Below are 57671 nucleotides of genomic sequence, written 5' to 3' on the forward strand. Positions count from 1 at the left end.
GTGGGCGATGAGGGAGTCGAACCCCCGACCCCTTGGGTGTAAACCAAGTGCTCTAAACCAACTGAGCTAATCGCCCTGATATATTCAGGTAATTTCAATAATCGTGTTTAATTGATCTCGTTATATCAATTTTGTTTGTTTGCTCTTGTTGTATCTCCTTTCAAAAGCGATGCAAATGTATACCTCTTTTTTGTTACCTCCAAATATAATTAAAACTTTTCTAGCGCGTCAGCTACAATAAATGTACTTCCTCCGATGAATATCAAGTCGTTGGGGGTTGCATTTTTTTTAGCCGCTTCTATGGCCTTATTCACATTGGGGTAGGCATCACCGATTAAACCGGCTGTTGCAGCCATTGTTTTAAGTTGATTTTCGGCAAGACTTCTAGGGATAGCAGCCTTCGTAAAATAATATTTAGCATTTTGAGGGAGTAGCTTAAGCACTGCTTCATGGTCTTTGTCATTTACCATCCCCAGTACAATGTGAAGCTTTTGGTGGGGTGTATTCAGCAATTGCTCAACCAGCATCCTTATGCCGTCTTTGTTATGTCCTGTATCACAAATAATGCGTGGGTTGTAGCCCAGGTATTGCCAGCGTCCCAGCAGTCCTGTATTCTTAACTACATTATTTAGTCCCTGATAGACGTGATCCTGTTTAATGTCAAATTCTTTCCTGCGAAGTTGATCGATGGAGGATAATACAGTAACTATGTTTTTTGACTGATAGTTTCCCAATAAATCCAGCTTTAAGTCCACATAAGCCACATCCTGTCCTTTAAATATCTGGAAAACCTGTCGGTCATCAAGTGCAAGTGTTGCCGTTGATACTTTGTATTGTTCATCGGCAAATAGAATGCTTGTCCCCCTTTCTTTTGCAATCGCTTTAAATACCTTGCAGGTTTCTGTTTGCGTTTGCCCTACAACGAGGGGTACTTCATTTTTGATAATGCCTCCTTTTTCGGCTGCAATTTGCCCTAAACTATCACCTAAAAATGCGGTATGATCCTTTCCTATGTTGGTAATGACGGATAGCTCCGGTGTGATGATATTGGTTGAGTCGAGTCGACCCCCCATGCCCACTTCAACAACCGCCACATCAATATTTTCGTCTCTGAAATAGTCAAAGGCCATGGCTACCGACATTTCAAAGAACGAGGGTTGCAGGCGCGTGATGATCTCCTGGTGTTTATCAACGAAAGCAGTAACCTTCTGCTCAGGTATCATGGCTCCGTTGATGCGTATGCGTTCTCTGAAATCCCTGAGGTGAGGCGATGTATAAAGTCCTACTTTGTAGCCGGCTGTCTGTAGTACCGAAGCCAAACAGTGTGAAACGCTGCCTTTGCCATTGGTGCCGGCCACATGAATTGTTTTGTACTGCTTGTGCGGATGATCAAAATATTGATCGAGCGCCAGCGTGGTAGATAGGTCGGCCTTGTAGGCAGCCTGTCCTATGCGCTGATACATGGGCAGTTGGGCAAATAAAAAATTGAGGGTTTCTTTATACGTCATGGTGCAAAAATATTGCTTAATCTCACAATAGCCATCATTTTTTCTATATCTTTAAGAGAAACAAAACCGTACCTTATGGCTAAAAAATTATTTATTCTCGACACAAATGTTCTCTTACACGATCACAAATGTATCTACAATTTTGAGGAAAACGATGTGATAATTCCCATTGTTGTGCTTGAAGAGCTTGACCGTTTTAAGAAAGGGAATGATTTAATTAATTTTCAGGCACGTGAATTTGCACGTGAAATGGATAAGATGGCGGGAGAAAAAGCCTTCAAAGAAGGAATTCCGCTGGGTACTAACAAGGGCAAGTTGTTTGTTGCAACCGGTAAGCCTATTCCTGAGCTGATGAAAGAATCTTTCAGCGAAAATACCTCCGATCATCGTATATTGGCCATTGCGCTGCATGTGAAAGATACTTTCCCCAAACGGCAGACATCGCTTATCACCAAAGATATTAATTTGCGCTTGAAGGCTAAATCGCTGGGCTTGTCAGCCGAAGATTACGAGAATGATAAGGTGAAAGACATTGATGTGCTCGATAAGGGAGTTGAGATACTGGAAGATTTTGATAACGCGCTTATCGAAGCCCTCTATCAGCATCAGGGTATACCTGTAGGTGAGTTTCCATATGGAGAGCGTCTGCCTGCCAATCAATATTTTGTGTTGCGCAATGGTAACCAATCGGTGCTGGCGCAGAATGATGTGGCGGCCGGCTTAATCCGCCGGGTAGAGAAGCATGGTGCCTATGGTATTGAACCCCGCAATGCTGAGCAGACTTTCTCGCTCAATGCACTTTTAAATCCTGATATTAAGCTGGTTTCGTTAACAGGTAAGGCCGGTACGGGTAAAACACTCCTTGCCCTGGCAGCCGCTTTGCAGCAGCATAAGCAGTACCGGCAGGTATTATTGGCGCGTCCCATTGTACCGCTGGCTAATCGCGATTTGGGTTTTCTGCCGGGTGATGTAAACGAGAAGATTGGACCATATATGCAGCCCTTGTTTGATAATTTAGGTGTGATAAAAAGTCGATTTAAGTCGGCCAGTAAAGAGGTCAATAATCTGGATGAGATGCTGAAGAATGAACAGTTGGTGATTACGCCACTGGCCTATATCAGGGGCAGGAGTCTGTCAGATGCATTTTTTATTGTGGATGAGGCGCAAAACCTTACTCCTCACGAAGTTAAGACCATAATAACCCGCGCCGGGGAAGGCACCAAAATGGTATTTACAGGGGATGTGCAGCAGATCGACTCGCCTTATTTGGATATGCAATCCAACGGACTGGCCTACCTGACCGATAAGATGAAGGGGCAGGAGTTGTTTGCGCATGTTAATCTGGTGAAAGGAGAGCGCAGTTATTTGGCTGAGTTAGCTTCCGACCTTTTATAGCGAATGATGCCGGGCTTTTCGTAAGCCTGGTTTTGCCTTTTAACATCCTATGTTGTCATCTGATGCATACGGTTGTTTGCTGCTTTTTGCTTTTTTCTACCTTTGCAATTTACTTGATGTTATACAATGATTGATAATTCGGTTTTTGAAAATAAAAAAGTAGCGTTTCACACCTTTGGCTGTAAGTTAAATTTTAGTGAAACATCAACGGTTGCACGTACCATGATGGAGGCGGGTTTTGCAAAGGTGGACATCTCTGAAGCGGCCGATGTGTATGTGTTCAATACCTGCTCGGTAACTGAGCTGGCCGATAAAAAGTGTAAGCAGGTGATCCGAAAGGCCATTAAGCAGAATCCCGATGCTTTTGTGGTGGTTACCGGCTGTTTTGCACAGCTTAAACCCGATGATGTATCCAATATTGAAGGTGTGGATCTGGTGCTGGGCTCCAACGAGAAATTTGATATACTGCAATATTTGGAGGACTGCAAGAAAACGGATCATGCCGAGATACATGCCGGCGAGATCGGTAAAAATAAAACCTTCAAGCCTTCCTTTTCGTTTGGCGACCGCACGCGTTGCTTTTTAAAGGTACAGGATGGTTGTGATTATTTTTGCAGTTACTGCACCATCCCCTTTGCCCGGGGGCGCAGTCGCAGCGATACCGTTGCCCGCACTGTGGAGCAGGCACGAAAGGCGGCAGCAGGAGGTGCCAGGGAAATTATACTCACGGGCGTTAATATTGGTGATTTTGGTAAGGCCAACGGTGAGTCTTTTTATGAACTTGTGCAGGCGCTCGATACCATTGAGTCCATTGATCGTTTTCGTATATCATCCATCGAACCCAATTTGTTAACCGATGAAATCATAAGGTTTGTAGCTGCTTCCAGCAAGTTCATGCCGCACTTTCATATTCCCCTACAGTCGGGATCGGACAAGGTATTGAAGCTGATGAAGCGGAAATATGATACGGCCCTTTTTAAGCAGAAGATAGAAGCTATAAAGGCCTTGATGCCCCACGCTTTTATAGGTGTTGATGTGATTGTGGGTGTTAGTGGCGAGTCGGATGATGATTTTGCGGAAACGCATCAGTTCTTATCGGATCTGCCCATTTCGCAGTTGCATGTCTTTACTTACTCGGAGCGCCCCAATACTCAGGCTTTAAAAATTGAGGAGGTGGTGCCTGTGGCCGCTCGCAAAGAGCGTAGTAAAGTGTTGCATGCCTTATCGGATAAGATGACGCGGTATTTCTATAAGCAGTTTGTGGGCCAGCAGATGCCTGTTTTGTTTGAGGGTGCCGAGCACGATGGAATGATTAATGGTTTTACCCCCAATTATATAAAGGTAGCCGTGCCTTACAAAGGTTCGTTGAGCAATACCATCAAAAGCGTAAAATTGAAACACTTGTCTTTGGGAAATTCCTCCATGGACGGTGAACTAATATGAGCCTATGGACTATCAGTCACTATGTAACCAGGTTTGCGATATTGCCAGGGAAACGGGGCAGTTTATAAAAGATGAGCGCAATAATGCACGTTTGAGCATTGAGGAGAAAGGCAGTAATGACTATGTGACCCAGGTGGACAAAGCATCGGAGGTCAGAATTATTAAGGCCCTTAGTGCTTTGTTGCCCACCAGTGGTTTTATTGCTGAAGAGGGTACCGCCAGTAAGCGGGGTGCTGTTTATAACTGGATCATTGATCCCATTGACGGTACCACGAATTTTATTCATGGCCTGTCGCCCTATGCTATTAGCATAGCGTTGCAAGAGGATGATCAACTGGTTTTGGGTGTTATTTATGAAATAGGTCTTGATGAGTGCTTTTACGCCTACAAAGGATCACCTGCTTATCTAAATGGTCGGGTAGTGAAAGTATCATCTACGCAAACTGTGAAAGATAGTCTGATTGCCACGGGTTTTCCTTACTCCAACTATTCGCGTATGACCGGATTTATGGCCTCCCTGCAGTACTTTATGGAGCATTCCCGAGGCTTGCGACGCCTGGGGTCTGCGGCAACCGACCTGGCGTATGTTGCTTGTGGTCGCTTTGATTCTTTTTATGAGTACAATCTGAAGCCATGGGATGTGGCAGCAGGTGCTTTTCTAGTGCAGCAAGCCGGCGGTTGTGTTTGTGACTTCAGTGGGGGTGATAATTATGTTTTTGGACAGGAGATTATTGCAAGTAATGCAGCTACTCATAATGAGTTTAAGCGGGTGGTTTCAGAAATTATGGGTTAATTATGAGTAGATTAGGTAATTATATCGCCTTGGTTTTTTTGTGGTTGTTTAGTTTACAACCTTTTTTTATTCTGTATAGGTACTCCGATATACTCTATCATATCATTCGTTTGATTGGATACCGTCGGTCTGTAATCAATGAGAACCTTCGCTATGCCTACCCGGATAAATCGGATGAGGATATTCGTGAAATGCGGCTTAAGTTTTATAGGGGATTCTGTGATATTATTATCGAAACAATTAAGTTTCAAACAATGAGTGAGCGTCAGTTGCGTAAGCGTTTCACCTTTAAGAATATTGAATATGTCAATACCGTGGCAGAGGCGGGTAAAGATGTTGTTGCAGTAATGGGGCATTATGCTTGTTGGGAGTGGATGTCGTCTATTAACCTGCATGCGCGCATGCAGTGCTGTGCTACTTATCGGCCACTGAAAAACAAAATATTTGATAAGCATATGCTTAAGGTGCGCAGTCGTTGGGGGAGTTTGAATTTTACCATGCAAAGCACCATGCGCGAATTGGTGAAACTGAGGCAAAATGATCAGCGTTTTCTTATTGGGCTATTGGCCGATCAGTCGCCGGATAAGAATAAGATACAATACTGGACTAAGTTTCTGAACCAGAATACGGCCGTATTGTTGGGGCCTGAGAAAATGGCGAAGGCCTTTAAGGCAGTTGTGGTCTTTTTAAGGGTAAGTAGGATAAAACGTGGTTATTACGAGGTAAATGTAATACCCCTTACTGAAGACGCAGCAGCAACGTCGGATTACGAGATTACGGAGAAGCATCTTCAGTGCCTCGAAAATATAATTATGGAGCGTCCTGAAGACTGGCTATGGTCGCATAAGCGTTGGAAATACTCCGAAACGCGGGAGATAACTACTTAATAGGGTTTTAATTATATGTCAAAAACGGCAGTTGTAATATTAAATTGGAATGGCCAGGCTTTGCTTGAGAAGTTTCTTCCGCTTGTGTTAGCTCATTCTGTGTGTGATGGGGTGGAGGTTATAGTGGCCGATAATGCTTCAAGCGATGATAGTGTTGATTTCTTGCGCGAACATTATCCCGGGCTGAGGTGTATAGAGCTGGATCAAAACTATGGCTTTGCAGGGGGCTATAATAAAGCGCTGAGTCAGGTGGAAGCCGATTATTATTTGCTGCTGAACAGCGATGTGGCACCCGAGGCTAACTGGTTACCTCCCTTGATAAATGCCATGGATACAATGCCCGATCTGGGTGCCTGCATGCCCAAGGTGCGCGCCTATAATTCGCCGGATAGTTTTGAGTATGCCGGTGCGGCCGGTGGATATATCGATGTGTTCGGGTATCCATTCTGTCGTGGACGCATACTCAACAGTATAGAGGATGATGCGGGACAGTACAATACGCCACTTTCAGTTTTTTGGGCCACGGGAGCTGCCTTGATGATTCGTGCTGATTTATACAGAAAATCAGGCGGTCTCGATGAAAGTTTTTTCGCCCATATGGAAGAGATTGATTTGTGCTGGCGATTGAAGAATTTGGGTCATGATATTATGGTTTTCCCTCAATCGGAAGTACTGCATGTGGGCGGGGCAACTTTAAGTCAGTATAATGCCCGAAAAACTTATCTGAACTTCCGTAATAACTTGTTGATGATGGTGAAGAATCTTCCCGGATGGCAGCTGCTGCCAATTCTTTTTGTTCGCATGGTGCTGGATGGCGTGGCAGGACTTCATTTCATGGCAAAAGGAGAGTTGAAGCATTTGCTTGCGGTTGTAAAGGCACATTTTAGTTTCTACGGGCGCCTGCCCGATGTGCTCGCAAAACGCCGTCAGCTGGCACCATTACGTGTAAAAACGAAACATAAAGAGGTATATCCGCAGAGTATTATCTGGGCCTTTTATTTTAAGGGTCTGCACCACTTTAGTCAGCTAAAGCACTTTCACCTCGACTAAAGGTGGCTGAGTACTTTCTCCAGCTGATTACTTCGCGAGCCCTTAATCAATATGTACGCATTTCTCACAGGTTCTTGGTCAATAGCATGAATCAGGCTTTCCGTATCGGGAAAAACAATCATTTTTGACGGAATATTGTTCAGGTCCTCAAATTCGCTGCCCACCAAAAACACCTGTGCTGCCCCAATCGATTCTATGGTAGCGATTAGCTTGCGGTGCTCATCTGTGCTGTCGGCGCCCAACTCTTTCATACCTCCCAGTATCAATACTTTGTTTTCTGCCTCCGTTTGAGCAAAATGTTGCAAGGCGGCCTGCATACTCGTTGGATTAGCATTGTAGGCATCCATGATAATACGGTTGCTGCCCGATTCAATGTATTGCGAACGGTTATTGCTTGGGATATAATTTTCCAGCGCCTCATTAATGTCTTCCGCAGCTACGCCCAGATGATGACCAATACAAATAGCCGATAAAATGTTTTCGAAGTTATAAGTACCAATCAGCTGAGTGTTTACTTTATGTGAGGAGCCTTGAGGTAGGTGCCAACGAATGCCCACAAAAGGCGTTTTCGCTGTGATCTGTCCTGTAATCTGGCTATTTTGCGTGCCATAGCTTAAGCATTCGTTAAGTCCGGTCGCCATAGCTTTCAGGTGTTTATTATCGGTATTAATAAACACTCGTCCTCCCGTTTTGTGCATGTATTGATATAGCTCGCCTTTGGCGGTTTTAACACCCTCGAAGGAACCAAATCCCTCCAGGTGTGCCTTGCCCACATTGGTGATTAGTCCATAATTGGGTTCGGCTATGCGACACAGAAAATCGATTTCTCCTATATGATTGGCGCCCATCTCCACTACACCCATCTCCAATGAGCTGTCCATGCTGAGCAGTGTTAGCGGAACTCCAATGTGGTTGTTGAAGTTGCCAGCGGTGGCTTTCAGACGATATTTTTTTGACAGAACAGCGGCTACCAGCTCTTTGGTGGTGGTTTTGCCATTAGTGCCGGTAATGGCAAGGATGGGGATGTTAAGGTAACGCCTGTGATAGCGTGCCAGGTTCTGCAGGCAGGTCAATACATCTTCCACCAAAAACACATTGGGCTCACCCAGCAAGGCTTTGTCATCGGCAACGGCATAGGCGGCTCCTTTGGCAAGCACTTCGCGCACATATTTATTTCCATCAAAAGAGGCCCCTTTTAAAGCGAAAAAGATCGTGCCCTGGTTGGCGGCACGGCTATCAGTTGAAACGCCTTGTGAGGCGAGAAATGCTTTATGTATGCTGGCTAATTGCGTCATGGCAGTTAATGTTCTTAAAGGTTTGTATAGGCAAAAATAAAAAAAGAGGCTAACTTACTAAGTTAGCCTCCTGGAATATTCTGCTATCGAAATTATTTCTTGCTTTGTATTGGGCTGCCTACACGGGTCATGGCACAACGGAATCCCAGGTCATCACGACTTTCGCGTTCGTCGAGGTAGCGGCGTGTGCCCGGTGCCAACCAATAGGCGCGGTCTCTCCAGCCACCGCCTTTGTATACCCTTGAACGGTCAGTTACCAGACTACCCAGGCTGCTGTTAGCCGATCCGGCGTACATGCTGCTGGTATTGGCATCTACATCATTCCAGCTTTCACCAACCACTGCGTTTGAGGTGGCATCACCATCGGCATAGTTGCGGTTGTCGGCAGTGCGGTAGTTCTTACGGTTTAGGATATCCTTGTCTTCTTCATTACGGTAACGGATACGACCAAGGCTGTCTTTTTCAACAATGTAGCCTTCTTCATCAAGCACCTTTTGCTGGAATACGTTACCCCGGAATGGACTGAACTCCTCCACATCCTCGAATGAAAGAGGGCGGTATACATCGGCTACCCACTCGTTTACATTACCAGCCATACAATACAGGCCAAAGTCATTGGGGTAATATGATTTAACATCAACGGTGATGTCGCCGCCATCGTTCAGGTCACCGGCCATACCCATCATGTCACCAGCTCCACGCACAAAGTTAGCCATCATTTTACCACGTTCCTGCTTGCTGGCATTACGTGTAATGTGTCCGTCCCAAGGGTAGATGCGACGGTCTGTAAGGCGCTCATCGTATGAGTTACCAATCAAACCCAGTGCCGCGTATTCCCATTCGGCTTCGGTGGGGAGACGATAGCGGGGCAGTAGCAAACCATCATCCCAGCGCACACGGCGTGTGTCGTTGTTGGGGTTTAGATCTTCCATGGGGTTTTTACCCTGTATGCCTTCGTATTGTCCGTAAAGGTACGCCTCTGTATTAAAGTTGTTTTCTCCAATTTGGTTCACATCAAACTCAAGAATACCTTCATCTACCAATATCATTTCGTTAACACGATCGGTACGCCATTTACAGTAATCCTGAGCCTGAACATGACTAACACCTACTACAGGGTACTCTGCATAAGCGGGGTGACGCAGATAGTTCTCTACCATCGGCTCGTTATAGGCCATTGGACGGCGCCATACAAGGGTATCAGGAAGAGCTTTGCGATATACCTCGGGATAGTCAACATAAACACGTTGAATCCAGAAGAGATATTCTAGGTAATCAATGTTTCTTACTTCTGTTTGGTCCATGTAAAATGAAGGTACAGTAACGCGACGAGGAGCATTGTTCCATTCATAAAGAACATCTTGTTCTACGCGTCCCATGATGAAGGTACCCCCTTCAATAAAAACCAAGCCGGGTCCGGTTTCTTGCTCATAGCCTGACTTATACTGAAAGCCGCCATTGTCGGGGTTGTTGTATTCCCAACCGGTGGCCGAAGAAACGGTTTTGCTTCCTCCACTTTTACTACATGACGATAAGCCTACTAAGCTAAAAGCCAAAACAGCCAAAATAACTGCGGTATTTAATCTCATAGCAATTTGATATTGTATTCTAATTATCAATTATTTACGAACTTAACAATTGCAAGGCCCAATGGCGCAACTGACTACTTTATACTGCAAAAATAAAAAAAGGTTATAGCAGAAGTCCTTTTTCGGCCTTTTTTTTAACGTTTGCAGAATCGTCGGTTATACAATTTTTCATCTTTCAAAACGTTAAAAATAGAAATTTCTTATGCAGTAAACCCTATTTTTGTGTTTTTATATGAACATTTGCAGTATGGTGGTGTATTACAAGAAAGCTAATGGGTGGATGTTTATCTGTGTAAGGTGCTGATAATTAATATTAAGGTATGGTAAGATATATTGTTTTCTTGGTTTTTTCTTTTTGCTTGACGCTGAATGCGCAGATTCATAAAGGTGTGCAGTCTTTTACCTGGCAAACAGGTAATGCCACGCAGCCCTTTGTATTTGCTGAGTCCGATGGCGTTGATAACGAAACAAGCCTGCCGATGAAAGAGCTATTGGTGCCCATTGCAGGTGGAATAGAGGCTGACTCTATCGATCTTACTGTATCTTTTACCTCTCACCCGGTAAGTGACTCTGTTCAGGTGACGTTTTTGTCTGCTTTGGATTTTGCTCATCTTTCACTTGTACAGAAACGGGTAGTGGTCATACGAAAGAAGTGTTATTTACAATTATCTGTACTTCCTGTTGTACACGATCCCTTGGAGGGGGCTTTTCATCGTGTGGATGAGCTGCAATATTCACTCAATATACCAGAGCAAGCAAATCAAAAACAGTTGAAAGCTTCGGTTGAACAGGAGCATTCGGTGCTGGCAAGTGGTAAGTGGATGAAGATAAGTGTTTCGGCAACAGGCGTGCACAAGATACCCTACGCTACCCTTTCTTCATGGGGCTTTAGCGATCCGTCCAAAGTCAATGTGTTTGGTAATGGTGGAAATCTGTTGCCACGTGCCAATGCAGCTTTTCGACACACCGACCTGACTGAAAACGCAGTTATCCATGCCAATAATGCCATCTATTTTTATGCGCAGGGTTCTGTTGCTTGGTCGTATAACCAGCAGCTGGGTATTTTTGAACATCAGCTTCACGACTATACCGATGTGGCTTATTATTTCCTGAGTGATGAGCAGGGTGTTGGTAAACGCGTGGCTGCAAGCCAGGAGCAGGGAGGTGAGCATACTGTTGAAACCGATGAATTTGATAGTTTCAAGTATCATGAAGTAGAGAATCAAAACTTGTTGAAATCAGGGCGAGAATGGTATGGGGAGCGTTTTGATCCATCCCAGAGCCGCAGCTTTGCTTTCACTTTTCCGCATCGGGTCAAAGAGATACCCGTTAAATTAAAGACCCATGTGATTGGGCGATCCAGCGTGCCCTCAAGATTCATCACGTGTACGGAAGGCACAATAAAACTGGATACAATACAGGATATTGTTATTCCCAAAGTAAAATATGAAAATTACGTGGGCGCTTTTGCCAACGAGGGAGTTAGTGTATCAAGCTTTAATGGGTTAGAGGATCGTATCGAGCTGCAGCTAAACTATGCTTCAGAGTCAAGTGCTGCAAGTGGCTGGTTAAATTATCTGTGCCTCAATGCCAAATCGCGTATTGTGATCGATGGTCAGTTGAGCTTCCGCAATATGGATGTTACGGGATATGGACAGGTAACGCGCTTTAATATTTCCGGGGTGAATAGTAACACGGTATTATGGGATGTGAGCGATCATACGCAGCCCAAGGCCATCACTATTACTGCCGCTGAAGGGGAAAATTATTTCACCTACAATACCGCTGGTCTTAAAGAGTTTGTGGCATTCGATCAAACGGCTGATCTGCCCGTGCCTCGTTTTGAGGAAACTATTGACAACCAGGATTTACGAGGTATGGAAGTGCCGGATATGCTGATTATTGTCTATCCGCCTTTTGAACAGGAGGCGCTGCGATTGGCACAGATACACAAAGAGCACTCAGGGCTGGATTGTGCTGTTGTTTTTCCCTATCAGATTTACAACGAGTTTTCTTCCGGCTCGCCTGATATAAGTGCCATACGTGATTACGCCCGTCACCTTTACAACAAAAACAAAGATAAGTTTAAATACATGCTTTTGTTTGGCGATGGATCGTATGATAACCGTACATATAGCGATAAAAACACGAACTATATACTCACGTATCAGTCTGATAACTCCATTAATATTCAATATTCCTACGTGTCGGATGATTATTATGGCTGCCTGGATGAAAGTGAAGGTGCTAATATTTTGTATGATAAGATGGATATCGGCATTGGCCGTTTTCCTGTTGGTACCTTAGAGGAAGCTCGTGTGATGGTAGATCGGGTGGATAATTATTTGAATAATAGCGAGGCTGGATCCTGGAAGACACTGCTGAGTTTTGTAGGTGATGATGGTGATAATAATTTGCACATGGAGCAGGCCGATCAGCTTTCGCGCCAGGTGTATAATGACTATCCTGCCTTTGATCATCATAAAATATACTTCGACGCATACCCCAAGCTGACAACATCCTCGGGTGACCGTTACCCGGACGTGAACGAAGCCATTCGGCAAATCCTGGAGCAAGGTACCCTCATATTCAACTATACGGGGCATGGCAGTGAGCGCTATCTGGCGCACGAAAATGTACTGGATAAAACAACCATTAAGCAGCTGACCAATTATAATCGTCTCCCTGTTTTTATGACGGCTACTTGCGAATTTAGTCGTTACGATGATTATCATGATATATCCGCTGGAGAATGGGTGGTGTTATCGCCTTTGGGTGGTGGGGTAGCATTGTTCACTACTACACGGATTGCATGGTCGAATAGTAATATGGAGATTAATAAGAACTTTTACAGGTATATCTTCAAAAAGCAGGAAGACGGCATCAAGCTACGATTGGGAGAAGTGATGCAGCAGACTAAGAATCGTATGGGAAGCACCATTAACCGATTAAACTTCACCTTGTTGGGCGATCCGGCCTTGCAGTTGGTTTATCCCGATGGAGAGGTGCTTACAAGCCGCATTAACGGTGAGGGAAATACTGCCCTGCGCGACACCCTGAAGGCTTTGACCATTGCTCGTATTGAAGGTAAGATAGTGGATTATGAAGCTGGAAATTCGGCCGTTACCATGCAGGTGTTCGATAAGCCTATTTCGGTGAAGACCCTGGGTAATAAAGGTGCTGTGCCCTTTGAGTATCAGGTGTATCAAAATCGTATCTATCAGGGCGAAGTGGATGCTGTCGATAGTGTTTTCAATGCTTCTTTCGTAATTCCCAAGGATATACGTTATAACGTGGGCGAGGGACGTATCAGCTACTATATGAATGGAGCCAATGGTGTGGAAGCCTTTGGTGCCGATAACTCCGTGCTGATCGGTGGGGTTTCGGATAACCCGCCGGCCGATACTCAAGGGCCACAGATGAATCTTTGGTTAAATGATTCAAGCTTTGTAAACGGAGGAGTTACGGGTTCGAAGCCCCTGTTGATTGCCCGCGTAAATGATGAGAGCGGGGTTAATATCAGCGGTGTGGGCATCGGACACGATATAACTCTGGTGATTGATGATAATCGTGCACAGCCCATTAATCTGAATCGCTATTATGCTGCCGATAAAAATTCATACACAAACGGAACCATTGTTTTTCAGTTGCCAACGCTGCCCGAGGGTAAGCATAAGTTGTCGCTGAAAGCCTGGGATAACCTCAATAATTCATCGCTGGCAGAGCTGGACTTTGAGGTGCGCCTCGATGGGGAGCTATCGCTCAACAACACTGCTGTTTATCCTAACCCCTTTGAACAGGGAAATACACTCCATATCTATTTTGAGCACGATGCGCCCAATAGTCTTTTGGATGTGTCCTACAGTCTTTACACCATGAGTGGGCGCCTGGTGAAGCATCATCAGCAACAGGTACCTGCTTCCGGCAATACCATTGCTCCCTTGGAATGGCAACCTAACAATCTGCAGAAAGGATTGTATATACTGCGGTGTGAAATTCGATCGCCCGAAAATCAAGTGGGAAAATTCTCGGAAAAAATACTGGTGATAAGATAATAAAATAAGAGATTTGAAGTTTAGGTTAGTACTCAACCTAACCGGTAATGTTAACTTGTTGTGAGCGTATTATAATTATGAATCGGAATATGAAACAGTCATTATTAAAGCTAAGCCTGGTGGCCTTTGCTTTTGTGTTAAACTGGAACACCATAAGTGCCCAGGAGGATGGCAACAATGCCATCACCACGGCCGCACCTTTCTTGCTAATCAACCCCGACTCCCGTGCAGCGGGTATGGCGGATGCCGGGGTGGCCACAGCGGCCGATGTAAATTCGCAGTTTCTCAACCCCGCCAAGTATGCCTTTATCGAGGGTGACATGGGCGTGTCTATTTCTTTTACACCCTGGTTAAGAAAACTGGTGAATGACATTAACATGTCAACAGCTGCTTTTTACTATCGTTTGGATAAAATGCAAACGGTGAGTGCTTCGGTGCGGTATTTTACCATGGGGCAAATAGATTTTACAGATGGCCTTGGTAATCCCATGTTTTCGGCCAAACCCAATGAATTTGCCATTGATGCGGCCTACTCGCGCGTTTTGTCTGATAAGTTTAGTGGCGCCGTGGCGTTTCGATATATTCATTCCGACCTGACCAATGGGTCGGTGGATGGTTTGAAAGCGGGTAATGCCTTTGCGGCCGATATGGCCTTTTATTTTCGTCAGCCCATGCGCGTAAACCGCAACGATGCGGAATTTACTGCCGGTATTAATATCTCCAATATTGGTTCGAAGATTAGTTACGACGGCATTAATAAAGAATTTATACCCACCAATCTTAAGCTAGGTGCCGGATACTTCATGGAGCTGGATCGTTATAATTCCATTTCCTTTGCCTTGGATATTAACAAGCTTTTGGTGCCCTCTAACCAGCTACGCCCTGACGATGCTGATGAGGACTGGGTGGATCCCAATGAAGATAAGTCGGTGCCCGCAGCCATTTTTGGCTCTTTTAGCGATGCGCCCGGTGGATTCGAACAGGAACTACAGGAAATCACCTTCTCGGTGGGTGCCGAGTATTGGTACAATAAGCAGTTTGCCTTGCGTGCCGGTTATTTCCACGAGCACGAAAATCAGGGTAACCGTAAATTTGCATCGGCCGGTTTTGGTTTGAAATTTAATATTTTCACACTCGATGCATCCTACATTATTCCCATGGTTCAGAATAACCCGCTTGCCAATACCATGCGTTTTTCGTTGTCATTTGACCTAAGTGATATATTATAACAACAATATTCATTATATTTGAAAAGACCTTGAGGATTTCCTTAAGGTCTTTTTTTTTAATTGTTCGTTAAAGTTATTTATATATATAAGTATGAAGATACGAGTGGGATTTGGATATGATGTTCATAAGTTAGGTGAGGGAGAAGAGCTATGGATTGGTGGTTTGCACATCGATCATCATGCGGGTAGCATAGGGCATTCTGATGGTGATGTGCTGATACACGCCATCTGCGATGCGCTGCTGGGAGCTGCCAATATGCGCGATATAGGTTATCATTTTCCGGATACTGACCCTGCCTTGAAAGGAATCGACAGTAAGATTTTGCTAAAAAAGACAGTGACGCTTGTGCGCGATGCCGGCTATACCATTGGTAATATCGACAGCACGGTAGCCTTAGAGCGTCCTAAATTAAAAGATCTTATACCGGGTATGCAAAAAACATTGGCGGAAGTGATGAGTATCGCGGTTGAGGATATTGCCATTAAGGCTACCACCAGCGAGAAACTCGGTTTTGTGGGTAAACAAGAAGGCATAGCTGCTTACGCTACCGTACTTATTCAAAGCACTAAATAGTTTTTTATGAAGCAGGAAAACTGTCTTAAATATTTTTCGCATGATGCTTGCAGTGTTTGTAAAGTGTTATTTCCCAAGGTAAAGCAGTTGCTGGAAGAGGATTTTCCTATGATGGAGCTGATCTTTATTGACTTGGAGAAGAGGCCCGAAGAGGCTGCTCGTCACCAGGTTTTTACGGCGCCTACACTGTTGGTTTTTTTCGAGGGGAAAGAGTATTATCGCTTTGCCCGTAATGTGTCGCTGCCACAATTAAAAACAGCCATTGAACGACCCTATCAACTGTTGTTCCAACCTTAGGGAGCAACAGCAAGTATGCCTGATCGGAAGGAGGTTGCGTAGCAGCGGTTATCCTCCACATAAGCCAAACAAAATACATGCCTTGAAACGCCATTTTCTTACCATAGTATTCTTAGGTTTTGTGCTGGGCGCAGGAGGTCAGGCGGTATCGACTATACGTAAAATTAAATTTAAGGGTAATTCAAGCATTGCCGACTCACGCCTAAAGAGCGAGGTGGGTATTAAGACCTACAGTGGTCTCAGCGAGCGTTTTTTTGATAAGATATCGGATCGTTATACAGAAGCTTTGTATGAGGAAAGCCTGGAACGTATCCGTTATGTCTATCAGAAAGAGGGTTATCTGAATGTGCGATTTGAGGCTCCCACGATCCATCGAAAACGCAATGGTAAAATTAAACTCAGCTATCATATTGTTGAAGGGGAAGCCATCAAACTTACCGGGGTCAGTTACACCATCGATTCGGTAAGTACACTCAAGGACTTTTTTGATAAGCAAGTGCAGCGTCAAATTCGCCTGCAATCGCAGCTGAAAGTTAATAAGCGTTTTCGTGATGAGTGGTATTACGAGGATCAGGTGTTTATCAACGAGGAGCTGAATAATATGGGTTATGCTTATGCCCGGGTAAGGCATAACTTGCAGGTTGATACGGTGCGTAATACGGCGCATCTCAATTGGATAATCGATAAAGGTGAGCTGTGTTATTTCGGCCCCATATCAATAGATGGAAATATACGGGTGCCTGAAAAAAGGATACGGCGGCAGCTGCGTTTCTCCACCGGGGATACCTGGTCGAAAGAGGCTATTGATGATACGCAAAAGCAAATTTACAACCTTGGGATGTTTCGTGTGGCCTCCATCAAAACACTGATGAGTGAAGAGAAGCCGGATACGCTGCCCACCCTGATAAGCCTCAAAGAAGCACCCCGCTGGACCTCTCGTTTTGGGGTTGGTTATGGACGCGAAGATAAGTTTAGGGTTTTTGGCGATGTGCAGTATCTGGGACTTATCAGTAAAACAGCACGACTGAATATTGTGGCCAAGCATTCAGCACTTGAGCCCTATAATTTTCAGCTTAAACTTTCGCAGCCGGCCGTTTTGTTACCTTATAATACGGTAACGCTAAATCCTTATGCCATGAAACAGCATGAGCCCGGCTATAAGATAAACCGGCGCGGACTTAATTTAACCTTCCTGCAAAATTTCTCCGAGCGTTTTAATTCCTCTTTTAACATTTATGTTGAAAAGGTGGAATCCGACTCCAGTGCAGTGGCTAGCGGCGGATGGAATACGGCAGATGGCATGGCGACATCATCCTATGGTAAGTCAGGTGTTTCTATGGGTTTTATCTACGCCAATGGTGAGCCGCGACTGGATCCGGTAACAGGCTATTCACTGGCAGTTAATATTAAACGAAACGGTAGCTTTTTGGAAGAATCAATACCGTTTTATCGCAGTTTACTTGAGTATAAGAACTACCTGGGTGTGCGTCCAGGCCTCACCTTGGCACTCAAAGCAAAGATGGGACTGGCTTTTCGTAAAGGAGGTGGTGAGCTGGTACCCGTTGAGGAGCGTTTCTATGCAGGAGGTAGTTATTCGGTGAGGGGATGGTCGCGAGCTCAGCTGGGACCTAAGGATGCATTGGGTGTACCGGTGGGAGGCAATAGTCTGCTTGAAGGCAGTTTTGAAGGACGCTACCTAATGGCATCCAATTTGGTGTTTGCGGTATTTTGTGATGCCGGTAATGTATGGCTCGATGATTTTCAATATCCATTGCGTCAGTTGCGTTATGCCGCCGGGATTGGAATTCGCTATAAAACACCCATCGGGCCGGTTGGGATTGATTTTGCCCGTCCCATATTTGATGAGGTAAAGGCATGGCAAATTCATTTTAATATAGGTAATCCCTTCTGAGATGAGAAAGATATTCAAATACATGGGATTATGCATCTTGCTGCTAGTGTTGCTGGTGACGGTTTTACTGGTGTTGTCGCAGACGGCTTTATTTCGCAATGTTGCTAAAGAAAAGGTTTTGCAGGCGGTCAATGCCGGCATTGACGGAGAGCTTTCCATTGGAAAGATTGAGGGCAATCTGTTTACTCATCTTCGTCTGCACGATGTGCGTCTGCGCGATAGGGACACGCTGATTATAGGCATAAATGAATTGATGATTCGTTATCGGCTATTGGGAATGCTCTATAAGCGCATTGACCTTGATAGTATTGTCGTGAAGGCTCCGTTTTTTAATATTCAATACAGGGACAGTGCAGAATTGAACATTGCCGCCGTTTTCAAAAGCGCGGCCTCACCGGATAGTTCATCCTCATCGGATTTTCCTTTTGTAGTAGCTGTTAAGCAATTGGTTGTGAGCGGAGCGGAAGGGGTGTTGCAGCCCGCTTTTGAGCGTCCTGTAATGTCGCTGAATGATATACATATTTCGGCCAGTGGTGAGTATCAGCAAGGATCATCATGGGTACAGATAGATTCCTTGCAACTTATGAGTGAGCAGCCACCATTCACCCTGGAGGCGATGCGCATTCATTTTCGTCAGGAGGGAGAGGCCATGCAGTTGGACACGCTCTTTCTTAAGACGGCGCATTCATTGCTGCAAGCCCGTGGGGGATATCGCTCATCGACGTCCTATGATTTGAACGTGAGGCTCAATCCACTTAGTAATAAGGATATGCAGATACTGCTGCCGTCATTGCCCGTGAAAGCACTTCCTCAAGCGCTTGTTGATGTATGGACCCTTGACGATACTACCCGTTGTGATGTGTTGCTGCAAAAGGATGATCAAGAGCTTGTGCTGCAATCCCGCATGGTGCATCTTTTAAATGGCCTGGATAACCCCGATCAGCCGATAGATTTTAACGCATTAGTGTCTTTCCGTGATTGGGTGCCTGAGGATTGGCTTAAGCTGGCAACTACCAGCGCTGTGCTTAATGGAACAATTAATTTAGAAGGAGCTCACCTGCTGGATATTAAGGAGGATATGAAGCTTCGGGGAAAGTTCAGTGGTTCGCGCTATGGCAATGTCTTGATCGATACCCTACGCATTGATGCCACGCAGATGTCCCAGCAGATAAAGGCAGAATTGCTGCTGCTCGCCGATAGTAGTCGCACAGAAGGATTCCTGGCGTTAAGTGATCCATACTTTAAGCCGCGGCTTAATGCAGCTTTGGATTTTAAAGGACTTAAGCTGGCACCTTTTGTTCCGTCGCTTAAGCACACTCTTGCCAATGGAAGTGTTGAGGTCGACGGTCATGATATTTTTACTGAGGAGCGACGCCTGAATGCCAGCCTCAGGCTTTTCAATAGTTCGGTGTATGCGCATAATATAGACTCGGTATTGGCGAAGGGTGCAATGGGTGAAGGTTGGGCTTATCTGGATACCTGTATTGTGTATCATCGCTATGCGCGGGCTGATGCTGCCGGACAGTATAATATGCTGCATGGTGGTTTTGCTGCAGTGGCAAATTTGCAGAGTGATAGCTCTCTTTTGCTGAGCTCCTTGAGTCTGCCGCCAATCAGCTATCAAAAGGCGCGTGCCAACATGTCGGTGAACGGTTCATTGAAGGGTTTTGGATATACAGGTGAAGTGAGCCTGTCCGGGGCTGGCTACGAAGATGTGCGTATAGAGCATCTAAAGGGAATGGCTGAAGGTTACTATGGAGCGGATTCCGTAATGCTGGATGGAGGTGTCAATGCCTATCAGATAGAAAATGAGCTGCAGAGCTTGGATAGTCTGGATATTTCTTTGTTCATGGATAAAAGTCATATCAAAAGTGATCTGAGCCTATCACGAACCGATACTGTGCAGGCACAGATAAGCACAGCCATACAAATGGCCGATACCCTTACTCTCCTTCTTAACAGCGCTTATTGCCAGCTGCCCTACGCTCATTTTTACCTTACCGACACCTTGCAGTCCATTGCTGTTTACGATAGCACCCTACGTATACATCACCTTGAAGTGAAAGATAAGATGAATGAAGCTTTCGGCTTTAAGGTATTGGGGCAGCTAAGTGGCACTGCTGAGCAGGATTTTTCGTTGGCTGTCAAAACCTTTAACCTGGCGATGTTAAATCGCCTTATGCCTTTGGTCGATACCTTGAGCGGTGAATTATCAGCTAGTTTGCAGTTGAAAGGCAGTGTTTTGAAGCCCCGGCTGTTGGGTGATTATTCCCTGCAGAGGGCAGCTTATGGCAGCATGGCCTTGCCCGATGTGGAAGGTGCACTGGGCTTACTTGATGATACTGCCCATATTAATGCTCATCTTCCGGCTCTCGACAGCAGTGTTTATGCGCTTGTGCGTTTGCCTCTTTCGCTGCGTGCTGATTCAGTCAATGGTTTGGAAGTACAGGTGTCCGACTCGTTAAGGGCCCAGCTAAGGATTGATTCATTGAAGATAAGCAGTCCTGATACCGCGCATCTTACGCGTATACAGGCCGGTGCCTTTTTTAACGGTGATATTCGGGCGGAAGGTAGTTTTGCGTCACCTCAGTTCTATGGTCGTCTGGAAATGAGCGATGCTTATGTCAAGGATCATGAACAAGGCCTTTATTATGAAGGAATGAAGACCGATATTTCATTGAAGGGAAGTACCCTTAAGGTGGATACCATTTATATTGGCAGTAAAAAAGGATATTTTGCCACTAAAGGGTATCTTGTCTTTGATTCTACCCTGGTATCAGGTCGCATAAAAGCCTCCGATGTTATCAGTGATATCCGTAATTTCGACCTTGTTCAACAAAAAAATGCAAGCATCAATATCAGTGGTAATCCCTATTATCGGGCCGACTCGTTAGGTAATCCTGTTTTTGGAGGTTCGATAACCATTAACCGATCCGTGTTTAATTTGCCGGGATTGATGGATGCCCCCCTGGCACAAGGGGGTGATGAAAATGTACCGCTGTTAATGGCTGCATTGCAGGAAGGAGACAGTGTAGGTGTAAGGGGGGAGGCTTTGGAAGAGGAGGCTAAGGAAGTCCCTATACTAAAGCAGCTAAGAGGGCGTTTAACCATTGATATACCCCGCAGTACATGGCTGAAGGGTGATAATATGAACATTGAGATTTCCGGAGATTTTGATATTGCTAAATCGGCCGATTATTTTGAGCTTTTTGGTGATGTGGAAATCTTACGGGGCTATTATATTTTATATGGTCGCAAATTCACCATTGAAGAAGGCCTGATTACCTTTATGGGTGGTGAGGACCTGGATCCGCGCCTGGCCATTAGTGCTGACTATGTGTTTAGGGGGAGCGATCGCCAGAAGCATACCTTGAGCCTTCAGGTAAGTGAAAATTTGTCAGAGCCTGCAATAAGTTTTACATTAGATGGCAATGCCATTACGGAGTCGGATGCTGTCTCTATTATGGTATTTGGAAAAACAATGGATGAGTTGAGTTACGACGGTCAGAATGGTATCATCGGTTCGGTGGGTTCAAATATGCTTGCCAACATGGTGACATCATCCCTGAGTTCTACCATTGGACAGCGCTTAAAGCTGGACATGATAGAGATTAACTCAACTGAAAACTGGAGCAGTGCTGCCTTTGTTGTTGGTAAATATATCACTAACGATTTGTTTGTGATTTATCAACGCGGCTTTGGTGAAACCGAGGATGATGAGATTACGCCCGAGACCATTACCCTCGAATATGAGTTAAACAAACTTTTATTCTTCCGTTTACAGAGCGGCAGTTCCAAATCATCGGGTTTTGATGTAATTTTGAAGTTCGAATCCACTAAATAATCAGTGCATGATGCAAGTTAGAGAAATAAAGACTGCCCATAAGCGTATCTGTCAGCTGCTGGCACAGAAAAATATCAAAGAAAGCCTTGATGAGATTCAGGTATTGGTAAAGGAATCGCAGAACAGTGGCCTGATTGATGAGCACTATAATATTGAGTTTACATACAAAAATATTCTGAAATATACCGTGGAAGGGATCTCTGACCCCGAACGGCAAAAGATATACCACCACCTGATTCGCGATGTGTACCATCTGGCGGATAAAGTTACTGATTTACTGCTGATGAAATATTCCAGCGAGGCCATTTATGAGTTTCGGAAGCAACATGACGAACAGGCTTTTACCGGCCTTATTTCTGAGTTGGAAGCCCTATTGAGCAGCATTGAGCTGGAGAAGGTATTGAATGCAAATGCTGAAAATAAGACGGCACTCAAACAGAAAGTGGATGTACTGTTTAATTATATTTGGGCTTATCCGGCACCGGTGGGCGATCAGCAGACCTTGCTCAAGAAGCTGCTGTTTGAAAGTACGCTGCCCGTTTTTTATAAGGCAACATTGGTAGGTGCGCTTAACCTATCGCTGATGAATAGTTTTTCCTACGACTATATGCGTCTGTTAATGGCGCTGTGTAATCACCCCGAGGATGCGGTGAGCACCCGCGCTATGACCTCCCTGTTGCTGGCATTGAATGCCTACGATGCTCGTTTGCCACTTTATCCTGAGCTTTATACGCAGCTGTTTATGATGATTGAGGAAGGAGGGCTGCAAACCCTGATTCAAAGTATTGTCATTCAGCTTATACGCACCCGTGAAACAGAGCGAATATCGCAAAAGCTGAGTGATGAGATACTACCTGAAGTGGTGAAGATGCATCCGAAGCTGAAGGATAAACTGGATCTCGAGAACCTTATCAGTGATAAGCTGGCTGAAGGTAAAAATCCGGACTGGGGCGATGTGTTCAAGGATTCGCCCAACCTGATGAATAAGATGGAGGAGTTAACGCAATGGCAGATGGAGGGTGCCGATGTATTTCTGTCGACCTTCAAGCATCTTAAGCATTTCTCATTTTTCAATGAGCTGTCTAATTGGTTGCTTCCTTTCTATCCGTCGCAGCCCGATGTGCAGGCAGCGCTTTCAAAGGAAGAGGCCGTGTTCAGCAGTCAGCAGCTGCTCGATGGCCTGGCCTCATCACGTTTTCTTTGCAACTCCGATAAGTACTCGTTAATACTGAGCATCCCTCACATGCCGGGCATGCAAAAAGAAATGATGGGGCAAATGTTTTCGGCTGAGATTGAGCAGATGGTGGAGATGGAAAAAGATGAAAAGGTATTGCAGGCCAATCAGAAAAAGTTGGTGGCCAGTAATCAGTTTATTCAGGATTTATACCGTTTGGTGAAAGTACACCCGCAAAAGCATCAGTTTACCGATGTGTTTGTGCAGAAAATGGATTTTCATAATCGTTGGTTCTTCCGTCAGTTGCTTGATGATAGCAGCGCACTGCGCGAGATTGGGGAGTATTATTTTAAGAAGAATTATTTTGAGGATGCACTGGATATTTTGCTTAAAGTGCGATCCAAGGCCGGTGGCGACAGCGAGGTGGTACAGAAAATTGCATATTGCTACCAGCAGCTGAAAGATTATGAGCACGCGCTAACTTATTATCTGGAGGCTGACTTGCTGGGGGCCGACAGTATGTGGAATAAGAAAAAGATAGCCTTGTGTTACCGTCATTTGAAGGCCCCGCAAAAAGCCCTCAATTATTATCTGGAAGCTGAAAAGTTGAGTCCCGATAATCTGCATACCCAAGTGTCGGTAGGGCACTGCTTGTTAGAGCTGGAAAACTTTTCTGAAGCGTTGAAATATTATTTTAAAGTGGAATACCTCGACCCCAATAATAATAAGGTGTGGCGCCCCATTGCCTGGTGTTCTTTCGTGGAAGGTAAATTTGAGCAGGCCGAGAAGTATTACAATCAGCTGCTTGTTTCGGAAAAGAATAAGCACGACCTAATTAACCTGGGACATACCTTGTGGTGTAAGAAGTTGCGTAAGGAAGCACTGGCCTATTATCAGCAAAGTATTCAATTGCCTAATCATTCCATTGGGGAGTTTATCGAGACCTTCACGGCTGATATCCCCTATCTTAAAAAACATGGCATTGATGCCGGAGATATTCCGTTAATGCTGGACCAGATTCGTTATTCACTGGAAAGTTAAGCAGGCTAGATGGCAAAGAAAAAAGTGAGCTGGGAGCTTTATAGCTATGGTGAGTATAGTAATTGGGAACGCACATCGCGGAAGCTGCCCAAGTTGCTTAAAATAGCCAATAAAGTAAGGATAAGACCCGATGTGGAATTTGGCTATGTGGTAAAAATAAAAGGTGCTAAAGGAAAGGTGGTGGAGTATAGAATCGAACATCCGCCATTCAGGGGTAAGGATGGTCAGGTTGAGCCTCCTTTCGAAGGCGAGTATTTTATCAATTCAAATGATTATGAGTTTTTTCTGGGAGATACCGTATGGGAACCCTACGAGGATAAGGCGGGTGAGTGGCGGCTGGTTACCCTTTTGGACGGGAAGGTAATTGCCGATAAAACTATTACTTTGCTATTATAGGTTTAGCTCATCAGTACCATTATAAGGAACATGATAAAAGCCACCAAGGCAATAATAAGGGCTACTTCGATGATGGAGTAGATTAATATTTTCCGTTTTAGCTTCAGTGTTATATCTGTTTCTTTCTTCATCTTTTGTTAATTCATTTGGTTTCACCACAATACTGATCTGCAAACATACTAGCCCTGGTGAAATAATCAAGTTGCTTTAACAGGTTTTAACAGTGGCTTGACGTTTTTTAACCGCTTGTGAGTGAACCTAATCGAGAATTCAGTGTCGCGAAAACAGTCAGCGTGCTACCGGGGGAATAGGGGAAAGCCCCGCTGCCGGTATGCTAAAATAGATAAAAAGGCTTAGCTCAAATGCTTACGTATCTTACTAATCAGGTCTTCCGGCTGAAAAGGTTTGCTAATATAATCGTCCATTCCGCTCGCCAGGCACTTCTCCTTGTCTTCGGGGAAGGCATTGGCCGTAACGGCGATAATGGGGGTGTGCGTACCCGTGCTCTGCTCTATCTGACGAATCTTCTCGGTAGCCTTAAAGCCATCCATAATGGGCATTTGCACATCCATCAAAATCAAATCATACTTCACCTTACCAAACTTATCGAGGGCCTCTTTGCCGTTAAAAGCCACCTCGATTTTCCTTACTTCATCTTTTATATATAGGATGATAATTTGCTGGTTACTGAAGTTATCCTCCACCAGCAGGATATTGGCATCAGCAATGTCAATGACCGGCTTAAAATAGCTGTCGCTTTGTTGTGTGGGAGTCTTAATGTTTTGGATGGACTGACTCTTTGTATTTTCTTTAAAGGAAGCCGAGAATTCAATTACAGTTTTTAACGAATCGGGGAATATGTCGATGGTATTACCATCCATCTCAATGATGTTTTGGGTGATGCCCAAATCAAGCTGGCTTATGTATTTTGAGCGGTTGAGATGGATTACATCAGATGCATGAATACCATTTTCATTCATATCTGATTTGGGCAGGGGAATCACCGTGTTGCTGCTGATTCGGAATTTCAACACGATTTTTTCGGGCAATGATTCTTTTAGTGATACCTCAATCGTCACTGTTTTAAGCTCCGATTGATTGTATTTTAACAGGCTATTGAGTAGGTTCAGAAATATCTGTTTTATCTTCACACTATTGCCTATCAGGTTAGTAGGGATGTTGGCCGATAAAGAAAGGCTGAATTGCTTCTTATCCTGTTCATCCTGAAATAGCTTGATGGTATTATTGATGGTGGAGTACAGGTTAAAGCTTACCTCTTCGGTGGGTAGCTGGTTGAAATTTGTTTTGGAAGCGGCAATCATGTTATTAACCACATTAACCAGATTGTTTGATGAGGCATGGATGGTGTTGATGTAGTCGCGCTGGTCGTCGCTTAGGTTGGTTTTTTCCAGTACATCGATAATGCCCGTGATATTGCTCAGCGGTGTTCGTATTTGATGCGATAGTTTTGAGATGAGCTCTTCCTGTGTTTTATTGAAATTTTGCGAGTCTAGCACACGTCGTTCTTTCTTTAATAAAATGCCGGCATAGGTATAGTGAATGGCATAGGTAGTTATGAAAAAGAGGAGGTAGAATGTCAGGAATACGATTTTCTCGGTGAGGCTGTATTGCTTGGCTGTGCTGATAAGCTGATGATCGTTAATGATTAAAATGATAAGGGCTGTGATAACCCAAAAGATAAGGGAGAAGATCGTCCCGCGCTTCAGTCCCATCAGTGAAATGATAAAGGGAGGAAACAGTGCCGTCCAGATAATGTCGATACCGGTGCTGCTCCCAAAGACAACAAAATATATAAAGGTAGCACTGGAGAAGAAAAACAGCGAGTTATGCATGCCTTTGGCTTGTGAGCGGCGGCTAAGGTAAACAAAGTGAAATGCAAAGATAAGGCTAAGGCTCAGTAAAGGGAAAGCAAAGATATTCTCATCGGCCCGTAGGCTTATTAGTCCTTCGATAAATACAATGCAGAACAGAAAGAAGTTAATGAGATTATTGATTAGTAAGGGGGTCAATTCCTCCTCTTCGGCATTATCTCGGGTGTCTATTTTAAATAGCAATAGTAATTTATTTAAAATGTTCATTTCTCTTCTTTTATATGGTTTTGCAAGTGCTTGGTAAGTGGCATTTCTTTCATCCAAAAGCAGCTTCCGATATGCATGTCGAATATAAAACTTTTAACTTAGTCTTCATGTTCTCTCGATCTAAAATTGTTAAATATTTTAGTATCTTAATATTATTTAAAATGCACAAATAGTTATTTGTGAGCGCATTGTACGTATCTATTGAGGTTTGGTGTTTTACTGCCTCTAAAAATAATGACCGTAAGATGTAACCGAAGATTGGTTTTTCTGCGTATGAAGTCCTAAAACGAAACAATAATGAAGACAGTAGTAGCAAGTATCGCATTAATTTTATTTTCAATGGCTGCATCGGCCAAAGAACACCTTCCAACCAAAGAAGAGTATCAGGCTTTTTTAAATACAAAAACGCTGGTGGTGATGGATGTGAACCCAATGAGTGACTTTAACTTTAAGATTGAGGAGGTGATGGAAACTGTATGGACCCTCACTGATTACGAATTTATTACCAACGAGGAGTTTGAAGACAAGAGAAATGATCCATCCTATTCTTTTCTATTAATGACCGTGGGTACTTTCGATGCCGATAAAACAAAGGCTCGCTATAATTTCCTTAGCTTGCTAATGGGCGAAACAGATAAGCAGGTGCGCGATTTGCCCGATCTGTGTTCTTTGCCGCTATCATACTTACGGGTAGAGGATACAAGTTACGCATATAAGCTGGAGGCTTTTATTCGTTTTATTCAGGATCATGTGAACCTGATGAATGAGCGTCCCGAACTGATTAAAGCCAATGCCTTTAAATATTACAATAAGAATGTAGGAAGTTTGACCGATAAAACTTTATACCTGGTAAAAGAGGACTTGACCCCCGATGTAAATACCCTGGCGAAAATTAAAAGTATCTATCCTTATAATGTAAAGATTGTTACGCAAAAAGAGGTGGAGGATGCCATTGAGCGACGCGACCCAAAGGTGGTGTTTATGCACAAAGTGGGCCCTGAGGGGACAAAGTACAAGGCGCGTTGCTATAAGATATTAATTGGTGCTGATAGTTCCAGCTTTTATTATTTCGATTATCATATGGTAAATAAAAAGAACCGTGATGGGCTGCTTGCCAAAGATTTGAAAAAGATGGGTGCCTAACAAAGGGGCGATAAAATCAGAAAGCAGCGGTGTTTTTAATTAAAGAAATGAATCATCATTCAAAAACTTAATTAATTTTGTAAGGTTATTAATCTGATAATTATCACCATGTCGCTAACGAATCGAAAAAAAAATAACCAGGTACCCGAGCCCGCGCTTCGTCGCATGCCCTGCTATCTGGCTTATCTTAAACTCGCTCAAAAAGAAGGTCTGAAGCATATCTCATCGACTTTAATTGCCCGCGATATGGGGGTGGATCCCACGCAGGTTACCAAGGACTTGTCATATACCAGTATTGTTGGAAAAACAAGGGTAGGCTATGAGGTAGTGCCGCTTATTCAAGTGCTGGAGGATTTTCTGGGATTTACTGTGGTTGATGAGGCATACCTCTTTGGTGTAGGTAGCCTGGGTAAAGCCTTGTTGCACGATCATGGATTAAAGCAGTTTGGACTTAAGGTAGTGGCTGCTTTTGATGTAGATCCTGAAGTAGTGGGTAAAACCATTGAAGGAGTGCCCATTTACCATTTTGAAGAGTTGGCCACAATGCGGGCCGAAACAGTGAAAATAGGCATTTTGACCGTGCCGGTTGATAAGGCGCAGGAGGTGGCCAACCGGCTGGTTGAGGTAGGCATAAAAGCACTGTGGAATTTTACCCCGGTGCGCATTAAGGTGGATGAGCGCGTGGTGGTGCAGAACACCTCATTATATGCTCATCTGGCGGTTATGTTTAATAGAATGAAGGCCGACTAGTAAGCGTTGTCTTGAAATATTACCAAAGAGGTTGCTCAAAATATTGAGGCAGCCTCTTTTTTTTGTGTTTAAAATGTAAGTGTGAATTTAGTGAATTGCTCCGGTTCTGAGTAAGCCGATATATTGCCTCCGTGCAGGCGCAGTATCTGTTTTGAAAGGCTGAGGCCGATACCCGATCCATGTGGCTTGGTGGTAAAGAAGGGGATGAATATTTTATCCAGTACATTGGGTAGAATACCTTGTCCGTTGTCAATGACCTGAAGGGTGATACGTCCGCGTTTATTAAGGAAAGCACGTAGTTCTATGGTGGCATCTTTTCGTCCTTCCAGGGCCTGTATAGCATTTTTCACAAGGTTGATAACTACCTGCTCGATGAGTTTTTCATCAGCCGATAGCTCCAGTGAGTCAGGCTCGATGCTGATTTGGCATTGTACGCCCTTTGTTTTGAGTTCTTCCCCCAAAAGCCCCTTTATGTTTGTAAAAAGCTTACTCACCGGGAAGATAGAGAAAGTAGGTGCAGGAATCTTTGTCAGATCCCGGTAGGTGTTCACAAAGTGTAGGAGCCCGTCCGTTCGTTTATGTATGGTTTTGAGGGCATCTTCCACCTCTTTGATGGTATCCAGATCATCCCTCTCAATATTTTTATCTTTTAGGCTGTCTGCAAGCTCCGACAGTATCATGCTAATGGTGGAGGATAGGGAGGAGATGGGGGTAATGGAGTTCATGATTTCATGAGTGAGCACACGGATTAGCTTTTGCCACGATTCCATCTCTTTTTCCTCCAGCTCGTCCTGAATATTTTTGATGGAAGTGAGCAGAATGGTGCGGTTGTGTATTTTAAATTCGGTGGCATAGATGGCCAGTTGCAGCAGCTCATCTTTTTCCTGCACACGTATTAGCGTGTTTTCACCATGACGGATGGTCAGTAGTTTTTGAACCAGTTCAGGGCTAAATTCTTTCAGCGACTGTATCTTATTTAAGGTGCGAACCTGAAAGAGTTTTTTGGTGGCATTGTTAATCAGCTCTACCTTCCCGTCTTTACTGTAGGCAATCAGCGATATGCCAATATGTTGTATCACTGTTTGCAGGTAGTAGTAGTTTTCTTCTTTTTCGGCCCGTACTTCCTGAAAGTCCTTGATAACTTCATTAAACGACTTTTTTAATTTGTCGAATGATGAGTCGAGACTCTCCACCTGAAAGGTGCGGGTGAAATCGGAGTAGCGGATGGATTCCAGGAAATTATTGAGCACACGATTGGTGCGATCCACATAATGGATCATAGCAAATATCTGAAAGGCGATTAGCAGTCCAATAAGTACCAGCGTCATGGTCAGCTCAGTATTGAAGAGCAGATAGAAAAATGCAAACATAGACCCGGCTAAGAGCAGGACTCTGACGACAAAATTAATGCGAAAATTGTTATAAGCCATGCTTTTCAAGTCTTCGATACAGGGATGTGCGCGTAAGGCCTAAATCGGCTGCTGCTTTGGATACATTGCCGCGGTTCATGCGCAAAACTTTTTCAATAATCTGTTTTTCAATGTCCTCAAGGTTGTAGCTGTCAAATTCAAACCCTTCGGAGCTTGTGGGTAAGGAGGATAATTGAAAATCGCTTTCCTCCAGGTTGGGTGATTCACTCATGATAACGGTACGCTCTAATATGTGTTGAAATTCGCGTACGTTGCCCGGCCATGGGTAATTGGTGAGTTTCTTAATTACTTTGGATGATAATTTATTTATTTTCTTCTTGTATTTCTTCGAGAAGATCTTTAAAAAGTGATCAGCTAGTACCGGTATGTCTTCAGGCCTTTCGCGCAGCGGTGGCAATTCAATCTCAACCGTATTTATTCGGTAGATCAAGTCCTGTCGGTAGCTGTCTTCCATGGCCATCTGTTTCAGGTTCATATTGGTAGCACATATAAGACGTATATCGATGGCCTTGGGTTTGTTAGCTCCTACACGGGTTACCTCACGGCGTTCCAACACGGTTAGTAGCTTGGCCTGAAGGGGTAGTGAGAGGTTTCCTATTTCATCGAGAAAGATGGTTCCACCCGAAGCCAGTTCGAAGCGTCCGGGGCGCTCACTCTTGGCATCCGTAAAAGCACCCTTCACATGTCCAAACAGTTCACTCTCAAACAGACTTTCACTTAAGGCACCCAGGTCAACACTAATAAAACTCTCGTTGTTGCGCAGCGAATTACGATGCAGGGCGCGGGCCACCAGCTCCTTTCCTGTACCGTTTTCGCCCAATATCAGTACATTGGCATCCGTGGCAGCTACCTTTTTTATGGTGTTAAATACATTTTGCATACCTGGCGATACGCCAATAAAATCGGCAAAGGGCTGATCAAGAATAGTGTTGATCTCTTTCTGTTTGCTCCTTAAGTCTTTCACTTCATTGCGCGACTGCCGCAGTTGAACCGCCGAGTTAACTGTGGCCAGTAGCTTTTCGTTTTGCCAGGGCTTAAGAATAAAATCAGTGGCTCCGGCTCGTATGGCCTTCACCGACTTTTCAACATCGCCATAAGCCGTGATAAAAAGCACTACGGCAGAGGGATCAATCTCAAGTATTTTTTCCAGCCAGTGAAACCCTTCCTGCCCACTGATGGCATCTTTAGTAAAGTTCATGTCCAGCAGTACAACATCAAAGGACTCATCAGCCATTAATGCTGGTATTTTATTGGGATCGGTCGAAGTAGTGATGGATTCAACATGCGGTTTTAATAATAGCTTAAGGGCAAACAATATGTCAGCATTATCGTCAATGGCCAGTATGCGTCCTGATTTTTTCGTCATGATTCTGATTTTTTTGGGGCAACTAAATATACCACTTATTAAGAACAACTTAGCAATAAATTGTTCGAAATCGAACGTTTATTTATTGAATCTGCTATAACCAAAAAGGATGCCGTTTTTGTAATTAGCTTGATTATAAGTAATTAAAGTGGATGGCATGGAACATGGTTATGATTTTGATAGTAAACAACGAACCGTCACTTGGATATGATAAGGAGATGTGAGGTTAATGTGCTGATTGATAGTGTTGTGTAGTGTGGTTGGGATGCTTTATGGTAAGTTGTTAGTCGTTTAAAGGGGAAAATTAAGTGAAATAATATATACAAGGAAATGTTCGATTTCGTACACTAGTGTTTCGAAAACGTACATAATAGGGTAGATCATGATTCATACACGAAACTTAACAAAGCTGATCCGCAACGGGGCTATCGAGACTAAGGTACTTCAAAATGTTAATATTGACATTGAACAGGGTGAGTATGTGGCTATTCTGGGGCCATCAGGTAGTGGTAAATCTTCCCTGATAAATACCATAGGACTCATTGAAAAGCCTAGTGCCGGAGAGTTATTTTTCATGGATCACGAGGTGAGCCGCTTGAGCGAACGCCAAAGGAGTAATCTGCGTCGGGGAGGCATTGGATTTATCTTTCAGAATTTTGGTTTGATCAAGGAGCTGAAGGTATATGAGAATATTGAGTTACCACTTCAGTATCTTAGATATAACAAGAAAGAACGTCAGCAAAAAGTAGAGGCGGTACTAGCAGGCTTGCAGATAAGCCACCTGCGGCAATATTTTCCGGATCAGCTGCCGGCTCTTCAAAAACAATTGGTGGCCATTGCCCGCGCTGTGGTTTCAAAACCCGACTTGATTGTGGCCGATGAGCCTACGGGTAGTCTTAGTTCGTCGGATGGTAATCGAGTTATGGAGGTTTTGTCATCCCTCAATGAAGAGGGCTATACCCTTGTTGTGGCCACTCATTCGGCGCTTGAAGCAGAGCGGGCGCAGCGCATTATTCAGTTGTTTGATGGTCATGTTGTTACCGAAAATATTAAGAATCGTTTGTAAATGATGCTTACTCATCACATAAAGGTCGCTATCCGAAGCATTCGCAAACAGGGGATTTATGCTTTGCTAAATGTTTTTGGCTTGTCGCTGGGTTTGGTACTCGGACTGTTTGTCATTTTACTGGTGCGACACGAGCTGAGTTACGATACGGTATTTACAAACAGCGATCGGATCTGCCGTTTGGCCACTAAAGGTGTAATGGGTAATGATATAATAAACTCGGCGAATACACCTATGCCCCTCGCTGGTTTGCTGAGCGATAGTGATGAGGTGGGGGCTGTGGTGCGTATTGTGCCGGGCGCTAATAATGTAGTTGAAGCAGATGATAAGCGCTTTAATGAGGATGGCTTCATCTTTGGCGATGAAGACTTTTTCGATTTGTTCGATTTACCATTTTCACAGAAGGCCGATTCCTTTGATTTGTCAGTTCCCAGCCAGGTTGTGCTTACGTCCTCCACGGCTAATAAATATTTTGGGAAGGACAATGCTGTGGGACAGTTTATCGAACGAGATGGTATGACCTATAAAGTTGTTGGTGTTTGTCAGGATCTTCCATCCGCCTCACATCTTCGCTTCGATTTTGTGGCCTCCCTATCAACCATCGATCAGATCCTATTAAATAAGACTGACTCCAGTTATCTGAAAACATGGAAAACAGACTGGCTCTACCTCAATTGTTATACTTATTTGCGCCTCCGGGAGGGGGTTGATGCTGCATCTTTTGTTGATTGGGTAAATGCGGCCAAAGATGAATTGCTGTTGCCCCAGGTGGCTACTTTAATGAAGACACAACAGGATGCCGGTAAAGGGGTTTTCACCTTTTTTGCTCAGAAGATTCAAACTATTCATTTTGAGTCGCATCTGGATGGTGAATTCACATCTAATTCAAAACCGATTTATATTCGTTTGTTTGTGTTTGTGGCCATTTTTGTGCTTTTAACTACTTGTATCAACTTTATGAACCTCACTACTGCTAAAATGCGGGATAAATACCAGGAAGTTGGGTATCGTCAGCTGGTGGGGGCAACGCGCTCACAACTGATTCTTCAGTTTCTGATTGAGGCCCTAGTGTATGGTTTGGGTGCTATGTTTATCAGTATGGTACTGCTTGAGTTGTTGTTACCTTTTCTCAACAGTTTTTTTGAGGTTCGGCTCACTTTTAATTTTTTTCGGGGATGGATTGACTTCTTTGGCATCCTAGTTGTTTTGCTCGTTGTGGGACTTTTGGCGGGTAGCTTTCCTGCATTTTTCTTTTCGGGTTTGAAGCCTGAGAAACTGATTGCCGGAGTACTAAAAATCGGAAGAACAAGTTTTATTGTGCGTGGCCTTTTTGTTACCAGCCAGTTTGCTGTGGTAATGTTTCTGGCGGTTGTGGCCTCGGCTATGTGGTGGCAGATTGATTTTGTGCAAAATAATGATCCGGGCTTTGATACCAGTAACATATTGGTTGTGGAGAGGGGGCATGCTATCCGCAGTGAGCTGCCGGCTTTTAAAGCCGATTTGAAGGCTTTGGAGGGAGTGCGTTATGTAAGTGTATGTAATAGCTTGCCCGGTGATGATCACTATCAGTATGCATTCCGGCTGAGCGGAGGAAGTGATGATCAAGTGGTGTTTTTACCCATTAACTTCATTGATGATGACTACTTTAGAGTGATGGGTTTAGGCCTGAAGGCAGGGCGTTTTTTGAATTTGGATTTGGGTGATAGTTTGGCTGTTAACCTGAATGAGGCAGCTGTTGCAAAGCTGGGCATGCGTAAGCCGCTGGATGAAAAGATTGAAACCCTGGGTGATAAAGGCTGGAGTTTAACTACGGTGGGGGTGATTCGGGATTATCATTATGAGAGTTATTTCTCTCCCATTAACCCACTGGCATTAATTCTTATTGGCGAAAAATCACGTTTTGAATACGTTTTGATTAAGATGGTTGACGATGTGGAAGTGGATGTAAAAGCCATAAGAGCTGTGTGGGACAAATATTCTGGAGGAGCGCCCTTTGTGTATAATACTTTGGAGGATCGTATTGAAAAACTGTATGACGAAGATGTGCGAATTGCCAAAATTATGTCCGTTTTTACTTTTTTGTCCTTTTTTGTAGCCCTGTTGGGTCTTATTGCTCTGGTAACTTTTATTATTGAATATAAAGCTGAAACAGTCGCGCTGAAAAATGTGCTGGGAGCTCCGAGGCAATCCATCATGCGACAGGTATTCTCTATGTTTGGTGCCTATGTGGCAGGGGGAGTATTATTGGCCTTTGCGCCTGCCTATTATGCCATTAAAGCCTGGGGCAGCAGTTACGCTTACTTCGATTTTATTGGCTGGTGGATTTTCGTTGCGTGGGCAATTGCGCTTATTTTCATGGCTTTTCTGGTAACCTTTACGCAGGCCTATCGGGGGGTGCGCTTACGCCTTCGGGGTGCAGCTTAGCAGCCTGATATAGCTTGAATTTTTAAAACTTACTTATCCTTTGAATTCAGCCTGGTAGTTTCTTAGTGTTGTTTTTATTGTTCAGTAGTATGATTTCATAAAGTATTCTGTCCGTCTATCAATTTAACGCTTCTTTTTACAAGCTGTGTATTAAAAAATTCGATATATTTGCGCGCTAAGACGTGAAATTTGTCAAAACGAATTATAAAAATTTTTAACAAATGCAGAACAAAGGAGCTATAAGACTTTTTGCCATTTTGTTGGTATTAGTCAGCTTATATCAATTGATGTTTACTTTCCAGACTCGCAGAGTGGAAAACGAGGCAAAGGAGATAGCAGGTGGCGACCCGGACAAAGAATTTGCCTACCTGGATTCAATTAAAAACGAAACCGTTTATAACTTTCTATGGGTAGCCCGCAAATATACCTACCAGGAGTGTAAAGAGCGTGAGATCAATTTCGGTCTTGACCTGAAAGGTGGTATGAACCTAATTCTTGAGGTGAAGGTGGCCGACGTTGTTAAAGCTCTTTCAAATTATAATACTGATGAGACTTTCCTGGAAGCTCTTAGACGTGCCGAGGAAGCAGAGAAAAATTCATCAGACGACTTCATCAAATTGTTTGGTAAGGCTTTTTCAGATATCGACCCTGATGCCCAGCTTGCCACTATCTTTAATACCGTAGAGTTAAAGGAGCGCGTGAATTATAACTCAAGCAATGAGGAAGTGCTAAAGGTTATCCGCGAGGAGGCTAACAGCGCAATCGATAATGCTTTTAATATTCTTCGCTCACGTATCGACCGCTTCGGTGTTACGCAGCCCAATATTCAGCGTTTGGAGAAAGCCGGACGTGTTTTGGTGGAGTTACCCGGTGTAACAGATCCACAGCGTGTACGTAAGTTACTTCAGGGAACCGCTAGTCTTGAGTTCTGGGAGACTTACGAAAATTCTGAGTTGTTCGAGTCCTTTGTTCAGGCCGACAGCAAGGTGCGCGAGATGGAAGCTGCCAAAGCTCCCGCGCAGGAAGCAAGCGAAGCAACAGCGGCTGAAGAAACAACTGATGAAACAAGTCTTGTTGATCAGCTGGCGGCTGAAGCTACAGCTACTGATTCCTTAGAAGCTGCCAATGCCAAATCATTGTTTACTTATTTGCAGCCTAACCATCCCCAGCAAGGTGGTCCGGTTGTAGGTGTAGCCTTGTCGCGTGATACAGCTGAGGTCAATTCTTATTTAGCCAATCCGGCAATTAAGAGTCTGTTTCCAAAGAATGCTCGTTTCTTCTGGACAGTTAAGCCCATTGAAAAAGATTACTTAGTGAGTCGTTTTGGTGATGATGTAAATGAGAAAGAAACAGCATTTCAACTGGTAGCCATTAAGGTAAGTACACATGATGGACGTCCGCCGCTGGAAGGTGATGTTATTACTTCAGCCCGTAGTCAAACCAATCAGCGTGGTCAGTTCGAAGTGAGCATGAGCATGAATGCCGAAGGTGCCAAAACATGGTCGCGCCTCACTGGTGCCAACGTAAATCGTAGTATTGCTGTGGTACTGGATGGTTTTGTATATAGTTTCCCAACGGTTAATCAGAAGATCGACGGAGGACAGAGTCAGATTACCGGTAACTTTACGCCGGAAGAATCACAGGATTTGGCCAATATTCTTAAGTCAGGTAAGCTACCGGCACCGGCTCGCATTGTGGAAGATACTGTAGTGGGTCCTTCACTGGGTCAGGAAGCTGTTGACAGTGGTTTCACTTCGTTCATCTGGGCCTTTGTGGTAGTACTTATCTATATGTTATTGTACTATGGTGTTCGCGCAGGTTGGGTGGCCGACTTTGCTTTGGTGGCTAACATGTTCTTTATCCTGGGTGTATTGGCTTCCTTTGGAGCTGTATTGACACTGCCTGGTATTGCCGGTATTGTGTTGACGATTGGTATGTCGGTGGATGCTAACGTACTTATCTATGAGCGCATCAAAGAAGAATTGCGATCGGGTAAAGGCATACAGCTGGCCATTAAAGATGGTTACAATAACGCCTTCTCGGCAATTATCGATGCCAACGTTACTACTTTCCTTACCGGTTTGATCTTATTCTTGTTCGGTACAGGTCCTATTAAAGGTTTTGCCACTACCTTGATGATTGGTATTGCTACCTCATTCTTCTCAGCCATCTTTATTACCCGTTTGATTTTCGAACAGATGCTGAGCAAGAACAAAACTTTGGTATTCGATACTAAAATGACGCGCAACCTATACAAGAACATGCATATCAAATTCCTCGAGAAGCGTAAGATGTTCTTTGTAATCTCTGCCGTGGCCGTTGTGGTTTCATTGGGATCTTTATCAACTATGGGTCTAAAGCAGGGTATTGATTTCACCGGGGGTCGTACTTTCGTGGTGCGTTTCGATGATCAGGTGTCGTCTGTTGATGTACAGAATGCACTGAGCGATGTATTCGAGAATGCTCACGTTGAGGCCAAGCAATTTGGTAACGAAGGAAATCAGGTGCGTATTGCTACCAACTATATGATTGAAGAAAACTCTGAAGAGATTGACAATGCAGTAGAAGAGAAATTGTATGCCGGTCTGAAGAACTTCATCAAGAGTGATGTGTCGCAGGATGATTTCCTAACGGATTACCGTATGAGTTCGCAGAAAGTGGGACCCACCATTGCCAGCGATATCAAAAAGAATGCGGCTTACGCCATTGGTTTCAGTTTATTGGTGATTTTCCTTTATATCCTAATGCGTTTCCGCAACAAGGAGTTTGGATTTGGTGCAGTAGCTGCCCTTGTGCATGATGTTATTATTGTGTTGGGTATCTTTTCGCTTACCTATTCGTTTATGCCATTCTCTATGGAAATCGACCAGGCATTTATCGCGGCCATCCTTACTGTAATTGGTTATTCGATTAACGATACCGTAGTTGTATTTGACCGTATTCGTGAGTATCTGAAGCTATATCCTAAGCGTGATAAAGGTGAAGTGGTGGATGCGGCTCTTAACTCAACCGTTAGCCGTACAGTGAATACATCGATTACTACTTTTGTAGTGCTGTTGGTTATCTTCCTGTTTGGAGGTGAGGTAATCCGCGGTTTCGTATTTGCCCTAATGGTAGGTGTGTTGGTTGGTACTTACTCATCGCTATTTATTGCAACACCGGTTGCCTTTAATATGATTGAGAAGAAAGGGAACAAGAAAAAATAAAGCATTTTAGCTTCTTGTAAAGCCCCATGGTAACTGCCATGGGGCTTTCTTATTTAAAGCTGTTTCTATTTTATTATCTTTGAACACGAAAATTTATGATATGGGTACATTGCTTTTTATTTCCGGCATTGAAACTGTAGTGATTGTGCTTGTGGTACTCTTGCTTTTTGGTGCCAAAAGTATTCCTGATGTGGCACGTATGTTGGGCAAAGGAATGAATGAATTCAGGCGTGCTTCTGAAGAGATTAAGCGCGAATTCAGGGAAAATACCAGTGGTATAACGGATGTGGTGGAGGAGACCAAGCAGGATCTGAATCGTGAGATTGAATCCCTGGATAGGCCGGATGATAAAGCCATTGCTTCATCTGATCATCAAAAAACTGAAGATCAAGCTGACGATGAAGCAGACCGAGAAGTGCCACCTACATCTTCCAATAAGCGTGTATCGCGCAATGATGCTGTTGATTAATTAATACGAAAGTTTATATGTTACCTATTCTTTATTTATTGGCCGGTTTTGTGTTGTTGTTTGTTAGTGGAGACTGGTTGGTAAAGTCCAGTGTTCAGTTTGCCCGGCACTTTAAAGTGTCGACCCTGGTAATTGGTGTTACTGTTGTGGCTTTCGGCACTTCGGCTCCCGAGCTACTTGTAAGTTTAAATGCCGTTTTTGATGGAGCCGCCGATATATCAGTGGGCAATGTAGTGGGTTCTAATATTGCCAATATTGCTTTGGTGCTGGGGCTTGTATCGGTGGTATATCCGGTAAAGGTGAAGAAGAAAACCGTATGGTTCGACTGGCTGGTTATGATGTTGGCAACCATCGGCTTGATGTTAGGTAGTCGGGATGGACGCATCAGCGTAGGTGAAGGTATATTGTTCCTCATCGTGTTAGTTGTTTATGTTATTTGGGTAGTGTATGCCAGTCGCAAGCAGCAAAAGAAAGAGGAGGCCATTGAAGCACCCTCCTTGCCCTTGTGGCGTGCCGCTGTATTATTTCTAATGGCTGCTGCCGGTCTTTATTACGGTGCAGAGTGGTTAGTTCTTGGCGCTAAAGATATTGCGATTAATCTGGGAGTTAGCGAGCGCGTTATTGGTATTTCTGTGGTGGCTATTGGTACTAGTGTGCCCGAATTGGCCACCTCTCTGATAGCTGCCATCAAGAAGGAATCGGATATCTCCATTGGTAATATCGTGGGATCCAATATTTTTAATATTTGGGCTGTTTTGGGCATTACTGCCACACTTAAGCCCATTCAGGTGAGTACGTCAATCATGAATATCGATTATTGGTGGATGTTGGGCATCGCTGTTATTCTTTTGCTGGCCATTCTTCCGCTATCAAAAGGTATTATTACCCGTTGGAAGGGAGCCGTGCTGTTTGCCATTTATTTGCTCTATATTTATCTCTTATTTGTTTAGTTATGATTCAATGTCAGCAAATCAGAAAAAGTTATGGCGACCTGGAAGTATTAAAGGGCATTGATTTGTCCATTAAGGCCGGAGAGGTGGTATCCATTGTAGGTGCCAGCGGAGCCGGTAAAACTACTTTATTGCAAATACTGGGCACCCTCGATAAGCCCACGTCCGGAGAGGTGTTTCTCGATGGAATTAATCTCAATACCTTAAACGGAAAAAAGCTGTCTTCTTTTCGAAATACCCGCATTGGGTTTGTTTTTCAGTTTCATCAGTTGCTACCTGAGTTTACGGCTTTGGAGAATGCTATGCTACCGGCACTGATTAAGGGGGGTAACAAGGCAGAGGCGGAGCAGGAGGCAAAGAAATTACTAAATTTTCTCAGTCTCGATCATCGGCTTGACCATAAGCCATCTGAACTGAGTGGTGGTGAAAAGCAGCGGGTAGCAGTGGCTCGGGCGCTAATCAATCGTCCTGCTGTTGTATTTGCCGATGAGCCCTCGGGTAATCTTGATTCGCACAGTCAGGAAGAATTACAGAGGTTATTTTTTGAGCTGCGTGAGGCTTTCAATCAAACCTTTGTTATTGTTACACACGACTATCATTTGGCCAAAATGTGCGACCGTATGATTGAAATGAAAGACGGACTGATCCACGCATCATGACTTTAGATGAGATAAAAGATTTTCTTGACGAAAAGGTTGAAAAATATAACACCCCAGATTTCATAACTGATGATCCTATCAGCATACCGCACCGTTTTTCGTTAAAAGAAGATATTGAAATTGCCGGATTTTTAGCTTCCACAATCGCGTGGGGTAAACGTTCCATGATAATCAAAAGCGCGAATACAATAATGTCGATTATGGGAGATTCTCCATATGACTTTGTTATGGAGCATTCCGAAGATGACTTGGCAAAGATAGAGGGTTCAATACATCGCACGTTTAATTCAATCGATCTCAGGTTTTTCGTTGCTTCACTACGGAATATATATGCCAATCACGGGGGATTAGAGGCTGTGTTTAGTAAATATGCCGCGCACGATTCATTGCTATACGCCATTCATAAATTCAAATCAGTATTCTTTGAAATCCCCCATGAACGTCGGACGATCAAACACATTGGGGATCCATTAGCCGGGTCGGCTGCAAAGAAAATCAATATGTTCCTTAGGTGGATGATAAGGGATGATAGTAGGGGTGTTGACTTTGGCATCTGGAAAGAAATCAGTCCGTCAATATTATCATGTCCCTTAGATGTGCACAGTGGCAATGTGGCACGTAAACTAGGTCTGTTAAAACGTAAGCAAAATGATGCCAAAGCGCTTGTTGAATTGGACGCCTGCTTGCGTAAGTTAGATGCTGCAGATCCCGTAAAATATGATTTTGCATTGTTCGGACTTGGCGTTTATGAAGGGTTTTAATCATGGCTAATAACTATTTTCAATTTAAACAGTTTACCGTTCATCAGGATAAGGCAGCCATGAAGGTGGGTACAGATGGTGTGTTATTGGGTGCCTGGGTCAATGTTCTGCCATGCAGTACCATATTGGATGTGGGTACCGGAACCGGTCTGATTGCTTTAATGATGGCTCAGCGTAATGATAGTGCGCTCATCAGCGCTATTGATATTGATGCAAAGGCGGTAGAACAGGCTAATGATAATTGCCGGCAGTCGCCCTGGGGCGAGCGCATAAAAGTAGAGCATATTACCCTGCAAAGCATGGAAATCCCTTGTGATGGGGGCTTTGATCATATTGTGTGTAACCCTCCATTTTTTATTAATGCCTACAAGGCCAATGATGCATCCCGAAATATGGCCAGGCATACCGATCACTTGTCTTTCGATGATTTAATACAGCATGCACACCGGCTTACCAATGACCGAGGGCGCCTCAGTGTTGTGTTGCCTTATGCTTGTAAGGATGATTTTACAACCCGTGCGCACAATTATGGTTTTTCCCTCGCTCGGTTTTGTGCGGTGCGTCCCACTCCTGCCAAAGGTTATGTGCGCTGCCTTATGGAATTCTCTAAGCAGCCTTTGCCTCATCAGGAGCGGACTGAATTGGTTATTGAGGATAAGGGGCGCCATGGTTATTCCGATGATTATATTGCGCTAACCAAAGCCTTCTACCTGGCCATGTGAGACCCTCTTTTGCGCATAAGGCTAATTATTGATCCCCTGTTTACATATCGTCTTGATTGTGAAATGCCTTCATTGGCTATGGTGATTCATGATAATTCAATAATAATCACTATTTTAGTTCCGGAAAACGACCATGATGTTACGAAAGAAATATAGCGATAATGAACTTTTGGAAGCGGTTTACTCACGCGATAGTAAACTGATTAAGTATATCATGCAACTGGTGTGGAGTCAGGTGCGCGAGCTTGTTACCTCCAATAGTGGCACCAATGATGATGCCATGCAAATTGTTCAGGAAGCCTTTGTGGCCATTTACTCAAAAAAGGAAAAACCAGTGCTGGTCAGTACTTTTAGTACCTATTTCGTGTCCATCTGCAAAAACTTATGGTATCACGAGTTGCGCAGGCGTAAAGTACGGCCCGTCTATCAGACCTTGCACGATGAGATCCCTGATCTGGATAATGAGATAAAAGAAAAGGAATTGTTTGAACAACGTCGTCAATTGTATCTGAAGTATTATAAAAAGATACAGAAGGTATGTCAGGATGTATTGCGTCTGATGGCCATGGGTTTTACCAACGAGCATATCACAACGGAGCTGGCTTTTAGTTCGGTGGCTTATACCAGGAATAGAAAATCGATGTGTAATAAAAAATTGTTGGAGATGATTAAGGCTGATCCGCAATATAACGCCTTGAAGTATGGACTATAATAAAAAGATTCTATCCTTTTTTACCGGTGAGTTGGATGCAGCACATCGTGAGGAGTTAAAGCTTGAAATGGCGGATAATGCAAAACTTCAAGAGGACATGAAGCTTCAGCAGGAAGTGTTGTATGCCATTGCCAATCATCAGGACGACTATTCTGATTTCAAAAATCAATTGGCTGATTTGGGTAATGAGTTCATGGAAGAGCAAGAAGCTAAGTCACCATCTTTTAAAATTAACTATTGGCTGGCTGCTGCCTCGCTTATCGTAGTGCTGGGCTTGGGTAGTTACCTGGGGCTTTTGCGCGACTCATCATACAGTGGTGGCCAGGCTTTTAATGAGTACTACGAGGCCTATGGTACTGATATGATGGTAAGGGGCAATACCTCAACGGGTGTTTTTACTAAAGCTTTTGAGCAGTATCGCTCTGGTGATATCGCCAATGCACTTGTGTCGTTTGATGATTTAAGGTTGGAGAATGAGGAATTGGCCGGATTCTTCAGCGGGCTGTGCTACATTGAGATGGGCGATATGGAAAAGGCTCGTCAGGAGTTACGGTCTACACTCGACATCGCTATTTTTTACGAGGCACAAATACGATGGTATCTGGCACTTTGTTATTTGAAGCTGGAAGAATACGAAGAGGCTGAACTATTGTTAACTCAGATTGTGGCTGATGGGCATACTTATTCTGTAGAAGCCAGGTCCATCCTTAGTAAGTTAAAGGTTTAATCCTATCGTCTGCGGATATAATAAAACACTAGCATGCCGCTTAAAAGTGCTAATGCCAAAAGAGTAATTCGCTTGCCTTTTGGCATTTTTTGTTCGATGGCATTGGTATTGCCCGACAATACATAGCTGGCCCAGTAATAGGGATGTGAGCGTATGCCATCGGCAGCTGCCAGGTAATTGAGTTTGCTTTCGCGCATAGCGCTATTCTTATTTAATCCATCTTTTAGTTTTGCATAAAAATGCTTGATAAGATTAGCTCCGCTTTGATCGTTTACCGGCCACAATGTCATTACTTGCGCCTCAACACCAGCAAAAGTAAAGGCGCGTGCAAGGCTGAGCAGTCCTTCTCCTTTATGCTTATATCCGCTGCCTGAACTGCAGGAGCTAAGCACTGCCAGTGGTGATTTGATATTGTAGTTATAGAGCTCTCCGGCTTTAAAACCCCCACTTTGGCCCTTGTGCGATGAAAATATTAATTGTGAGTTAAATGGTTGAGCCTCGTTGTTAATAGAGTGCATGGCAAGATGCAATATGGCATCGCTTTGCATAGAGGCGATAAAGCGTGGGCGAGTAGCTTCTTCGCCCTCGAAAGCGATGACTGAGAAGCTGGATTCAATAGCCGATAACTCTTTCTGAGCACCGGGCAGTGAGGGCAATAGGCTATCGAGCTGACGCATTGTTTCCAAATTGATATTTTGCGGGTTGGTATGGCCTGAATAATGCGGGGCAAAGGCAATTACCTTTTGAAATATACGAGCTTGAGAGCTTACGTTATTTAACAAGGCAGTATTGTAGGAGTAGCTAATGGCCTGTTGTTTGATTAGCCAGGGGTAATCTTTAAAGTTGGGTTTTTTGTGCGAGTAATCTTTAGTTAGTAGTGCTTCAAAAGCCAGGTATGATAACTCGGAATGCGGTACAATGATCAGTTCCTTATCGTTAATAAGTGACTGTACATCCCCAAGCAGTCTTTTATAAAGCAGATGAGCAGCACCTGCAAATCGTTGCATTTTTTCGGAGGTTCCCTGACCTACAAATGGATTGGACAGTTCTTCTATTACGCGTTGGAAGGATTGCTTGAAGGCAGCATCCTTGGGTATGATAGCGCAATGAAAAGTATCGGTATTGATGGTAAAGCGGAATATTTCCGTTTCTGTTTCATAGTAATCAATAATGCACTGATTGGCTTGCAAGCGTTGTTGTGTTTCAGCAATACTTAAGTAGGGACGTTGTGCCTTTTCTTGTTCGTACAGCGGAAAATCTATTTTAATGAGCATATTGATGCTGTCAATATTGGACATGCAGCGGTCCATTTGTTTATTTAGCTGAGCCAAAAGGGTACTGTCGGAGGAATGCGTAAACAAGGCATCGTTATAGCGCATCAGGTAGCGGTCGTATTGTTCTTTGTTTTTGTTTAAGGCATTGATCATATCAATGGGGACACCTGAGTTAAGTTTATACTGCTTATCTGCTACACCCTGTAGCAGTGCATACGACTTTCCCTTTTGTATGAAGTTAAATGCCTGATGCAGATATTGCTGATCATTGGTGGCCTTATGCAACGCCATCGCAATGGAAGCGCTATTCCGCGTAAAATCATCATATAGCTTACCGGTCACAAGGCGGTCACGATCATAGTATTGCTTGCTCCTTAAACGTTCAAGTCCGCGACCGGCCGCTTCAATATAGGTCATAGCTTCTTTCAGGTGCGTAAGTTCATTGCTTGCACGATACTGCCTGTTAAGACCATGCGCCAGCTCTATGTTTACCTTGCGGTAGAGCATGGCAAAACGACTATCCTGAATGGAGGAGGCAGGGTCTTGCAGATGGGGGTATTTAGTCAGCATCTCATCGATAACCTGTGTAAGTAAACGGTAACTTTGGTGGTACTTATCAAGTCGATTGAAGCAAAGGGCTTTTTCATACTTGTTGTCCCAAAACAGATAGTGGGTGTAATTTTTATTTTCAGAAAGTATCTGCCCCACGTTATTTAGGTGAAAGAGGCATTGGTTGTATTGACCCAGTTCATAATAGGCAAGGGCTAGTATATTCTCAAAATTTTTACTCAGGGGGAGTTTAAGCTGGTGGTAATACACTTGCTGAGCCGAATCAATATAAGCATAGGCTGTTTCGTCCTCATAAAGCTTGGCCAGGTACTCGGCCGTTGATAAATAAGCGTCAGCAAGGTTTCTAAGATTACCTTGCTTGCTCTCGGCCACTTCCTTAAGTAGGTAGTATTTCATTTTATCATACTGCTGTAAGTCAAAATAGGTAGTGGCCAGTAGCATATGGGCCGAGCTGCGCGTGGGTTTTGAATAGTTGTTTAAAGATGTGATGGATAATGTGCGGGTAGCGTACAGAATGCAGTTTGTGTAATTATTCTGTCGTTTATAGTGGTTGGCCAGGGAGATTAAAAAATTAGCGTACTCCTCTTTGAATTGCAGCTCATGGTTTTCGTAGAATTTGGTGAGTGCTATAATTTCATGCTTAGCTTTGTCCTGCAAGCCCATACGCAGCAGTAAATCAATGTAGTTCTGGTAGAGAGCATGATTGTAATTGTTGATGTGCTGATTGAAAGGCTGAATCAGAGCCTCCTGCAATACACGATAGGCCTTTTCATATTGACGGTATTTGCCGTACAGGGTGGCCGTATAAACTTCTACCGACACATTGTAACTCTCGTAGTTTTGGTTGTTGAGTAAATTTTTTTTCTCCAGTTCGAATGATTTAGCAAGATAATTAAGGCGCTGGGCATGCTGCTCCTCTTGTCCATAAATAATTGATAGGTTATGGTATATTTTGGCACGAACAGAGTCTACCAGGAAGCCATTGTTTGGATGTATTAGCAATTGGTTCAGCAGCACTTTAGCCTGTTGGGTGCGGTTGCAGGTTAATGCCATTATGCCTTGATATAGTTTTATGTAGTCGGCTAATAAAGGGTCGTCAGCCGGAGCATTTAGTGTTGTGATAAACGCATAGGCCTTATCTAGTTGCCGGGCATATAAAAACGAGCGAATGGTTTTATACAGTAGCCGAAAACGCTCGTCATCTTGTGGGCGAATGCTATCGTAGCGTAAAATTTCGGCTCCTTTCTTTGCTGCAAGTGAATAATTCCCTGCCGAATAATGCTTCGTAAAATATAATATGTTGGTACTTGTTTCCTGGGAATGACTTTTATTTGAGGGTGCTAAAAGGCACATTATTAGTATGATAGTCTTAAGACTTTTCATTTCTTCAAAAAAAAGTTTCAAAAATGGTGTTACGATTTACGATTTCTGCAATTAACCTATAGAAACCATTAACAAATCAAGATTATGAGATCATCAGTTAACCCAAAGAAACAAGAGCAATATAAAAAGTTTATGGCAAAAGACGCTGCTTTTTTAAAAAAGGTTGTTGGCGGAGAAGGCACCGGAGCCAATCCTAAGCGTCCTGAGGACATAAAAATTAAAATATAAGTAATTCCTAAGTAGGTGTTAGGCGGCTTTGGACGAGTGCGCTGAGCGAAAAAGAGATTAGATATATTTAAGATTATCCCGATTAGAAGAAGTCTGAATGCAGACTCACTGTAGGTGAAAAGAAGGTAGAGCGGTTCCCCCTGTAGATTCCCAAATTTTTACATTCCCCATAAACACCGTTCTCCTTCTTTACCTTACATTGAGCTGGTTAATAGGAAATAAGTTGCCCCAGTACGAAGTTCACAAAATGATTGCACTGATTGATGTTGAAATCAGAGGCAGGAAAACCGGCTCTCCTAACGTCCTTGCCGGGCGTTTGTGTATGTCGGTGCGTATGCTTTTCTTTTATATAGATACCATGAAGGCGCTGGGAGCTAGCATACGTTTTTCGAAGGAGAATAACACCTTTGAATATGAGCAGTCTGGATATTTTAAAGACGGCATTCAGTGGGTGCTTTGCAAGGCCGAAACCGGAACGGAATGATAGTTAGCAGGGCAATGTTAAGTTAGCTGTGTTGTTGCCAGCATTAAAAACACTACTTTTAGGCTGATAGCTAAGAAAAAATATGCCTGAAAAAATCTCCACAGAGGAACATCCTTACCGAAATAAATATCACAACTATACGCATATGCATTATCGGGGGCACAGTTTGTACTGGCTCTTGCTAATCATCGTTTTCGCAGTTTTAGGATCCCTGCCCTTTATCAAGGTGGATGTGTCGGTGCAAAGCCGCGGACAAATTAATGCTGTGCATAAAACAGTGGCACTAACGGCTCCACTAACAGCAAGAGTGAAGAGTATCTCCATGCATGAAAATTTAAGGGTAAAAAGGGGCGATACACTTGTGGTAATGGATCATAGCGGCATCTCAGGTGAGATGAACGCTATTAGGCAGCAACTGACTCTTCATCAGTCGTATATCGCAGACCTTAAGGCTTTGCGCCAAAGCAAAGAAGCTAAGCTGCAAACTCAGCTGTATAAAAGGGCATATGCCGATTATAGGCGCAGTATTGAAAAGCATGGGCGCAGAATCCAGAAGCTGAAGAATGATTTTAAGCGTACACAGTCTCTGTACAACGACGGGGTAGTGCCCTCGTTGGAGCTGGAAGATGGAAAATTTAAGTTGGACGAAGCCCGCAATGAATTGGCTACTTATAAAACAGCCATGATGGCAGGTTGGGAGGGCGACCATCGGAATTATCTTTTATCAGTTCATGAGTTGAGGGGACGCATTGAACAGCTAAATCAGCAGCAACAGCAATATGTTTTAAGGGCACCCTTTGATGGTAGTGTGATTGATTTTAAAGGTATTGCCATCGGACATTTTTTAAATGAACAACAACATATAGCTTACCTATCGCCACACGAAGACCTAATCGCAGAGTGTTATCTGTCGCCGGGCGATATCGGTTTTATCCACGAGGGGATGCCGGTGAAACTACAGATAGACACTTATGATTATAATCAATGGGGGCTTATGGATGCCCGTGTTTTTGAGGTGGCTGATGATGTAACCATGAGGGAAGGACGTTATGCTTACCTGATTCGTTGCCGCCTTAGTAAGAATTACCTGAAATTGAAGCAAGGTCGTAAGGGGCCAATGAAAAAGGGGATGAGTTGCACGGCACGTTTTATAATTACGCGCCGCAGCTTATTTCAGCTATTGTTCGATAGTATTGACGATTGGATCAACCCCAAAATAATGAACGAAACCAATTTTATCTCTCAAGCACCCAAACAATGACCCTTAACGTTCAGCAATTTGATGCCACTGACTGTGGAGCTGCCTGTCTGGCTTCCGTCGCACGATACTATAAATTATATCTGCCTTTGTGGACCATCCGACGCAAGGCGGGTACCAATCGTGGGGGCACCAGCGCTTATGGCCTTATCCGGGCAGCCGAGCAGCTGGGTTTTGACGCTAAGGGGATAGTGATCGAAGCGCACGAATTAAATGATTTACCTACACCGGCCATTGCTCACCTGAAGATGCCTGGGGGTACGCATCATTTTGTGGTTATTTATAGGGTGGGTAAGAAAATGATAAAAATTATGGATCCGGCAACGGGGCGTATGGAAAGACTGACCCAGCAAGCATTCCTGGAACGGTGGACAGGGGTGGCAGTGTTACTCATTCCTGCGGCACAGTTTCAAAAGGGTGATAAAACCGTGTCCAATATAGGTCGTTTCGCTCGTCTTATCGGGCCGCACCGATCCGTATTTGTACAGGCGGGTTTTGGTGCTTTGGCTTTTTCATTGCTAGGTTTGTCTACAGCTTTTTACATTCAAAAACTGACCGATTTTGTGTTGGTGGGGCATAATCATAACTTACTTCACCTCATGGGTGTTATCATGATTTTAGTATTTATCACTCAGCTTCTTATTGGCATATTACAATCATGGTTTGTGCTGCGCGTGAGCCAAAATATCGATACCTCGCTTATCTCGGGTTATTTTAGGCATTTGATACGCTTGCCACAAAAGTTTTATGACAGTATGCGAATTGGTGAGCTGATAGCGCGTATTAACGATGCTGTTAAAATACGCAATTTTATCAATCAGGTGGCGGTAGAAGCTGTTGTTGATGCCCTTATTGTGCTAGTGGCCTTTGTGGTTATGTTCTTTTTCAGCTGGCGCCTGGCACTACTGGCTTACAGCGTTGTACCGCTTTACGTATTGTTGTTTTTTATTACCAATGCTTTTAACCGGCGGCTGGAGCGTGCCCGCATGGAGGAGACCGCCGAGCTGGAGATACAGCTTGTGGAGTCATTGAGGTCGGTTAAGACCATTAAGCAGATGGGTGCCGAGGGTCATTTTGCCGACGCTGTGGATCATCGTTTGATGCGTCTGCTTCATAAAGTATACCAGTCGGGTAAGATGGATATTTTTTCTGTTTCGGGCATGCAGTTGATTAATCGCTGCATTACGCTTGCAATTTTATGGTTGGGTGCCGGCCTTGTAATACAAACCGAACTAACAGCTGGCGAGCTCATGTCGTTTTTCGCTATAACGGCATTCTTCACAGGGCCAGTGGCACGCCTAACGGCTATTAATAAGAGTGTTCATGGAGCCCTCATTGCCATGGATCGACTTTTTGAGTTGCTGGAATTGGAGGCGGAGAGAGGCTCAGAGGATGGATTGCCCTTTACCCATGAGGATGTTGGGGAAATACAATTTTCAGGAGTGGATTTTTCTTATTCCCTGGAGCAGACTTTATTTTGTAATTTCTACGCTACCATAAAGCCCGGTGTCGTTACTGTATTGCTGGGTGATAGTGGCTCGGGTAAGTCCACACTGGCAGCACTTATACAGGGGCTTTATCCGTTGGATGGCGGACGCATTACCATTGGCGACTATGATGTAAGTCAGCTGTGCCTGGGTGATTTACGCCGTGTTGTGGGTATTGTGCCCCAGCAGATTGAACTTTTTGCCGGTAATGTTATTGATAATATTGCCCTGGGAGATGGTCAGCCCGATGTGCGCCGCATCAACGATATTATTAAAGCACTAAGGTTGAGTGAGTGCATTGAACATTTACCTGAAGGACTCTATACCTGGTTAGGCGAGAATGCAGTACAGCTATCGGGTGGCCAACGTCAGCGACTGGCCATAGCCCGTCTGTTGTATCTGAACCCGCAGGTGTATATCTTCGACGAGGCCACCTCGTATTTAGATGATCGCTCCGAGGCCGTGGTTAAGAAAGTAATAGAACAGCTCAAGGCCGATGGCAAAACCATAATAATGGTGGCACATCGCATGAGTGTTATGGATTTGGCTGATGAGGTTATGGTTTTTGATCGGGGTAAGATTCTACAGGCGGGTAAGGTGGAAGTCCTCAAGACCGATCGGCAAGGGCGATTCTATGAGATGTGGAAACATCACCATGGAGGGATGACTTTATCCGGAAAATAGTTTGGCAGATATTAATGATTACCCTTGGCCTGCCAGCAGCTTAAAATGATGGCATGGGCAGTTTTCAATATCAATTTTAGCTACTTTTGTGCCTTCATTGTTTTAAGTTCAAGCAGATGAAGAACAAATATGCAGCCCATTACTGGCCCAACCTAAAGCTGGCGACTCCGGTTGTGTTGTCGCAAGCCGGTCAGATGCTGGTTAACGTTGCCGATACCGTGATGGTAGGACGTGTGGGTACGATTCCCCTGGCCGCCGCCTCCTTTGCCAATAGTATCTTTATTAATGTATTGGTGCTGGGCATGGGTATTTCTTTTGCCCTCACACCGCTTGTGGGAAAGGCCTTTGGAGCTCGTGATAAGAAAGAATGTGCCTACTGGTTTCAGCAGGGTATTTTTGCCAACCTTATCATCGGGGTTTTATTAACCTTGGTGGCCGGCGCCATTGTCTGGGCTATGCCCTACATGGGACAGGAGGATGGTGTTGCCGAAGCTGCTATACCCTATTATCTCTTACTAATTGCTTCCATCATACCACTTCAGCTTTTTAATAGTTACAAGCAGTTTGCCGAAGGTTTGAGTAACACTCGTATTGCCATGTTTATAACCATTGGCGGCAATGTGTTAAATGTGTTTCTCAATTACGTATTTATCTACGGCCACTTTGGTGCGCCGGCCCTGGGGCTGGTGGGTGCAGGCATCGGCACACTGGTATCGCGAATAGTAATGGCACTTGTTTTTGTGTGGCTGTCATATCAGATTCGCTTATTTAAGGATTACCGGGGTTTTTATGTTACCCGTTTTTCGACCTCGGCTTTTGTGCGTATCTGGCGCTTGGGTCTTCCCATTGGTTTGCAGTCGGTCATTGAGGTATTTGCTTTTAGCCTGGGCAGTATTATGATGGGATGGTTGAATGCGGTGAGTCTGGCTGCACATCAAATTGTGTTAAGTATGGCCAGTGTAACTTATATGATGTCATCGGGGCTGGCTTCGGCAACCACCATTAAGGTGAGTATTCTGCGCGGGCGCAAGGAGTATGCAGCTCTTAAAGATAGTGCTTTCGCTTCGCTTCATCTGGTTATACTATTCATGACGGCCATGAGTGTGCTGTTTTTGCTCTTGCGTTACTGGCTGCCATCTCTTTTTGTCGATGAGCAAGAGGTGATTAATGTGGCGGCTAGCTTGATGTTGGTAGCCGGGTTATTTCAGATATCGGATGGGATACAAGTAGTTGCACTTGGTATTTTACGCGGTCTGGAAGATGTGGTGATGCCAGTGATTGGTGCCGGTGTGGCCTTTTTGCTGATTGCTTTGCCTACCGCTTATTTAAGTACTTTTACATTGGATATAGGCCCTATGGGCATATGGATAGGTTATCTTTCGGGCCTGGTATCAGCCGGTAGTTTTTTGCTTTGGCGTTTCAGAATGTTATATCGTAAAAAATATGCCTGAAAACAGCCATTTGATTGTTGATGATTGGCATTACTAATGGTCGGAGTAAAATAAAGTTGCCCACCCCCTCAGGGGTAGGCGATATTTTCCTCACTCAAGCACTCTGTTCAGAATAATATGAACGGCAATGCCACCAATAAGCAGTAGCGCGGCCAAAGCGAGCGGCGTGTTACTAACGATTGGATTCATGGCATAAACAGCCAAAACAACAACGCCGGCAATAATGAGGAGAATTCCGAAATTCTTAAGAAATGTATTCATGGTGCAATTTTTATTAGGTATTTTTAAATATACAAACAATTCGTTTTTATTCAAAGTGACATGAGTAGCTTGATGTTGGCCATCGATTTTTTTGTAAAAAATGTTGTTGGTGTTCCAACCATGGCAGGCTTTTATCCGTCATTAAAATAAGTAGATTAGAAGAATGAAGAAACACTATCTTTTACATACACTGTTTACCTTATTAATGTTCAGTAGTTGCCAGAAGGATGAGTTTACCTATCCCGTTGCGGTAAAGATGGAAATTGCTATTGCTGAGGGAAATGCATCGCACCTTAATTTCACCCATGGATATATATTATTCGATCAGATAACTTTCGAAGGACAAAGGCGACAAGGTGAGGATGTGTATTTCGCCACCCGATCCGATGATGAAATTGGTCCTGTGTATTTCCAGTATGGAGATAAGGTTCGAGTGAAGGATTTTGATATTCCTCAAGGTATCTACAGCAGCATGCGATGGCGCTTTGAACTCGAGGACATGGATGATATTGGTGACGATACAGATTCGAGCAATTATGATGAAGTAGATGAAAATCTGTTGGATGAGGGTGGATTACTGTTGGTGGGCAGTTATCGTGCGCTGGACGGCACAGTTTTACCTTTATACATAGTTGTTGATGACGGTGAGCTTTTGGTAGCAGATACAAAAGGAGGTGATTCGTATGGAGATATTACTTTATCGACAGAGAATACCTATAATGCCTGCTTGGTGTTGGATCCTTACTATGCCTTGCAAGCTGTAGCACCTGAATCGTTGGAGGCCGCCGAACGCAGTGATAATGATGGTGTGGAGTATATCGAAATATCAGAGGATGAGAATGAGGCCTTATTTGAAATAATACTATACCGGCTGCAAAATTCAATAAGTGTAGTTATTGAATAGAACTTTATTGGGGCAATGGATGATAATGATGAACAATTGCTGATAGCTTGTAGAAAAAATGAGCGTAAGGCACAGGAGCTGCTCTACCGTAAATATGCCGGTGAGATGCTGAGAATATGCCTGGCCTATGAGCCAGATCGCGACGCAGCAAAAGATATTTTACAGAATGCTTTTTTAAAGGTGTTTCGCAATATAGAAGCCTACAGTGGCGAGGGGGCTTTGAAGGCCTGGATACGAAGGATCATAACCAATACAGCCATTGATGCCTATCGCAAGCGGCAGCAAAGCCAAACCTTGCGGCTCGATGATCTGCAGGGAGCTATTGAGCCCTTTGAGGAGCAAAGCGATCCCCTGGTGTGTCAGGATTTGCTGCGCGAGGTTGAGAAGCTGCCCGATGGGGCACGCATGGTGTTTAATTTATATGCAATTGAAGGCTATGGCCATAAAGAAATTGCTGAAAAACTAGGTATCAGCGAAGGTACCTCTAAGTCGCAGCTGAACAGGGCACGCAAGCTGTTGAATGAACAAATAATGAATAGTAACTAGGGTAATGTCAGAAAAGGAATTCCATAAAAAATATAAGGCGCTGCTGGAGCAACTGGCAGCGGAAGCGCCTATGGATGTATGGGATGAGATTGCCAGTAAATTGGATACTGATGCCCGTGAGCTGCGCCTACAGGATGAGGAAAAGGCGCTGGTGGATGAGGTGTGGAATAAGCTGGAAGATGAGCTGGATATTGATCAGGTGTGGGGTAATATCGATGGCCAACTGAATGCCACTCAAAAGCGTCCGTTCTATCGCTCAATGCGTTATTGGCTGGCGGCAGCCATGGTTTTCCTAGTCATGGGCCTTATTTCCGTGCTGCACCTTTTTACCCGCGATCTGTCGCAGCCTTCATTGGTCGATAGAGGTAAGCAAGGCACGCAACAGGATGCTGAAGAAGTGAATTTAAAGGATGCGTTGCGGACACATCAGATCAAGCGCGATACCGTTAAAAATGTAAGGGGTGTCTATTGGCTTGATGAAGAAAAGATTGCAGATAATTCTTTGGCTACTGAGCCGTCAAATAAAAATATCACGGCACCGATTAAAGTACTACGTGAGGAGCCTGATGCCCCGGCGAATAATCTGTTTAGCCCCAATGAAGAAAGCAGTACCTTCGCTGGTTCTACCACCAATGCATCAGGCTCACTTTTAACAACACCCATGCTGGCCTATCTTAGTGAGCAGCCACCGGCCATCGACTTGTCCGGTGATTATACCCTTAGTCCCGAACTGGTGTTGCCGCAGGAAGATACGCCTTTTGAGCATTGGATGAAGGCTTTTAATTTGCCCGATTTAGTTGATGAAAAGGATGTACTGGCCTATGATCGGAAAGACAGCCGGTGGACGGCTGGTGTTGTAACAGCTATAAAAAATACTTACCTGATAAATGGCGAGACCATCGATGGATTTTCATCATCGGGTTATAGCGATGCCAAAATTACCATTCAGCCCGATTGGGGACTGAATGTGCAATATGCCCTCAATCAGCGGCTTGTATTGTCGACCAACGTATTCTTATCATCATCATCAAAGCAAAGTTCCAGCACCTATCAGTATGGCGAGTATGTGAGCAAGGAAACGGCACTTACCTATGTCGCCACCGAGCTGGCACTAAAGCAAAATGCCAAACGCAGCCTTCTGGGCGATAAGGTGATTCGTCGTAATATGGCAGGGATTTATGTGGCACAGATGAGCGCTGCAAGTGAAACACAAACGGGCACTTCAAGCGATGTATCTTCCAAATATGCCAACTACGATTATGGTGTGTTGCTGGGGCAGGAGTTTGAGCTGCGCAGCAAAGGCCCGGTGAAGTTATCGGCCGGTATGGTAGCTAAGTTTGGTATTCCTAATGTTTATCAGGGAGATGCCGATACCCCGGGACATCTGAACAAAACACACAATGCCTCCATCGAGTTTCGGGTAGGTATTGCTTATCGTTGGAAAACAAAAGTGGGTGTTGATCGCTATCTGGGCGATCTGAAGAAATAAAACCACCCAATCATCTAAAATACCTCTGTGTAATAATTTGTAGATCAGCTACATATTGAATTACTGAGTAATAATTTGAAAAAAAATCAAATTCATTCCAACCTATCGGTCTATCCCCGCGTCATGGTAGTAAAGAAACAAAAAACGAAGTATAACAAATAATTTAACGATCATGAATTTATTTAAGAACCTATTTCTATTAGCCCTTAGTGTTGTGGTATTGGCAAGCTGTAATGATGATGATAACAATGCTGCCACAAGTAAAGTGAAAGTAGCTGTAAAAACTGTTAAAACATCAAGCCCGGGTTTAAAGGCTGCTGGTGAGTCTGCTGAAGATCCATTTCAGTTGGAAGTATTTATGATGAGCATTGGCGAAATAGAGTTTGATGTAAACGACGATATGGAAGATGTTATCCCCGGTGGTGACTCTATCTATAGCGATATTGATTTCGAAGGTCCTTTCCTGGTTGACATCTTATCACCCGATGCCGAGACAGGTATTGACCTGGCCGCTGCTAACGTGCCCAATGCAGTATACGAAGAAATCGAGTTTGACTTTGAGCCTTACGATAAGGAAGAGCCTGCTGCGATGGCCGGTAACACACTGATTGCTTCTGGTACTTATGACGGTACTCCTTTCTCTATTGTTAGTGACGAAGAGGTTGAACTTGAACTTGAATTTCCTAATGGTTATTCCCTTGAAGGAGCCGATTCGCGCTTATTTATTGAGTTGTATCTAACGCAGCTTATTGATTTGGTAAAAGCTATTGATTTTACAAATGTTGAGCTAGTTGATGGTGTTATCCTGATTAATAAAGATCATAACAAAGACATTCTTGATCAGTTCGAAGAGGCTGTTGAAAACTGCCTGGATATGGAAGAAGAAGGCGATGATGATGATGACAATGACGATGAGTAGGACATAGTATCTGAATCACTTAATACAATCAAAAAGGCGCTCTGGGAAAAATCTCGGAGTGCCTTTTTAGTATGTAGGGCATGGTGATAGCTTACCACTATGCAATGTTCATGGTACTCTGTACTTTTGGCTTGTCCAGCTTAGGTGAATGGCGGCAAAACCGCAGGGTGCAAACTATAAGGTGAGCCAACGGGTGCAATTAGCGTCTATTAATGATCTTTGTTATGGTATCGCTTTTTGTTCCAGTAGTCAATGTATTTATCCATGGTGATGATGCCCACAGGTCCTTGGTAAATACCGCCACTTTGCACACGATCCTGCACGCGCACTGCAATGGTAATACTTTCTGAGCTTTGGTAGAGTTCGGTGGGTAGGTAGTAGCCGCGTTGTGTCCGCCAGGCTTCTCCATATAAAGTGAAATGGCTGTTATTGATTTCACCCGTTTGGCCAATAAGCTGACCATTGACAAATACTTCATCCACATCATCGATCTTACCCAATACCAACACCAGCTTCGTGTTTTTTAAATGCTCGGGCAATTTAATGGTTAGGCGGTACCATGCCATGCCATCGTAACGTGCATAGCCCTGATCTTCCCAGGGGCGGGGCACCCATATCTTATCCCAGGTGCTATCGTTGTATTCCACCGCTTTGTAATAGGGTTTGTCGCCGGTTTTAAATTTCCAGTATCCCTCGAGCCCATAATCCATTATCAGCGGATTTATTTCGGAGCGTATTCTAATATTGCCGCTAACTATTCCACCCTCGTTGTATGCATCAAAAACGCGTACAGCAATAATGTTTGTGTTGCCCGGCTTGATCAGTTGATTTGGCAATTGATAGAGACGATGGGCATTATAGGCAGTTTTAAAGTCGGGAGGAAATTGTCCAGATCCATTAATGCGTTCCCCGTTAAGATAGACTTCATCCACATCATCAATGTAGCCCAGGTCGAGCCACAGGCTGTGTTGATGGGCATCAGAGGGCAGTGTGAAGGCTTTGCGGTACCATGCATAGCCATCGTAACCATTAAAACCCTGTTGCTCCCAGCTGTTGGGCACGCGTACTTGCTCCCAACTGCTATGGTTGTAATCGTAGGCGGCTCGGTCAGCAGCATCGCCAATGGAGAAATACCAAAGCCCGTTGAGCGAAATGTAGTCACTCAGGTTCTGGCCAACAGCACTGATGCCGGTCAGCCATAATACGATCATCATATATCGGCCTAATGCTGCCATTTTATTCATTTAACCAGTTCCTTAGTTGTTGCCAAAAGTCTGGCTCCTTATGCACGTTTTCCTCAAATTGCGCGTATTGTTTTTCGGTCATTATACCAATGGGGCCTTGGTAGATGCCGCCATCAATACCTGTATCAGTCACACGGATGGCAATGGTGTTTGAACCACTCCGCAGCAGGTTTGGAGGTATTTTGTAAGCACGCAGTGTAGTATAACTCTCATAGGTCCCCTCTAGTCCACGTGCCAGCGATGAGCGTAGTTTATGGGGCGATACTCCGCCAATACCTACGCCGTTTATCCATGTTTTATCCTCATCATCAATTTTACCAAGTAGTAAAATCAGTTTTTCATTCGCCAGCCTGTCCGGTAGTACAAAGGTTTTACGGTACCAGGCTGTACCGTCATAGCCATCCCATCCCTGTCCCTCCCAAAAGCCCGGTACCTGGATATTACTCCAGGAGCGATCATCATAATCACCCTCTTCTGCTCTGCTTTGATTATGAACGGCAAATTTCCAGGTGCCTGAAAGATC

General features: G+C 44.1%; 45 protein-coding genes and 1 tRNA gene (1 of these 46 only partly in view). 34 read left to right on the forward strand and 12 right to left on the reverse strand.

Features of this window, described 5'->3' with window-relative positions:
* Position 1 precedes the first annotated feature (1 nt).
* A tRNA-Val gene (locus ACRD7A_RS11085) sits at positions 2-76 on the reverse strand.
* Positions 77-209: 133 nt separating this feature from the next.
* Positions 210-1508 carry a bifunctional folylpolyglutamate synthase/dihydrofolate synthase gene (locus tag ACRD7A_RS11090; protein WP_430812100.1) on the reverse strand — a complete coding sequence of 433 codons (1299 nt, stop codon included), beginning with the start codon at positions 1506-1508 and terminating at the stop codon, positions 210-212.
* A 75-nt stretch (positions 1509-1583) separates the two neighbouring features.
* Here ACRD7A_RS11090 and ACRD7A_RS11095 point away from each other — a divergent pair, with 75 nt between their 5' ends.
* The 5 genes from ACRD7A_RS11095 (at position 1584) to ACRD7A_RS11115 (ending at position 7076) form a co-directional block, all read left to right on the forward strand.
* Positions 1584-2903, forward strand: a complete 1320-nt coding sequence (locus ACRD7A_RS11095; RefSeq protein WP_430812101.1) for a PhoH family protein — start codon at positions 1584-1586, stop codon at positions 2901-2903.
* A 126-nt stretch (positions 2904-3029) separates the two neighbouring features.
* The gene (gene mtaB, locus ACRD7A_RS11100; RefSeq protein WP_430812102.1) at positions 3030-4346 is read left to right on the forward strand and encodes a tRNA (N(6)-L-threonylcarbamoyladenosine(37)-C(2))-methylthiotransferase MtaB; all 1317 of its coding nucleotides are present in this window, start codon (positions 3030-3032) and stop codon (positions 4344-4346) included.
* Positions 4347-4350: 4 nt separating this feature from the next.
* Positions 4351-5139, forward strand: coding sequence for an inositol monophosphatase family protein (locus tag ACRD7A_RS11105; protein WP_430812103.1), 789 nt, complete (start codon positions 4351-4353; stop codon positions 5137-5139).
* A gap of 2 nt (positions 5140-5141) precedes the next feature.
* A complete protein-coding gene (locus ACRD7A_RS11110; protein ID WP_430812104.1) occupies positions 5142-6026 on the forward strand; it encodes a lysophospholipid acyltransferase family protein in 885 nt (294 codons plus the stop codon).
* Positions 6027-6041: 15 nt separating this feature from the next.
* A complete protein-coding gene (locus tag ACRD7A_RS11115) occupies positions 6042-7076 on the forward strand; it encodes a glycosyltransferase family 2 protein (protein ID WP_430812105.1) in 1035 nt (344 codons plus the stop codon).
* Here ACRD7A_RS11115 and ACRD7A_RS11120 read toward each other — a convergent pair.
* Positions 7073-8371 (reverse strand): UDP-N-acetylmuramoyl-tripeptide--D-alanyl-D-alanine ligase, encoded by a 1299-nt coding sequence (locus ACRD7A_RS11120; protein ID WP_430812106.1) that lies wholly within the window; start codon positions 8369-8371, stop codon positions 7073-7075. The two genes, ACRD7A_RS11115 and ACRD7A_RS11120, sit on opposite strands and share 4 nt — an antisense overlap.
* Positions 8372-8463: 92 nt before the next feature.
* Complete coding sequence (gene gldJ / locus ACRD7A_RS11125; protein WP_430812107.1) at positions 8464-9960, reverse strand: gliding motility lipoprotein GldJ; 1497 nt, start codon at positions 9958-9960, stop codon at positions 8464-8466.
* A gap of 320 nt (positions 9961-10280) precedes the next feature.
* Between gldJ and porU the strand changes: the two genes are divergently transcribed.
* The 8 genes from porU (at position 10281) to ACRD7A_RS11165 (ending at position 24482) form a co-directional block, all read left to right on the forward strand.
* A complete protein-coding gene (gene porU, locus ACRD7A_RS11130; RefSeq protein ID WP_430812108.1) occupies positions 10281-14015 on the forward strand; it encodes a type IX secretion system sortase PorU in 3735 nt (1244 codons plus the stop codon).
* 89 nt (positions 14016-14104) lie between these two features.
* Entirely contained in the window at positions 14105-15244 is a 1140-nt protein-coding gene (porV, locus tag ACRD7A_RS11135) for a type IX secretion system outer membrane channel protein PorV (RefSeq protein WP_430812109.1), read from the forward strand.
* 91 nt (positions 15245-15335) lie between these two features.
* Entirely contained in the window at positions 15336-15818 is a 483-nt protein-coding gene (gene ispF / locus ACRD7A_RS11140; RefSeq protein ID WP_430812110.1) for a 2-C-methyl-D-erythritol 2,4-cyclodiphosphate synthase, read from the forward strand.
* A gap of 6 nt (positions 15819-15824) precedes the next feature.
* Positions 15825-16115 (forward strand): thioredoxin family protein, encoded by a 291-nt coding sequence (locus ACRD7A_RS11145; RefSeq protein WP_430812111.1) that lies wholly within the window; start codon positions 15825-15827, stop codon positions 16113-16115.
* Between the two features lie 82 nt (positions 16116-16197).
* Positions 16198-18027: a BamA/OMP85 family outer membrane protein gene (locus ACRD7A_RS11150; RefSeq protein ID WP_430812112.1), complete on the forward strand. Its 1830-nt coding sequence runs from the start codon at positions 16198-16200 to the stop codon at positions 18025-18027.
* 1 nt (position 18028) lies between these two features.
* Positions 18029-21871 carry a translocation/assembly module TamB domain-containing protein gene (locus tag ACRD7A_RS11155; RefSeq protein ID WP_430812113.1) on the forward strand — a complete coding sequence of 1281 codons (3843 nt, stop codon included), beginning with the start codon at positions 18029-18031 and terminating at the stop codon, positions 21869-21871.
* Positions 21872-21878: 7 nt separating this feature from the next.
* Entirely contained in the window at positions 21879-24086 is a 2208-nt protein-coding gene (locus ACRD7A_RS11160; protein ID WP_430812114.1) for a tetratricopeptide repeat protein, read from the forward strand.
* 9 nt (positions 24087-24095) lie between these two features.
* Positions 24096-24482, forward strand: a complete 387-nt coding sequence (locus ACRD7A_RS11165) for a DUF3859 domain-containing protein (RefSeq protein WP_430812115.1) — start codon at positions 24096-24098, stop codon at positions 24480-24482.
* A 2-nt stretch (positions 24483-24484) separates the two neighbouring features.
* Here the strand turns inward: ACRD7A_RS11165 and ACRD7A_RS11170 are convergent, their stop codons facing one another.
* The gene (locus ACRD7A_RS11170) at positions 24485-24613 is read right to left on the reverse strand and encodes a hypothetical protein (protein WP_430812116.1); all 129 of its coding nucleotides are present in this window, start codon (positions 24611-24613) and stop codon (positions 24485-24487) included.
* Between the two features lie 222 nt (positions 24614-24835).
* Positions 24836-26581, reverse strand: a complete 1746-nt coding sequence (locus ACRD7A_RS11175) for an ATP-binding response regulator (protein WP_430812117.1) — start codon at positions 26579-26581, stop codon at positions 24836-24838.
* 297 nt (positions 26582-26878) lie between these two features.
* Here ACRD7A_RS11175 and ACRD7A_RS11180 point away from each other — a divergent pair, with 297 nt between their 5' ends.
* Positions 26879-27724, forward strand: coding sequence for a hypothetical protein (locus ACRD7A_RS11180; RefSeq protein WP_430812118.1), 846 nt, complete (start codon positions 26879-26881; stop codon positions 27722-27724).
* Positions 27725-27832: 108 nt separating this feature from the next.
* A complete protein-coding gene (locus ACRD7A_RS11185; protein ID WP_430812119.1) occupies positions 27833-28474 on the forward strand; it encodes a redox-sensing transcriptional repressor Rex in 642 nt (213 codons plus the stop codon).
* Between the two features lie 68 nt (positions 28475-28542).
* On the opposite strand, the gene ACRD7A_RS11190 is transcribed toward ACRD7A_RS11185, so the two are convergent.
* The gene (locus ACRD7A_RS11190) at positions 28543-29844 is read right to left on the reverse strand and encodes a sensor histidine kinase (RefSeq protein ID WP_430812120.1); all 1302 of its coding nucleotides are present in this window, start codon (positions 29842-29844) and stop codon (positions 28543-28545) included.
* Positions 29845-29893: 49 nt separating this feature from the next.
* Complete coding sequence (locus tag ACRD7A_RS11195) at positions 29894-31270, reverse strand: sigma-54-dependent transcriptional regulator (protein WP_430812121.1); 1377 nt, start codon at positions 31268-31270, stop codon at positions 29894-29896.
* Positions 31271-31652: 382 nt separating this feature from the next.
* Between ACRD7A_RS11195 and ACRD7A_RS11200 the strand changes: the two genes are divergently transcribed.
* The 10 genes from ACRD7A_RS11200 (at position 31653) to ACRD7A_RS11245 (ending at position 42966) form a co-directional block, all read left to right on the forward strand.
* Entirely contained in the window at positions 31653-32336 is a 684-nt protein-coding gene (locus ACRD7A_RS11200; protein ID WP_430812122.1) for an ABC transporter ATP-binding protein, read from the forward strand.
* Positions 32337-34760 (forward strand): ABC transporter permease, encoded by a 2424-nt coding sequence (locus tag ACRD7A_RS11205; RefSeq protein WP_430812123.1) that lies wholly within the window; start codon positions 32337-32339, stop codon positions 34758-34760.
* Positions 34761-34981: 221 nt separating this feature from the next.
* Positions 34982-37966 (forward strand): protein translocase subunit SecDF, encoded by a 2985-nt coding sequence (secDF, locus tag ACRD7A_RS11210; RefSeq protein ID WP_430812124.1) that lies wholly within the window; start codon positions 34982-34984, stop codon positions 37964-37966.
* Positions 37967-38066: 100 nt separating this feature from the next.
* Positions 38067-38435: a twin-arginine translocase TatA/TatE family subunit gene (locus ACRD7A_RS11215; RefSeq protein WP_430812125.1), complete on the forward strand. Its 369-nt coding sequence runs from the start codon at positions 38067-38069 to the stop codon at positions 38433-38435.
* Between the two features lie 17 nt (positions 38436-38452).
* Positions 38453-39385, forward strand: coding sequence for a calcium/sodium antiporter (locus ACRD7A_RS11220; protein WP_430812126.1), 933 nt, complete (start codon positions 38453-38455; stop codon positions 39383-39385).
* Between the two features lie 2 nt (positions 39386-39387).
* A complete protein-coding gene (locus ACRD7A_RS11225) occupies positions 39388-40044 on the forward strand; it encodes an ABC transporter ATP-binding protein (RefSeq protein WP_430812127.1) in 657 nt (218 codons plus the stop codon).
* The gene (locus ACRD7A_RS11230; protein ID WP_430812128.1) at positions 40041-40805 is read left to right on the forward strand and encodes a TIGR02757 family protein; all 765 of its coding nucleotides are present in this window, start codon (positions 40041-40043) and stop codon (positions 40803-40805) included. Before ACRD7A_RS11225 ends, ACRD7A_RS11230 begins: the two co-directional genes overlap by 4 nt.
* A gap of 2 nt (positions 40806-40807) precedes the next feature.
* Positions 40808-41527, forward strand: a complete 720-nt coding sequence (locus ACRD7A_RS11235) for a tRNA1(Val) (adenine(37)-N6)-methyltransferase (protein WP_430812129.1) — start codon at positions 40808-40810, stop codon at positions 41525-41527.
* A 133-nt stretch (positions 41528-41660) separates the two neighbouring features.
* Positions 41661-42239 (forward strand): RNA polymerase sigma factor, encoded by a 579-nt coding sequence (locus tag ACRD7A_RS11240; protein ID WP_430817944.1) that lies wholly within the window; start codon positions 41661-41663, stop codon positions 42237-42239.
* Positions 42229-42966, forward strand: coding sequence for a tetratricopeptide repeat protein (locus ACRD7A_RS11245; protein ID WP_430812131.1), 738 nt, complete (start codon positions 42229-42231; stop codon positions 42964-42966). The genes ACRD7A_RS11240 and ACRD7A_RS11245 overlap by 11 nt, the downstream gene beginning before the upstream one ends.
* A gap of 2 nt (positions 42967-42968) precedes the next feature.
* Here the strand turns inward: ACRD7A_RS11245 and ACRD7A_RS11250 are convergent, their stop codons facing one another.
* Positions 42969-46193, reverse strand: coding sequence for a CHAT domain-containing protein (locus tag ACRD7A_RS11250; protein WP_430817945.1), 3225 nt, complete (start codon positions 46191-46193; stop codon positions 42969-42971).
* An 84-nt stretch (positions 46194-46277) separates the two neighbouring features.
* On the opposite strand from ACRD7A_RS11250, the gene ACRD7A_RS11255 reads away from it, so the two are divergent.
* The 5 genes from ACRD7A_RS11255 (at position 46278) to ACRD7A_RS11275 (ending at position 51785) form a co-directional block, all read left to right on the forward strand.
* Complete coding sequence (locus tag ACRD7A_RS11255; RefSeq protein WP_430812133.1) at positions 46278-46421, forward strand: hypothetical protein; 144 nt, start codon at positions 46278-46280, stop codon at positions 46419-46421.
* Positions 46422-46668: 247 nt separating this feature from the next.
* A complete protein-coding gene (locus tag ACRD7A_RS11260; protein ID WP_430812134.1) occupies positions 46669-46905 on the forward strand; it encodes a hypothetical protein in 237 nt (78 codons plus the stop codon).
* An 82-nt stretch (positions 46906-46987) separates the two neighbouring features.
* Positions 46988-48166 (forward strand): HlyD family secretion protein, encoded by a 1179-nt coding sequence (locus ACRD7A_RS11265; protein WP_430812135.1) that lies wholly within the window; start codon positions 46988-46990, stop codon positions 48164-48166.
* Positions 48163-50334 (forward strand): peptidase domain-containing ABC transporter, encoded by a 2172-nt coding sequence (locus ACRD7A_RS11270; RefSeq protein WP_430812136.1) that lies wholly within the window; start codon positions 48163-48165, stop codon positions 50332-50334. Before ACRD7A_RS11265 ends, ACRD7A_RS11270 begins: the two co-directional genes overlap by 4 nt.
* 116 nt (positions 50335-50450) lie before the next feature.
* Positions 50451-51785, forward strand: coding sequence for an MATE family efflux transporter (locus ACRD7A_RS11275; RefSeq protein WP_430812137.1), 1335 nt, complete (start codon positions 50451-50453; stop codon positions 51783-51785).
* Between the two features lie 90 nt (positions 51786-51875).
* Here ACRD7A_RS11275 and ACRD7A_RS11280 read toward each other — a convergent pair whose 3' ends face one another.
* Complete coding sequence (locus tag ACRD7A_RS11280) at positions 51876-52046, reverse strand: hypothetical protein (protein WP_430812138.1); 171 nt, start codon at positions 52044-52046, stop codon at positions 51876-51878.
* A gap of 163 nt (positions 52047-52209) precedes the next feature.
* Here ACRD7A_RS11280 and ACRD7A_RS11285 point away from each other — a divergent pair, with 163 nt between their 5' ends.
* From ACRD7A_RS11285 to ACRD7A_RS11300, 4 genes are all read left to right on the forward strand, one after another.
* The gene (locus ACRD7A_RS11285) at positions 52210-52950 is read left to right on the forward strand and encodes a hypothetical protein (RefSeq protein ID WP_430812139.1); all 741 of its coding nucleotides are present in this window, start codon (positions 52210-52212) and stop codon (positions 52948-52950) included.
* A gap of 15 nt (positions 52951-52965) precedes the next feature.
* Positions 52966-53496, forward strand: a complete 531-nt coding sequence (locus ACRD7A_RS11290) for an RNA polymerase sigma factor (RefSeq protein ID WP_430812140.1) — start codon at positions 52966-52968, stop codon at positions 53494-53496.
* Positions 53497-53500: 4 nt separating this feature from the next.
* Positions 53501-54985 carry a hypothetical protein gene (locus tag ACRD7A_RS11295; RefSeq protein ID WP_430812141.1) on the forward strand — a complete coding sequence of 495 codons (1485 nt, stop codon included), beginning with the start codon at positions 53501-53503 and terminating at the stop codon, positions 54983-54985.
* A 172-nt stretch (positions 54986-55157) separates the two neighbouring features.
* On the forward strand, positions 55158-55904 hold the full coding sequence (locus tag ACRD7A_RS11300) for a hypothetical protein (protein ID WP_430812142.1): 747 nt from the start codon (positions 55158-55160) through the stop codon (positions 55902-55904).
* A 209-nt stretch (positions 55905-56113) separates the two neighbouring features.
* On the opposite strand, the gene ACRD7A_RS11305 is transcribed toward ACRD7A_RS11300, so the two are convergent.
* Positions 56114-57139 (reverse strand): glycoside hydrolase family 2 protein, encoded by a 1026-nt coding sequence (locus ACRD7A_RS11305; protein ID WP_430812143.1) that lies wholly within the window; start codon positions 57137-57139, stop codon positions 56114-56116.
* Between the two features lies 1 nt (position 57140).
* Positions 57141-57671: the final stretch of a beta galactosidase jelly roll domain-containing protein gene (locus ACRD7A_RS11310; protein ID WP_430812144.1), read on the reverse strand. The gene runs 540 nt beyond the window's last position; 531 of the gene's 1071 nt are visible here — the last part of the coding sequence; its start codon lies beyond the right edge, outside the window — the gene reads right to left on this strand; the stop codon is at positions 57141-57143.

Origin of the sequence: Carboxylicivirga longa (assembly GCF_050589825.1) — a bacterium.
Taxonomy (GTDB): domain Bacteria; phylum Bacteroidota; class Bacteroidia; order Bacteroidales; family Marinilabiliaceae; genus Carboxylicivirga; species Carboxylicivirga longa.

Coding starts and splice junctions, on each gene's coding strand:
- ACRD7A_RS11090 (WP_430812100.1), bottom strand. CDS start 1,508: ATGACGTATAAAGAAACCCTCAATTTTTTATTTGCCCAACTGCCCATG.
- ACRD7A_RS11095 (WP_430812101.1), top strand. CDS start 1,584: ATGGCTAAAAAATTATTTATTCTCGACACAAATGTTCTCTTACACGAT.
- mtaB (WP_430812102.1), top strand. CDS start 3,030: ATGATTGATAATTCGGTTTTTGAAAATAAAAAAGTAGCGTTTCACACC.
- ACRD7A_RS11105 (WP_430812103.1), top strand. CDS start 4,351: ATGGACTATCAGTCACTATGTAACCAGGTTTGCGATATTGCCAGGGAA.
- ACRD7A_RS11110 (WP_430812104.1), top strand. CDS start 5,142: ATGAGTAGATTAGGTAATTATATCGCCTTGGTTTTTTTGTGGTTGTTT.
- ACRD7A_RS11115 (WP_430812105.1), top strand. CDS start 6,042: ATGTCAAAAACGGCAGTTGTAATATTAAATTGGAATGGCCAGGCTTTG.
- ACRD7A_RS11120 (WP_430812106.1), bottom strand. CDS start 8,371: ATGACGCAATTAGCCAGCATACATAAAGCATTTCTCGCCTCACAAGGC.
- gldJ (WP_430812107.1), bottom strand. CDS start 9,960: ATGAGATTAAATACCGCAGTTATTTTGGCTGTTTTGGCTTTTAGCTTA.
- porU (WP_430812108.1), top strand. CDS start 10,281: ATGGTAAGATATATTGTTTTCTTGGTTTTTTCTTTTTGCTTGACGCTG.
- porV (WP_430812109.1), top strand. CDS start 14,105: ATGAAACAGTCATTATTAAAGCTAAGCCTGGTGGCCTTTGCTTTTGTG.
- ispF (WP_430812110.1), top strand. CDS start 15,336: ATGAAGATACGAGTGGGATTTGGATATGATGTTCATAAGTTAGGTGAG.
- ACRD7A_RS11145 (WP_430812111.1), top strand. CDS start 15,825: ATGAAGCAGGAAAACTGTCTTAAATATTTTTCGCATGATGCTTGCAGT.
- ACRD7A_RS11155 (WP_430812113.1), top strand. CDS start 18,029: ATGAGAAAGATATTCAAATACATGGGATTATGCATCTTGCTGCTAGTG.
- ACRD7A_RS11160 (WP_430812114.1), top strand. CDS start 21,879: ATGATGCAAGTTAGAGAAATAAAGACTGCCCATAAGCGTATCTGTCAG.
- ACRD7A_RS11165 (WP_430812115.1), top strand. CDS start 24,096: ATGGCAAAGAAAAAAGTGAGCTGGGAGCTTTATAGCTATGGTGAGTAT.
- ACRD7A_RS11170 (WP_430812116.1), bottom strand. CDS start 24,613: ATGAAGAAAGAAACAGATATAACACTGAAGCTAAAACGGAAAATATTA.
- ACRD7A_RS11175 (WP_430812117.1), bottom strand. CDS start 26,581: ATGAACATTTTAAATAAATTACTATTGCTATTTAAAATAGACACCCGA.
- ACRD7A_RS11180 (WP_430812118.1), top strand. CDS start 26,879: ATGAAGACAGTAGTAGCAAGTATCGCATTAATTTTATTTTCAATGGCT.
- ACRD7A_RS11185 (WP_430812119.1), top strand. CDS start 27,833: ATGTCGCTAACGAATCGAAAAAAAAATAACCAGGTACCCGAGCCCGCG.
- ACRD7A_RS11190 (WP_430812120.1), bottom strand. CDS start 29,844: ATGTTTGCATTTTTCTATCTGCTCTTCAATACTGAGCTGACCATGACG.
- ACRD7A_RS11195 (WP_430812121.1), bottom strand. CDS start 31,270: ATGACGAAAAAATCAGGACGCATACTGGCCATTGACGATAATGCTGAC.
- ACRD7A_RS11200 (WP_430812122.1), top strand. CDS start 31,653: ATGATTCATACACGAAACTTAACAAAGCTGATCCGCAACGGGGCTATC.
- ACRD7A_RS11205 (WP_430812123.1), top strand. CDS start 32,337: ATGATGCTTACTCATCACATAAAGGTCGCTATCCGAAGCATTCGCAAA.
- secDF (WP_430812124.1), top strand. CDS start 34,982: ATGCAGAACAAAGGAGCTATAAGACTTTTTGCCATTTTGTTGGTATTA.
- ACRD7A_RS11215 (WP_430812125.1), top strand. CDS start 38,067: ATGGGTACATTGCTTTTTATTTCCGGCATTGAAACTGTAGTGATTGTG.
- ACRD7A_RS11220 (WP_430812126.1), top strand. CDS start 38,453: ATGTTACCTATTCTTTATTTATTGGCCGGTTTTGTGTTGTTGTTTGTT.
- ACRD7A_RS11225 (WP_430812127.1), top strand. CDS start 39,388: ATGATTCAATGTCAGCAAATCAGAAAAAGTTATGGCGACCTGGAAGTA.
- ACRD7A_RS11230 (WP_430812128.1), top strand. CDS start 40,041: ATGACTTTAGATGAGATAAAAGATTTTCTTGACGAAAAGGTTGAAAAA.
- ACRD7A_RS11235 (WP_430812129.1), top strand. CDS start 40,808: ATGGCTAATAACTATTTTCAATTTAAACAGTTTACCGTTCATCAGGAT.
- ACRD7A_RS11240 (WP_430817944.1), top strand. CDS start 41,661: ATGATGTTACGAAAGAAATATAGCGATAATGAACTTTTGGAAGCGGTT.
- ACRD7A_RS11245 (WP_430812131.1), top strand. CDS start 42,229: ATGGACTATAATAAAAAGATTCTATCCTTTTTTACCGGTGAGTTGGAT.
- ACRD7A_RS11250 (WP_430817945.1), bottom strand. CDS start 46,193: ATGAAAAGTCTTAAGACTATCATACTAATAATGTGCCTTTTAGCACCC.
- ACRD7A_RS11255 (WP_430812133.1), top strand. CDS start 46,278: ATGAGATCATCAGTTAACCCAAAGAAACAAGAGCAATATAAAAAGTTT.
- ACRD7A_RS11260 (WP_430812134.1), top strand. CDS start 46,669: ATGATTGCACTGATTGATGTTGAAATCAGAGGCAGGAAAACCGGCTCT.
- ACRD7A_RS11265 (WP_430812135.1), top strand. CDS start 46,988: ATGCCTGAAAAAATCTCCACAGAGGAACATCCTTACCGAAATAAATAT.
- ACRD7A_RS11270 (WP_430812136.1), top strand. CDS start 48,163: ATGACCCTTAACGTTCAGCAATTTGATGCCACTGACTGTGGAGCTGCC.
- ACRD7A_RS11275 (WP_430812137.1), top strand. CDS start 50,451: ATGAAGAACAAATATGCAGCCCATTACTGGCCCAACCTAAAGCTGGCG.
- ACRD7A_RS11280 (WP_430812138.1), bottom strand. CDS start 52,046: ATGAATACATTTCTTAAGAATTTCGGAATTCTCCTCATTATTGCCGGC.
- ACRD7A_RS11285 (WP_430812139.1), top strand. CDS start 52,210: ATGAAGAAACACTATCTTTTACATACACTGTTTACCTTATTAATGTTC.
- ACRD7A_RS11290 (WP_430812140.1), top strand. CDS start 52,966: ATGGATGATAATGATGAACAATTGCTGATAGCTTGTAGAAAAAATGAG.
- ACRD7A_RS11295 (WP_430812141.1), top strand. CDS start 53,501: ATGTCAGAAAAGGAATTCCATAAAAAATATAAGGCGCTGCTGGAGCAA.
- ACRD7A_RS11300 (WP_430812142.1), top strand. CDS start 55,158: ATGAATTTATTTAAGAACCTATTTCTATTAGCCCTTAGTGTTGTGGTA.
- ACRD7A_RS11305 (WP_430812143.1), bottom strand. CDS start 57,139: ATGGCAGCATTAGGCCGATATATGATGATCGTATTATGGCTGACCGGC.